General features: G+C 70.4%; 37 protein-coding genes and 6 pseudogenes (1 of these 43 only partly in view). 20 read left to right on the top strand and 23 right to left on the bottom strand.

The window, feature by feature from the left end:
* From GPZ80_RS25780 to GPZ80_RS25770, 3 genes are all read right to left on the bottom strand, one after another.
* Positions 1 to 99, bottom strand: the 5' portion of a protein-coding gene (locus tag GPZ80_RS25780; RefSeq protein WP_187223672.1) for a hypothetical protein. Its footprint begins 663 nt before the window's first position; only the first 99 of its 762 coding nucleotides appear in the window; its start codon is at positions 97 to 99; its stop codon lies off the left edge, out of view.
* Positions 100 to 286: 187 nt separating this feature from the next.
* Positions 287 to 1129 carry an SAM-dependent methyltransferase gene (locus GPZ80_RS25775; RefSeq protein ID WP_187223671.1) on the bottom strand — a complete coding sequence of 281 codons (843 nt, stop codon included), beginning with the start codon at positions 1127 to 1129 and terminating at the stop codon, positions 287 to 289.
* 338 nt (positions 1130 to 1467) lie between these two features.
* Positions 1468 to 2370: an XRE family transcriptional regulator gene (locus GPZ80_RS25770; RefSeq protein ID WP_187223670.1), complete on the bottom strand. Its 903-nt coding sequence runs from the start codon at positions 2368 to 2370 to the stop codon at positions 1468 to 1470.
* A 519-nt stretch (positions 2371 to 2889) separates the two neighbouring features.
* On the opposite strand from GPZ80_RS25770, the pseudogene GPZ80_RS33845 reads away from it, so the two are divergent.
* Together GPZ80_RS33845 and GPZ80_RS33840 are read left to right on the top strand one after the other, a co-directional pair.
* Positions 2890 to 3666 (top strand): annotated as a pseudogene (locus GPZ80_RS33845) (S1 family peptidase); the annotation flags it as partial.
* Positions 3667 to 3827: 161 nt separating this feature from the next.
* A pseudogene (locus GPZ80_RS33840) lies at positions 3828 to 4148 on the top strand (proprotein convertase P-domain-containing protein); the annotation flags it as partial.
* A gap of 242 nt (positions 4149 to 4390) precedes the next feature.
* On the opposite strand, the gene GPZ80_RS25760 reads toward GPZ80_RS33840, so the two are convergent.
* From GPZ80_RS25760 to GPZ80_RS25740, 5 genes are all read right to left on the bottom strand, one after another.
* Positions 4391 to 5404: an alpha/beta hydrolase gene (locus tag GPZ80_RS25760; protein ID WP_187223669.1), complete on the bottom strand. Its 1014-nt coding sequence runs from the start codon at positions 5402 to 5404 to the stop codon at positions 4391 to 4393.
* Between the two features lie 47 nt (positions 5405 to 5451).
* Complete coding sequence (locus GPZ80_RS25755; protein WP_187223668.1) at positions 5452 to 6987, bottom strand: acyl-CoA carboxylase subunit beta; 1536 nt, start codon at positions 6985 to 6987, stop codon at positions 5452 to 5454.
* Entirely contained in the window at positions 6980 to 13342 is a 6363-nt protein-coding gene (locus tag GPZ80_RS25750; protein ID WP_187223667.1) for a type I polyketide synthase, read from the bottom strand. The genes GPZ80_RS25755 and GPZ80_RS25750 overlap by 8 nt, the downstream gene beginning before the upstream one ends.
* On the bottom strand, positions 13339 to 15063 hold the full coding sequence (locus GPZ80_RS25745) for a fatty acyl-AMP ligase (protein ID WP_187223666.1): 1725 nt from the start codon (positions 15061 to 15063) through the stop codon (positions 13339 to 13341). The genes GPZ80_RS25750 and GPZ80_RS25745 overlap by 4 nt, the downstream gene beginning before the upstream one ends.
* Positions 15064 to 15172: 109 nt before the next feature.
* Positions 15173 to 16546, bottom strand: coding sequence for an MFS transporter (locus GPZ80_RS25740; RefSeq protein ID WP_187223665.1), 1374 nt, complete (start codon positions 16544 to 16546; stop codon positions 15173 to 15175).
* A gap of 248 nt (positions 16547 to 16794) precedes the next feature.
* Here GPZ80_RS25740 and GPZ80_RS25735 point away from each other — a divergent pair, with 248 nt between their 5' ends.
* Entirely contained in the window at positions 16795 to 17574 is a 780-nt protein-coding gene (locus tag GPZ80_RS25735) for a GntR family transcriptional regulator (protein ID WP_187223664.1), read from the top strand.
* Positions 17575 to 18200: 626 nt separating this feature from the next.
* On the opposite strand, the pseudogene GPZ80_RS34120 reads toward GPZ80_RS25735, so the two are convergent.
* From GPZ80_RS34120 to GPZ80_RS34260, 4 genes and pseudogenes are all read right to left on the bottom strand, one after another.
* Positions 18201 to 20285: pseudogene (locus tag GPZ80_RS34120) on the bottom strand (DNA gyrase subunit A); the annotation flags it as partial.
* Between the two features lie 390 nt (positions 20286 to 20675).
* Positions 20676 to 21557: pseudogene (locus GPZ80_RS34115) on the bottom strand (LAGLIDADG family homing endonuclease); the annotation flags it as partial.
* Between the two features lie 12 nt (positions 21558 to 21569).
* Positions 21570 to 22367, bottom strand: a pseudogene (locus tag GPZ80_RS34110) (Hint domain-containing protein); the annotation flags it as partial.
* Between the two features lie 34 nt (positions 22368 to 22401).
* A complete protein-coding gene (locus GPZ80_RS34260) occupies positions 22402 to 25908 on the bottom strand; it encodes an ATP-binding protein (RefSeq protein ID WP_187223662.1) in 3507 nt (1168 codons plus the stop codon).
* Between the two features lie 264 nt (positions 25909 to 26172).
* Here GPZ80_RS34260 and GPZ80_RS25720 point away from each other — a divergent pair, with 264 nt between their 5' ends.
* Entirely contained in the window at positions 26173 to 26925 is a 753-nt protein-coding gene (locus tag GPZ80_RS25720) for a lytic polysaccharide monooxygenase (RefSeq protein WP_187223661.1), read from the top strand.
* Positions 26926 to 26927: 2 nt separating this feature from the next.
* On the top strand, positions 26928 to 27494 hold the full coding sequence (locus GPZ80_RS25715) for a DUF305 domain-containing protein (RefSeq protein WP_187223660.1): 567 nt from the start codon (positions 26928 to 26930) through the stop codon (positions 27492 to 27494).
* Positions 27495 to 27521: 27 nt separating this feature from the next.
* Here GPZ80_RS25715 and GPZ80_RS25710 read toward each other — a convergent pair whose 3' ends face one another.
* A complete protein-coding gene (locus GPZ80_RS25710; RefSeq protein ID WP_187223659.1) occupies positions 27522 to 27863 on the bottom strand; it encodes an antibiotic biosynthesis monooxygenase family protein in 342 nt (113 codons plus the stop codon).
* A 103-nt stretch (positions 27864 to 27966) separates the two neighbouring features.
* Here GPZ80_RS25710 and GPZ80_RS25705 point away from each other — a divergent pair, with 103 nt between their 5' ends.
* The 7 genes from GPZ80_RS25705 (at position 27967) to GPZ80_RS25675 (ending at position 35138) form a co-directional block, all read left to right on the top strand.
* A complete protein-coding gene (locus GPZ80_RS25705) occupies positions 27967 to 28227 on the top strand; it encodes a hypothetical protein (RefSeq protein ID WP_091383600.1) in 261 nt (86 codons plus the stop codon).
* Positions 28224 to 28469: a hypothetical protein gene (locus tag GPZ80_RS25700; RefSeq protein ID WP_187223658.1), complete on the top strand. Its 246-nt coding sequence runs from the start codon at positions 28224 to 28226 to the stop codon at positions 28467 to 28469. The genes GPZ80_RS25705 and GPZ80_RS25700 overlap by 4 nt, the downstream gene beginning before the upstream one ends.
* On the top strand, positions 28470 to 31184 hold the full coding sequence (locus GPZ80_RS25695) for an FtsK/SpoIIIE domain-containing protein (RefSeq protein ID WP_187223657.1): 2715 nt from the start codon (positions 28470 to 28472) through the stop codon (positions 31182 to 31184).
* Positions 31181 to 31546, top strand: coding sequence for a hypothetical protein (locus tag GPZ80_RS25690; RefSeq protein WP_187223656.1), 366 nt, complete (start codon positions 31181 to 31183; stop codon positions 31544 to 31546). Before GPZ80_RS25695 ends, GPZ80_RS25690 begins: the two co-directional genes overlap by 4 nt.
* A gap of 240 nt (positions 31547 to 31786) precedes the next feature.
* Entirely contained in the window at positions 31787 to 32653 is an 867-nt protein-coding gene (locus GPZ80_RS25685; RefSeq protein WP_187223655.1) for an aldo/keto reductase, read from the top strand.
* 138 nt (positions 32654 to 32791) lie between these two features.
* A complete protein-coding gene (locus GPZ80_RS25680) occupies positions 32792 to 34189 on the top strand; it encodes a M14 family zinc carboxypeptidase (protein WP_187223654.1) in 1398 nt (465 codons plus the stop codon).
* 364 nt (positions 34190 to 34553) lie between these two features.
* The gene (locus GPZ80_RS25675) at positions 34554 to 35138 is read left to right on the top strand and encodes a DinB family protein (protein ID WP_187223653.1); all 585 of its coding nucleotides are present in this window, start codon (positions 34554 to 34556) and stop codon (positions 35136 to 35138) included.
* On the opposite strand, the gene GPZ80_RS25670 is transcribed toward GPZ80_RS25675, so the two are convergent.
* The 3 genes from GPZ80_RS25670 to GPZ80_RS25660 all read right to left on the bottom strand — a co-directional run bounded on the left by GPZ80_RS25670 (position 35132) and on the right by GPZ80_RS25660 (position 36803).
* On the bottom strand, positions 35132 to 35440 hold the full coding sequence (locus GPZ80_RS25670; protein ID WP_222719859.1) for a DUF7677 family protein: 309 nt from the start codon (positions 35438 to 35440) through the stop codon (positions 35132 to 35134). The genes GPZ80_RS25675 and GPZ80_RS25670 overlap by 7 nt on opposite strands.
* Positions 35441 to 35449: 9 nt before the next feature.
* Entirely contained in the window at positions 35450 to 35593 is a 144-nt protein-coding gene (locus tag GPZ80_RS25665) for a hypothetical protein (protein WP_187223687.1), read from the bottom strand.
* A gap of 502 nt (positions 35594 to 36095) precedes the next feature.
* Positions 36096 to 36803, bottom strand: coding sequence for a hypothetical protein (locus GPZ80_RS25660; protein WP_187223652.1), 708 nt, complete (start codon positions 36801 to 36803; stop codon positions 36096 to 36098).
* A 131-nt stretch (positions 36804 to 36934) separates the two neighbouring features.
* Here GPZ80_RS25660 and GPZ80_RS25655 point away from each other — a divergent pair, with 131 nt between their 5' ends.
* A complete protein-coding gene (locus GPZ80_RS25655) occupies positions 36935 to 38092 on the top strand; it encodes a sensor histidine kinase (RefSeq protein ID WP_222719858.1) in 1158 nt (385 codons plus the stop codon).
* Between the two features lie 59 nt (positions 38093 to 38151).
* A pseudogene (locus GPZ80_RS25650) lies at positions 38152 to 38753 on the top strand (response regulator).
* Between the two features lie 7 nt (positions 38754 to 38760).
* Here GPZ80_RS25650 and GPZ80_RS25645 read toward each other — a convergent pair.
* The 6 genes from GPZ80_RS25645 to GPZ80_RS25620 form a co-directional block, all read right to left on the bottom strand.
* Positions 38761 to 40302, bottom strand: a complete 1542-nt coding sequence (locus tag GPZ80_RS25645) for an acyl-CoA carboxylase subunit beta (RefSeq protein ID WP_187223685.1) — start codon at positions 40300 to 40302, stop codon at positions 38761 to 38763.
* A gap of 217 nt (positions 40303 to 40519) precedes the next feature.
* Positions 40520 to 41314, bottom strand: a complete 795-nt coding sequence (locus tag GPZ80_RS25640) for a TIGR03084 family metal-binding protein (RefSeq protein ID WP_187223650.1) — start codon at positions 41312 to 41314, stop codon at positions 40520 to 40522.
* 41 nt (positions 41315 to 41355) lie between these two features.
* Positions 41356 to 42408 carry an NAD-dependent epimerase/dehydratase family protein gene (locus GPZ80_RS25635; protein WP_187223649.1) on the bottom strand — a complete coding sequence of 351 codons (1053 nt, stop codon included), beginning with the start codon at positions 42406 to 42408 and terminating at the stop codon, positions 41356 to 41358.
* A gap of 18 nt (positions 42409 to 42426) precedes the next feature.
* Positions 42427 to 42900, bottom strand: coding sequence for a flavin reductase family protein (locus GPZ80_RS25630; RefSeq protein ID WP_187223684.1), 474 nt, complete (start codon positions 42898 to 42900; stop codon positions 42427 to 42429).
* A gap of 143 nt (positions 42901 to 43043) precedes the next feature.
* Positions 43044 to 43511, bottom strand: coding sequence for an acyl-CoA thioesterase (locus tag GPZ80_RS25625; protein WP_187223648.1), 468 nt, complete (start codon positions 43509 to 43511; stop codon positions 43044 to 43046).
* The gene (locus GPZ80_RS25620) at positions 43511 to 49333 is read right to left on the bottom strand and encodes a type I polyketide synthase (protein ID WP_187223647.1); all 5823 of its coding nucleotides are present in this window, start codon (positions 49331 to 49333) and stop codon (positions 43511 to 43513) included. The genes GPZ80_RS25625 and GPZ80_RS25620 overlap by 1 nt, the downstream gene beginning before the upstream one ends.
* A gap of 313 nt (positions 49334 to 49646) precedes the next feature.
* On the opposite strand from GPZ80_RS25620, the gene GPZ80_RS25615 reads away from it, so the two are divergent.
* The 6 genes from GPZ80_RS25615 to GPZ80_RS25590 all read left to right on the top strand — a co-directional run bounded on the left by GPZ80_RS25615 (position 49647) and on the right by GPZ80_RS25590 (position 57023).
* Positions 49647 to 50624, top strand: coding sequence for a hypothetical protein (locus GPZ80_RS25615; RefSeq protein WP_187223646.1), 978 nt, complete (start codon positions 49647 to 49649; stop codon positions 50622 to 50624).
* A gap of 145 nt (positions 50625 to 50769) precedes the next feature.
* Positions 50770 to 51792 carry a DUF1702 family protein gene (locus tag GPZ80_RS25610; protein WP_187223645.1) on the top strand — a complete coding sequence of 341 codons (1023 nt, stop codon included), beginning with the start codon at positions 50770 to 50772 and terminating at the stop codon, positions 51790 to 51792.
* Between the two features lie 13 nt (positions 51793 to 51805).
* The gene (locus tag GPZ80_RS25605) at positions 51806 to 52783 is read left to right on the top strand and encodes a DUF1702 family protein (protein ID WP_187223644.1); all 978 of its coding nucleotides are present in this window, start codon (positions 51806 to 51808) and stop codon (positions 52781 to 52783) included.
* Positions 52780 to 54708 (top strand): CRTAC1 family protein, encoded by a 1929-nt coding sequence (locus tag GPZ80_RS25600; RefSeq protein ID WP_187223643.1) that lies wholly within the window; start codon positions 52780 to 52782, stop codon positions 54706 to 54708. Before GPZ80_RS25605 ends, GPZ80_RS25600 begins: the two co-directional genes overlap by 4 nt.
* Before the next feature lie 6 nt (positions 54709 to 54714).
* Complete coding sequence (locus GPZ80_RS25595; RefSeq protein WP_222719857.1) at positions 54715 to 55677, top strand: enediyne biosynthesis protein; 963 nt, start codon at positions 54715 to 54717, stop codon at positions 55675 to 55677.
* A complete protein-coding gene (locus GPZ80_RS25590; RefSeq protein WP_376771718.1) occupies positions 55674 to 57023 on the top strand; it encodes a cytochrome P450 in 1350 nt (449 codons plus the stop codon). Before GPZ80_RS25595 ends, GPZ80_RS25590 begins: the two co-directional genes overlap by 4 nt.
* Before the next feature lie 53 nt (positions 57024 to 57076).
* On the opposite strand, the gene GPZ80_RS25585 is transcribed toward GPZ80_RS25590, so the two are convergent.
* A complete protein-coding gene (locus tag GPZ80_RS25585; RefSeq protein ID WP_312880573.1) occupies positions 57077 to 57670 on the bottom strand; it encodes an HD domain-containing protein in 594 nt (197 codons plus the stop codon).
* Between the last annotated feature and the right edge of the window lies 1 nt (position 57671).

The raw sequence follows: 57671 nt of genomic DNA, 5'->3' as shown, positions 1-57671 counted from the left end.
GCCCGCTTCCGGCTTCTCCAGCGGGGCCGAGGCGAGCATGGTCGCGCCGACCACGGCGCTTACTCCGAGTGCGACACCGAACGACCGAAGTAGCTTCATGGGGGCGCTGCTCACCTGCCAGACTCAAGAAAGTGAATTGCCCGCGGGCAATTCAGCGCGCGGCTACTCGGCGGTACGTTACCCACGTGTCATGGGGGCGACAACGGACCTGGCGAACGGCCGGGAAATGGGTCGGAACGTTGTCACGACCTCAAGAATTCCGGTGCTGTACTTGTGCGCGCGCCCACTATGGCTTGCGCGCGACCGCCCCGAGCATCGCGAAGTTCAACGCCGACAAAGGCAGCATGCGCGGGCCCGACGGCCACCAGTCGTGCGGGTGGGTCAGGCCCGGCGGCACGTACTCGAGGTCTCGGAAAAACCCCTGAATCTGCTCGCGGGTGCGGGGCGTGGTGCTGATCGGGGTGTCGGCGAACATCTTCTCCAGGGTGCGCACCAGGGTGCTGGCCTCGGACTGGTCGGCCGGGTCGTACTGGTGGCTCAGCATCAGATAGGACCCCGACGGGACGACGTCGAGCCACGCCTGGACGACCTCGGCGGCCCGCGTGTCGTCGTGGATGTGGTGCACGACCGAGCACATCATCAGCGCGACCGGGCGGCTGAGGTCGAGATGCGGCCGCAGCTCGGGGTGCTCCAGCGCTTTCTCCGGCTCGGTGAAGTCGCAGCCCGCCACGTGTGTGCGGTCGTTCTCCTCCAGGATGGCCCGGCCGTGCGCCTGCACCACCGGGTCGTTGTCGACGTAGATGACCTGGGCCTCGGGGTTGTACCGCTGGACGACCTGGTGGGTGTTGTCCACCGTGGGCATACCCGAGCCGAGGTCGACGAACTGGTCGATCTTGCGCTCGCCGACCAGCAGCCGCAGGACCCGGATGATCCAGTCGCGGTGGTCGCGGGCGAGTTGGCGGGCCCCCGGGGCGATCCGCAGGAGCTGGTCCATCACGGCCCGGTCGGACGCGTAATGGTCCCGGCCGCCGAGCAGGGCGTCGGTGAGCCTGGCCATGTTCGGCCGTTCGAAGTCGAGCGGTGTGAGCCGCGGGACCGTGTCCCACGACGACCGGTCGGCTGAGGGCATCTTGGCGGCTCCCCGATGTGGCCTGAACAACAGAACGTATACACAGTAGGACATGGCGTGATCGCTGGGTATCCGGATCAGCCGTTTGTCGTCGTCCGAAGGCTGCCCCCGGTCCCCCGGAAAACCGCCGCCGAGCCCCTCTTTGTCACCCAGCGTGGCCGGCGGTGCCGCGGACCTCGGCACTCGTGGACAGATCCGGCGCCTGCGGGGCGCACGTGAGCGCGGCGTATCCGCACGCGTCACTCCGAGATCCACCAGGGTGAGATCCACTGGCCGGTCCAACGAGCCCGCCCGCGGCAGGTGACGCCGCGGGCGCGGGCGTCACTCGAACGGGGTGATCAGCCCCAGGACCAGCGGACGCCGTAGCGGCCGGGTTCGAGGTCCATGGCCAGCGTGTGGGCGGTGTGCGCCGAGTCGAGGGTGAGCGCCTTGACTCGTTCCTTGCCGTCGACGTCGGAGAACCGCACGACGTGCAGGGGCGGCGTGGCCGGGTCGAACCGCACCTCGATGAGGTACTCGCGGACCGGCAGCCTACTCACTCGTTCGTGCTCGTAGGCCTGCGACAGCGGCTCGGGGCAGCGGATCTCGTGCTCGATGAGCACCGTCTCGCGCTTGGCGAGGGTGTGGCCGAAGAGGAGTTCGGTGGCGACCTGCCCGGTGCGGTCGTCGCGACTGACCCGGCCGATCGCGCAGTTGCGGACCGGGACGACTTCGGGCACCGGCTCGTCGGGGCTCTCCCCCCACGCCACGATCACCAGCCGGTCGACACCGTCCTGTTCGGCGCGCAGGACCTGGCGGGTGCGCTGCACATGCTTCGCGCGGTCGGCGCCCACGACGATCAGGTCGTGCACGCTGAGGCGGGTGAGCTGGTTGTCCTGGCTGATGTCGACGCCCACGACCATTCGGTCGAAGCCCTCGGGGTCTGACCACGGCGCGGCGCTGTCGATCGGCTCGGGCGTGCGGTGGACGGCGCGGCCACGCGGTTTGGGCGATTCCAGGAGCTTGCCGAGTTCACCCGACCGCAGGCCCAGCAGGTGCTCGACGTTGGCCAGCGCGGCCAGCGACTGCGGGCGTTCGGGCTGGCTGCGCCCGGACTGCCAGTAGCTCAAAGTCGCCAGGCTCACGGGTGTGCCGCGTTCGCGCAGCCGTTCGGCGAGCCGGTCGAGGGTCACCCCGCCCGCGTGGATCGCCGAGCGCAGCGCCTCGGCGAACGGTCTCGCGGGGACTAGCTCGTCCGTCACCCGACGAACGGTAGTTCGTGATGCCCGTCGAGGAAAGTGCGTGGAACAACGTGTCCCACGTGGCCTGAGCTGGGCGTACGGCGGCCGCGGCGGCCTGGTCCGCATTCGTCACCGATCCCGCGCGTATTCGAGGGGCCTTACTGGCGAATGGGAATACCACCATCGGAATAGGGGTGGCGAACTACACCTGAATTGCCGTAAGCGTCGCGTCGGACTGGGAAATAACCGGCAATAACAGCAGGTCGGGAGGATCTTGTGAGCCCGATGGCTACCGGACAGTATTGAACGGTCAGCGGTATCGGCGTAGGTGAGGGCATACGCGGGCACCGCTGTCGCATTCCCTCCGGCGCCGAGATTCACCGCCCAGGATACCGGCTACATCGACAGCTGGAGACTCACCTTCCAGCCGACCCTGATCAACCGCGGCGGGCTTGCTGAGGGCGTCTCGAGCCCGCCGCGGTTCCCATTCCACGTCCCTGCACGCGTTATCGGTGGAAATCGAAAGGAAACCCCGTGAGGATGCTTCGAAAAGTTCTCCTGACAGCGGTCGCGGTGGCCGCGGTCTCCGGCACGGCAGCCGGGCAGGCCCTCGCCGCCCAGCCGCCGTCGGATGACGTCTCACCGCAGGTCGTCGGCGGCAGCCCGGCGGCGCAAGGCGAATTCCCCTGGATGGTCCGGCTCTCCATGGGCTGCGGCGGCGCGATGTACTCGGACCTGCTCGTCCTGACGGCCGCGCACTGCGTGAGCGGCACGGGCAACAACACGGGGATCACCGCCACCTACGGGGTGGTCGACCTGCAGAGCACGAGCGCGGTCAAGCGCACGTCCTCCTACGTCTACAAGAACCCGGGCTACGGCACCTCCGCGGGCGGTGACTGGGCGCTGATCAAGCTCTCAAGCCCGATCACCGGCGCGGCAAAGCTCCCGATCGCCACGACCACCGCCTACGACAACGGCACGTTCACCGTCATGGGCTGGGGCGCGGCGTCCGAGGGCGGCAGCCAGCAGCGGTACATGCTCAAGGCCGACGTGCCATTCGTCAGCGACACGTCGTGCAAGTCCTCGTACCCGTCGCTCAAGCCCGCCGTCGAGATCTGCGCGGGCTTCACCCAGGGCGGGGTCGACACCTGCCAGGGTGACTCCGGTGGCCCGATGGTTCGCCGCGACAACAACAACGCGTGGATCCAGGTCGGCATCGTCTCCTGGGGCGAGGGCTGCGCCCGGCCCAACAAGCCCGGCGTCTACGCCGAGGTGAGCGCGCTGTCGTCGGCGATCGCCACGAAGGCCAAGGAACTCGACCCGAACTCGGGCGGCGGCGACACTCCCCCGCCGACCGGCAAGGTCTTCGAGAACGCCAACAACGTCAACATCCCGGACAACGGCGCCGCGGTCACCAGTGACGTCGTCGTCAGTGGCGTCACCGGCAACGCGCCGTCGACCCTGCAGGTCGGCGTCGNGTCAACATCCCGGACAACGGCGCCGCGGTCACCAGTGACGTCGTCGTCAGTGGCGTCACCGGCAACGCGCCGTCGACCCTGCAGGTCGGCGTCGACATCAAGCACACGTGGCGCGGCGACCTCGTCATCGACCTCGTGGCCCCCGACGGCACGGCCTACCGGATGAAGAACTCCTCGAGCAACGACTCCACCGACAACGTCATCACCACCTACACGGTCAACGCGTCGAGCGAGGTGGCGAACGGCACCTGGAAGCTCAAGGTCCAGGACGTCTACAGCTACGACACCGGCTATATCGACGCCTGGAAGCTCACCTTCTAGTCCGCCTCCCCGAGATTTGGCAAGGATCAGACAGAGCCGGGCCGGTTTGCCGCAGGTGTGGCATACCGGCCCGGCTTTGTTCGTGCTGTCGAGGCAACCTTCCAGGGCCCCGGTCGGTCTAGGCAGTGAAGGGCGCGGACCGACCGGACAGCGAGGCACCTGATGGTGTGGATGGACGCATTCTCTGAAATCGTCGCGGACGAGCAGGACTCCGAGACGGTGGACCAGCCGGAAACCGAGCGCTAGGCGGGCAGGCCGAGGCCGGCGGCAAGGACCGGCCAGGAGGCTTTGAACTCGCGCTGCCAGTAGGGCCAGATGTGGCTGCCGCCGCCGTAGTAGTTGGTCGTCACCGGGATGCCCGCCTGCTTCAGGCGGTCGGTGAACGAGCTCGACGACAGCTTCGCGAGCGGCTCGATCATCACGTCGGGGCTGTTGCCTGGCGGGTCCAGTGGGCCGGTGCCGCCGTCGCCCGAGGACACGTAGAGCCTGGTGCCGCGCAGCTTCTCGACGTTGTCGTAGGGGTTGCGCGCCGTCCAGATGGAGCGCTGCATCCACTCGTTGCCCCACAGGCTGTAGAAGTTCAGGCCCTCCCGCATGAGGATCATCTGGATGAAGTTCGGGACGCCGTAGATGGTCGTGTTCAGCACCCCGCTGTAGCTGGCGGCGGCCTTGAACATGCCGGGGTGGCGGAACGCGTAGGCCATCGCCCCGTATCCGCCGATGGACAGCCCGGCGACCGCGCGCACGGTGCCCGCGCCGTAGCCGCGTTCGATCAGCTGGCGGATCTCGGTGACGTGGAAGGTCTCCCAGTCCGGCTTGTTCGAACCGCCGAAGTTCCACCACGGCGAGTACATGCCCGCCTTGCCGTCGCTGGGCAGCACCACAAGGACGTCCTTGTCGGCGGTGAACGCGGCGGCGTCGGTGAAGGCCGTCCACGACTTGTAGTCCTGCACCTCACCGGCGCCGTGCAGCAGGTAGAGCACCGGCCAGGTGCGGGTCTGGGTGTCCCAACCGCGCGGCAGCAGCAGCCGCACCCAGCCCGACGTGCCGAGGGCGGGCGAGGTGATCCGCAGGTCGAGGGTGCGCTCGTCGACCCGAATCTCCTCGGCGATCCGCGCGCCGTCGTCGGCGACGGCCGTGGTCCGCGCCCGCGACACCGGCTGGGCCTCGGCGGGCCCGTTCGGCAGCGCCACCACCACGGCCGCCGCGACCACGGCGGCGCACACCGCGGCTACCCACTTGGATCTGCGTAACATCGGCCGACCTCTTTCGTTGCTGCAGGATTTCGGTGCTGGTTTTGCTGCTACAGGGGGATGTTTCCGTGCTTGCGGGCGGGGACGGACGCGGTCTTGCCGCGCAGCGCGCGCAGCGCCGCGGTGACAGCCAGGCGGGTGCGGGCGGGTTCGATCACGCTGTCGACGTACCCGCGTTCGGCCGCCGGGTACGGGCTGTCCTGGTGCCGGGCGATCAGCTCGCGCTCCCGCGCGGCGCGTTCGGCGCCGGACAGGGCGGCCAGTTCGCGCCGGTGCAGGACCTGCACAGTGCCTTCCGGGCCGACGACGGCGATCCGGGCGGTGGGCCAGGCCAGGTTCACGTCGGCGCCGAGGTGCTTCGAGCCCATGACCGCGTAGCCGCCGCCGTAGGCCTTGCGCACGACCACGGTGACCTTCGGGACGGTCGCCTCGGCGTAGGCGTAGATCAGCTTCGCGCCGCGGCGGATGATCCCGCCGCGTTCCTGGTCGAGGCCGGGGAGGTAGCCGGGGACGTCGGCGAAGGTGAGCAGCGGGAGGTTGAACGCATCGCAGAAGCGGACGAACCTGGCCGCCTTCTCCGAGGCGTCGATGTCGATCGCGCCCGCGCCGAAGCGCGGCTGGTTGGCCACGACCCCGACCGACCGGCCGCCGACCCGGGCGAACGCGCAGATTATGTTGGGCGCGAAGGCGCCGTGCACCTGCAGCAGGTCGCCGTCGTCGACCACACGGGCGAGGACGTCGGTCATGTCGTAGCCCTGGTTCGCCCCGTCCGGCACGATCCGGTTGAGCTCGAGGTCCGACGCGGTCACCTCGGGCGCGGTGTCGTCGTCGTACTCCGGTGCGCTGTCACGGTTGTTGGCGGGCAGATAGCCCAGCAGGGTCTTGACCCAGTCGATGGCGTCGGCCTCGTCGGTGGCCAGATAGTGGGCGTTCCCGGAGACGGTGGCGTTGACCCGGGCGCCGCCCAGGTCGTCCAGGGTGATCTCCTCGCCGGTCGCGGCGCGCAGGACGTCGGGGCCGGTGACGACCATCTGGGAGAGCTTGTCGACGACGACGGTGAAGTCGGTCAGGGCGGGCGCGTACACCGCGCCGCCCGCGCACGGGCCCAGGATCAGCGAGATCTGCGGGATGACGCCGGACGCGTTGGTGTGCCGCACGGCCAGCTCGGCGTACCGGGCGAGGGAGGTGACGCCCTCCTGGATGCGGGCGCCGCCGCCGTCGTTGATGCCGACGACCGGCACGCCGGTGCGGGTGGCGAGGTCCATGACCTTGTTCACCTTCGCCCCGGACGCCTCGCCGAGGCTGCCGCCGAAGACGCTGAAATCCTGGGCGTGCACGCAGATCGGGCGGCCGTCGACGGTGGCGTGCCCGGCGACGAGGCCGTCGCCGAGCGGGCCGGCGCCGTGCCGGGCGAACTCGTCGATCTCGACGAACGAACCGGGGTCGGTCAGCAGCGCTATCCGCTCCCGCGCGGTCAGCTTTCCCTTCGGGTGCTGGCGTTCGGCGGCGCGTTTCTCGGCCAGGCGGACGGCTTCCTCGCGGCGCAGCAGCAGGTCGTCGATGAGTTCGGTGGTCCGGTCAGCCATGGCGCGCCTCCGTCTCGGCCAGGGCGGCGGCGAGCGTGGTCACGCCCGGCGGGTCGATCATGCTGAGGTGGTCGCCGGGCACCCTGACCACCCGCAGGTCCGCGCACAGCTCGTCCCAGCCGAGGGCTTCGTCCTCGCGCAGGTAGCGCGGGTCGAGGGTGGTGGTGAGCGGGTGCGGTTCGGTGGCGCGCAGCAGGAGCACCGGCCCGGCGTAGGGGCGCGGGCGGTACCGCTCGGCCACCCGGGCGTCCACATAGGACGTGTACTGGTGGTGCAGGACGGCCTCCCCGATGCCGGGGACCGCGGCGAGCCTGCGCATGACGACGCCGATCTGGGCGTCCTCGTCGAGGCTGTCGAGGTCGTCGGGCAGGTCGAGGGCGACACCGTAGGTGGACTCGACGTGCTCGGCGAACCGGGCGAAGCGGTCGAGCAGGACGCGGTCCTGTTCGCCGCCGAGCTTGGGCAGGATCGTGTCGATGAGGACGACCTGCTCGACGGTCTCGCCGACCTCGGTCAGCAGGTGGGCGATCTCGTAGGCCAGGCACCCGCCGAACGACCAGCCGCCGAGGCGGTAGGGGCCGCGCGGCTGGTTCTGCTTGAGGAGCTCGACGTAGCGGACCGCCTTGCCCTCCACTGTGGACTCGTCGTCGATGCGTTCGTAACCGTAGACGGGAAAACCTGGGCGGAGTTCGGCGACGAGGGGTCGGTAGACGCTGGTCGGGCCGCCCGCCGGGTGGAACAGGTGCAGCGGTCGGCCGTCACCGTCGGCGCGCAGGACGTTGACCACGCCGTCGGTGGCGCCTTCGAGGTCGGCGCGCAGCAGGTCGGCCATCGCGGCGATGGTCGGCCGCTTGAACACGATCTCGGGCGGCGGCGGATCGGCGATCCGGTTGCTGATCGCCTCGTAGACGCGGCGCTGGGCGTCCTCGTCGGTGAGTTCGCGGTGCACACTGCCCGGGTCGCTTTTGAGGGCGTCGGCCCAGGCCAGGGCGAGCCAGCGTTCGCTCGGGTCGCGGGGACCGATGGTCGCGGGCACGGCGACCGCGTCGGACGCCGGGAGTTCCAACTCGTCGCCGAGATGGTCGGTGATCGCGACGAGGCTCGCGCCGCGCAGCAGCAGGGAGACCGGCGGGGTGGTGCCGAGATCACGCTGCATCGCGGCCCGCAGGCGCATCGCCATGAGGGAGTCGAGGCCCAGGCCGGTGAGCGGGGCCGAACGGTCCACGGTGTCCGAGGTGGCCCCGATCAGGGCGGCCAGCACGGCGGCGAGGTGGTCCTGGAGGACGGCACGGGGGTCCGGCTGCTCGCGCAGCGCGGCGATCCCGGCCCAGCCATTGGGTTCCACGACGGTGGGAACCGCGCCGATGAGCCCGGACAGGAAGGGGCGGCGCGCGAGATCGGGGAACAGGGCAAGCGTCCGCGCGGTGTCCAACCGGGCCACGCCGATCCCGGACCGATCATGCGCCAACAACCCGGCCAGCGCCGCCAACCCTTGCGACGCCTCAAGTTCGGCCAGCGACGCCGCCGCCCGTACCCCACCCCGACTCGAATCGACCCCCGCCGACACCCCCGCCCTCCCCTGGGGGGCGTCCCTGGTCCAGTCTATCGGCGCCGGGGCGTCGGGGGCAGGGGTGGCGTTGGGCTGTGGATCGTTCGGGGTGGATGTGGACAACTCCGGGGTGGTCCAGGCGCCCCAGTTGATGGTGATCGCGGGGAGGCCCTCGGCTCGGCGTTGGGCCATCAAAGCGTCGAGCCAGGCGTTGGCGGTGGCGTAGGCGGCCTGGCCGGGTGAGCCGACCAGGGCCGCCACAGACGAGAAGGCGACCCACCAGTCCAGGGGCAGGTGCCGGGTCGCCTCGTGCAGGCGCAGGCCACCATGAACCTTGGGGCGCCAAACGCGAGCGATGCTCTCGGCGGTCAGGTTGACCGCGGGTCCGTCGTCGAGGACACCTGCCGCGTGGACGACTCCGCGCAGGGGTAGGCCGCCTCGGGTGGCGTGGGCGACGGCTTGTTCGGCGAACCCGGGGTCGGCGATGTCGCCGAGGAACACCTCGACGTCCACACCCCGCAGTGCCTCCATGGCCTCCGGGCGCGCGGTGCGGCCGCACAGCACGATCCTGGTCGCTCCCCCGTCACCCAGCAGCCGGGCGACCTGGACACCCAGTTCGCCGAGGCCACCGGTCACCAGGTACGCGCCATCGCGCACGGGGAGCTTCTCGGCGGTCTCGACCTGGGCCCTGGCGAGCCTCGCCCGCAGCCGCTTGCCGTCGTGCCAGCGGACTTCGTCGTCGTCGCGGTCGGCGTCGAGTTCCGCGGCGACGGCCTCGGCTCCATCGACGCTGAGCAGGGTCGCCCGCAGTTCCGGGTGCTCAAAGGCCAGGACCCGGACCAGCCCACGCAGGCAGGCGACACCGGGATCGTCGCCGCTGATGACGATCCACAGCCGGGACTCTCCGGCGTTGGCCGCCGTTCGCGCTGCGGTCAGCAGCAGCCGCTCGGCCGCCGCCGGGTCCGCGGCCGCTCCGGCGATCAGCACGACACCCGCGCGCCCGTCGAGCAATGACGGGATCAGCGCCGGGTCGGACGTGACCACCCGGTCGACCAAACCCGCGGCAAGCGCCGGGGACTCCTCGTCGGAGACGACCACCCACGACCGGGGCTCGGCCACAGCCGTGGGCAGCGGCGCCGGATCCCACCGGCGTTCCAGGGCGAGGTCCGGCCAGCTTCCGGGCGCGCTGCCGAGCGCGGCGGCGCGGACGCCCGACAGCTCGACGACCACACCACCCGCCCCATCGAGCAGTTGCACAGTCCCGAGCAACGTCCCGCCGTCCGGGCGCAGGGTCGCGACGCAGCGGACACCGGTCGCCGGTTCCCCGACCACCCGCACCCCGCCGATCGCGGTCGGCACATACCGCCCGTGCACCCCGGGCAGCCCGAGCGCCGCGGCCACGAGCGTCTGCAGGCAGGCGTCGGCGAGCGCCGGATGCACCGCGAACCCGCGGTGCCCACCCGCCTCCGCGGGCAGCCGGACCCGCGCCACCGCGTGCCCCGGCGAGGCGACGACCTCGGTCAGACCGAGGAAAGCGGGCCCGTACTCCTGTCCGCCCGCGGCGAGGGCGGCGTAGACATCGGTCGGCTCACCCGCGGGCGGCGACGGCAATGGCGTCAGTGGCGACGAGTCGCGGCGGGCGGTGGCGGTGGCGTGGGTGACCCAGCCGCCGTCGGAGCGCGCCGACATCGTGATCCGCCCGTCCGGCTCGACCACCGTCGTGAGCTTGGTGTCCGGCCCCGGTACCAGGAACTCGGCGAGCGCCAGGTCGGTGACGGCCACCAGGTCGGTCCCGAGCGCCTGGCGCGCGGCGCACAGCGCCACCTCGACGAACGCCGTCCCGGGCAGCACCACGACGCCGTACGCGCGGTGGTCGGCGAGCCAGGGCAGCGGGGCCGCGCCGAGGTCGGCCTGCCACACGTGTCTGCCGTCGTCGGGCAGTTCGACGTGGTCGCCGAGCAGCGGGTGTCGGTCATCGGGGGCGCGGCGGGCGCTCACCCAGTGCGGCTCGTGCCGCCAGACCGGCCCCGGCAAGTCGACCACGGGCGGACGCGGGTAGCGCGCGGCCAGCACCTTGCGGTGTCCGTTGACGTGCAGGGTCGCCGCCGCGTCGAGCCAGCAGGCGACCCCGGTGTCCCGGCGCAGGCTGGGCACCGCGAGCACGGGCACACCCGCGGCGGCCGCGGTCTGCTCGACGGCGACGGTGGCGATGGGGTGCGGCGCGATCTCCAGGAAGGCGCGGTGCCCGGCGGTGATCGCGGCCGCGACGGCCTGGGTGAACCGCACCGGCTTACGCAGGTTCGCCGCCCAGTACTCGACGTCGAACGCGGGCGGCTCGTCGGCCACGCTGGAGAAACAGGGCACCCGCGGTTCGACAGGGCGCAGATCGGCGAGCCCGGCACGGAAGTCGTCGAGGTACGGGTCGACCGCGGCGGAATGGCCGGCGCCGCCGACCTTCAGCGCCTTGGCCAGCCTGCCCAGACCGTCCACATAGGAGACGAGAGCGGCGACCGAGGCCGGGTCGCCGGTGACGGTCAGCTGTTCGGGCGAGGCGTGGACGGCGATCCCGACGCCGGGGAACCGGTCGGCGACGGCGGTGAACTCGGTCTCGGACAGCTCCACCGCGGCCATCGCGCCCGCACCGGAGTCGTTGATCCCGGCCAGCAGCGCCGTGCGCGCGACCACGATCCTCAGCCCCTGGGCCAGGTCCAGCGCGCCCGCGACCACCGCGGCCGCGACCTCGCCCACCGAGTGGCCCAGCACGGCGGCGGGCACGACACCGTTGGCCCGCCAGAGTTCCGCCAGCGCCACCTGCATACCGAACAGCGCGGGCGCGGCCACAGCGAACTCGCCGATGGTGTCGGCGGACAGCGCCTCCCGCAGGGAGAAGCCCGCCTCGGCCCGAAACAGCAGGTCCGCCTGGTCGACCGCGGCGGCGAACGCGGGTTCGGCGAGCAGCGCCGCACCCATGCCCGGCCACGACGACCCGAACCCGGAGAACACGAACACCGGCGCGTCCGAGGAAGAAGCCGTGACGGGCGGACCCAACGCCCGCAAGCCGGCCACGAGTTCCGCGCGGTCATCAGCGACGACTGCGGCGCGCACGCCAAGATGATCACGCCGGACCGCCAGGGTCCCGGCGACCTCGGCCAGCGCGACCCGCTGCCCGGCGGGCGACTCCAGCCAGTCGGCCAGGCGTTCCGCCCGGGCGCGCACTCCGTCGGCGGTGGCCGCCGACAAGGCGACCACTTCGGGCCGCGTGCTGTCCGTGACTGCCCCGGCGGACGCCGCGGGCCATTCCTCAAGCACGACGTGGGCGTTGCTGCCGCCGAACCCGAAGGCAGACACCCCCGCGGTGGCCAGTCCGCTGTAGCGCGGCCACTCCCCCGGGCTCGCGGCCACCCGCAGCCCGAGCGCCTCGAAGTCGATGTGCGGGTTGGGCGAGCGGTAGTGCAGCGTCGGCGGAATGCGGCCGTGCGCCAACGACAGCACGACCTTGATCAGGCCGACGATCCCAGCCGCGCCCTCCAGGTGGCCCAGGTTGGTCTTCACCGAGCCGACCAGCAGCGGCCGGTCCTCGCCGCGGCCCGCGCCGAGGACCGCGCCCAGCGCCCCGGCCTCGATCGGGTCGCCGAGCAGGGTGCCCGTTCCGTGCGCCTCCACGTAGTCCACAGTGGACGGATCGACGTCGGCGGCCGGGTACGCCTGGGCGAGCAGCGCGTGCTGCGCGGCAGGGCTCGGCGCCATCAGGCCGTTGGAGCGGCCGTCGGAGTTCGTGGCGCTGCCGCGGATCACCGCGAGCACCCGGTCCCCCGCCTTGCGCGCGTCGGTGAGCCTGCGCAGCACGACCACACCACAGCCCTCGCCGCGGACGATGCCGTCGGCCGCGGCGTCGAACGCCTTGCACCGGCCGTCGGGCGCGAGCACCCCGGCCCGCTGGAAGGTCGCGGTGATCCCCGGGGTGAGCAGCACGTTGACCCCGCCGACCACGGCGAGGTCGGCGTCGCCGTGGCGCAGCCCCTGCACCGCCTGGTGCACCGCGACCAGCGACGACGAGCACGCCGTGTCGGTCACCAGGCTCGGGCCGCGCAGGTCGAGCAGGTACGACAGCCGGTTGGCCACGATCGACGCGGCGGCCCCGGTGCCCGACCAGGCGTCGACGGCGGTGTGGTCGGCCATGGTCATGGTGCCGTACTCGGCCGCCGACACTCCCATGTAGACGCCCGTGCGGCTGCCGCGCAACGTGCCGGGCGCGATCCCGGCGTGCTCCAGCGCCGCCCAGGCCACTTCCAGCACGATCCGCTGCTGCGGATCCATGACGGCGGCCTCACGCGGGCTGATCCCGAAGAACGCCGCGTCGAATCCCGCCACGTCGTCGAGGTAGCCGCCCGCGGCGGGAACGTCGTCGGCGCCGCCGGGCCAGCGCCCGGGGGGACGCGTGCCGACGACGTCGCGTCCGGTTTCCAGCAGGTCCCAGAACTCGGCGGGCGAGTCCACTCCCCCGGGCAGCCTGCACCCGAGGCCGACGACCGCGATCGGCTCACCCGGCGCGATGCTCGGCGCCGCGGGCACCGCCGCCACACCGTCGGTCGCGGCCGCCGCGAGGGCGGCGATGGTCGGGTGCTCATAGCCGAAGGTGGACGGCAGCACCCGCCCGACCCGCTCACCGAGTTCGGCGACCAGTCCCACGGTGTCGCGTGAGGACAGTCCGTACTCCTGCAGCGGGCGGTCCGGGTCGATGACCGGGATTCCCGTGGCGTCGGCGACCCGGCCGACCAGCCAGGCCACCAGCTCCCGGGTGCTCACACCGCCTCGGCCAGGATGTCGGCGAGGTAGCGGGTGCGGCACGCGCTGCGAGAGATCTTGCCGCTGGTGGTACGCGGCAACGCCTCCGGCTCCACCAGCCGGACTTCGCGCAGGGCAAGGCCGTGGGCACGCGCGACCGCGGCGCGGACCGCCGCGGCGACCTCGTCCGGGTCGACGCCGTTCACCGCCTTGGCCCGCTCGGCCAGCACGACCGCGCTCTCCCCGTCGGAGCCCGCCACCGAGAAAGCCACGACGTTGCGTGGGCGGATCGCGCCGTGCGCGGACTCCGCGGTGCGCTCAACGTCCTGCGGGTAGTGGTTGCGGCCGTCGACGACGATGAGGTCCTTGATGCGGCCGGTCACGAACAGCTCCCCGTCCCACCACACACCCAGATCACCGGTAGCCAGCCAGGTCCCCTCGACGCCCGGCACGGTGTTGCCGAAGGTGCGCCGCGACTCCTCGGGCCTGCCCCAGTAGCCCTGGCCCACGTTCGGCCCGGCCACCCAGATCTCACCCACGGCGCCGGAGGGACGCGGGATGCCGGTGTCCGGGTCGACCACGAACACCCGCTGGCCGATCGACTGTCCACACGAGACCAGGCGGATGGCGTCCGGGTGGTTCGCCCGCACCTCCACCGCGTGTCCGGCGGCGAGTTCGGCCCGGTCCAGCCCGCGGATCAGCCCGCCGCGCCCCGCGGAGACGAAGACGGTCGCCTCGGCGAGCCCGAAGGACGGGCTGTACGCGTCCGGCTTGAGCCCGCACTCGGCGAAAGCCGCGTAGAACCGCTCGATGACGCCCGCCTGCACGGGTTCGCTCCCGTCGATCAGCGCCAGCACGGTGTCGAGCCGCAGCCGCGCCTTCTCCCAGTCCGACACGCGCGCGGCGCAGTAGCCGTAGGCGAAGCTGGGGGCGGCGGTGATCGCACCCGGGTTCGCCGAGAGCGCCTGCAGCCACCGCTCCGGCTTCTCCAGGAACGCCATCGGGTCCATCAGGACCGCGCGCATCCCGCTGGTCAGCGGCGCGGCGATCGACAGCACGAGACCCATGTCGTGGAACAGCGGCAGCCAGCTCACCGACACCGAGTCCTGCCGCACCCCGTAGGCCGCGCACGCCTGGCGCGCGTTCGCGACCACGTTGGCGTGGGTGATCATCACGCCGCGCGGGTCGCCGGTCGAGCCCGAGGTGTACTGCAGGTAGGCGATCGAGTCCGGGGCGGGCGGGATCGGCGCGAAGCCCGCGCCGAACGTCGCGGGCAGCTTGTCGACCGACACGATCTGGGCGACCGGCAAGCCGTGGGTGCGCAGGAAATCCTCGACCTCGACCGCCGTGTCCTGAGTGGTCAGGACCGTCTTCGCGCCGCAGTCGCGCAACACCGACGCGAGCCGCTCACCGTGGCCGGGCAGGCCGGGCGGGAACAGCGGCACGGCGACCATTCCCGCGCGCAGGGCGCCGAGGAAGGCGGCGTGGTAGTCCGGGGTCTGTCCGATCAGGACCGCCACCGTGCCGCCGGGCCGAACCCGGCCGCCCAGCCACGACGCCACGGCGTCGACCCGCTCGTCGAGTTCGCGCCAGGACCACTTCGTCAGGACGCCACGCGGGTTCACCCGGTAGTCGAGGTGGCTCACCGCGGGGTCGTCGGGGCACCGCCGCGCCCAGGCCGCGAGCAGCCCGGGAAGGTCCGCGGCGGTGGTCTCGCCGTCGCCGAAAGAAGTGGAATTCATCTGCACCGTCCTCACCCGTGGGGCGACTGTGACACCAGGCGATATGAGGCGAATTTCAATCCCCGCCGGGAGAAATGCTCGCTGCGCCAAGTTAAGCCTGCGTCTCATTTCAGGTCAACTGGACGATTGTTCGGTCACCGTTTTTGTCAATGGCCCGAGAACTCCGCCGGTTTACCGTGTGAATTCGACAAAGTCGGAGCGCGAGCGCCGCCGCCGCCAGCTGCAGCGCCGCGGCGGCGATGAGGGCGTCGGTGTACCCGGCCGCGAAGGCGTCCACCCGCCCGCCCATGAGGACCGCCACCGCGGCCACCCCGAGCGCGCCCGCGAACTCCCGGGTGGAGCTGAGCAGCCCGGACGCGGCCCCGGTCTGGTCGTCGCCCGCCACGTCCAGCGCCAGCGTGGTGAGCGGGACGGTGAACGCCGAGCCGATGCCGACCAGGACCAGCCCGGGCAGGCGCGGCCACACGAGCGGCACGTGGTTGACCGCCGCGACCATGATCAGCCCGACCCCGACCAGGACCAGTCCACTCGCGATGGTGGCGCCGGGACCCACCGCGGCGAGCACCCTCGGCACCCACGGCGCCGTCACGATCAGCGCGACCGCCACCGCGACCAGCGGCAGCGCCGCGTCCGCCGGTCCCAGGCCAAGGATCCGCTGGTGCGCCAGCGGCGTCACCACACACACCCCGGTGACACCGAGCCCCCACAGCAGCTGCACGACGAGCGCGGTCCGGAAAACCGGCAGCCCGAGCAGGGCGGGCGGCAGCAATGGGGCCGCACTGGCCCGCTCCCGGAACGTGAACAGGGCCGCGACCAGCACCGCGGCGATGGTGAGGGCCGACGCGGCCGCGCCGCCCTCGGCGAAGTCGAGCAGGGCGGCGGTGAGCAGCAGCATCGCCAGCGCGGCGAGCCCGGTGCCGAGCGCGTCGGTGCGCCGAGTCCGGGTCGGGCCGGCGGGCGGCAACACAGCCAGGCAACAGGCCACGACGGGCAGGGCGCCCCAGAACACCCAGCTCCAATGCGCGTACTGGGCCACCACCCCACCCACCGCGGGCCCGGCGAGCAGGGCCACGGCGAGCGCGACCGTCCACAGCGCCGCCGCCCGCGGCCGGTCCGCGGGCACGAGCCGGGTGCGCAGCAGGCTGAGGGTGGCGGGCACGAGCAGCGCCGCCGCGAGACCCTGCGTGACCCGCCCCGCCAACAGCGGCTCCACGCCGCGCGCCGCGCCGGCGACAACCGTGCCCGCGGCGAAGACGAGCAGACCCGCGCGCAGGACCACGCGCTCCCCGAGCCGGTCGACGACAGCGCCCGCGGCGAGCAGCAGCGCGGCGAACGGGAGCAGGTAGGCGACCGTGATCCCCTGCGTCGCGGTCACCCCGAGCCCCAGATCGGCCGCGATCGACGGCGCCGCGGCGGCCACCACCGTGTTGTCCGCGGCAGCGAGAAACGCGATCAGCGCGACCGTGGCGTGCACCCTGCTCATCCGGGACTCCGCGCGAAAGCCGGGAGGCGGCACAGGGGTGACATGGCGCGGACGTTAACTTCCTTAACCCCGCGATGTCGACGCCCGAATCAATTCCTTGCGGACCCGCGCGAACTTTCCCTGAATTCGTTGTCAAGATGGTGCTAAATGTTCGGCCCGGGTCAAGGATGGCCACACCATGGGACGGCACTGACCGCGACGCCTGCTTTTGCTACGTTCGGCGCAGTCGTCGGTGAGGATGAGGTCGCGTGAACAAGCTCGTCGGGGCCGGTCTGGACCGGAAAAGCCACACCCCGCTGTGGTCCCAGCTGCACGCGGACCTACTGCGCCGGGTCGGCCTGGGAGAGTTCGACGACGCCTTTCCCGGTGAGCTCGCCCTGGCCGCCGAGTACGAGGTCAGCCGCAACACCGTCCGAGAGGCCCTGCGCAGGCTGCGCGCCGACGGCGTCGTCGTCGCGGGCCGCGGGCAGCAGCCCCGGGTCGGCAAGGCCACCGGGATCAGCCAGCCCCTCGGGGCCCTCTACAGCCTTTTCGCGTCGGTCCGCGCCTGCGGCATGGACCAGCACAGCACCGTGCGCATCCTCGACGTCCGCGCGGACGCGCTGGTCGCGGTGCGCCTGGGGTTGGAGGAGTCGACACCGCTGCTCTACCTGGAACGGCTGCGCCACGCTGGCGGCAATCCCCTTGCGGTGGACCGGGTCTGGCTCCCCTACTCGGTGGCCGCCGCGCTGCGCACGGTCGACTTCACCCACACATCCCTCTACCACGAACTCGACACCAGGTGCGGGGTTCGGCTGACCGGCGGACAGGAACACATCAGGGCGGTCGTGCCGACACCGGCTGAGCAGCGGCTGCTGGACATCCCGGCGGGGGTGGCGGCCCTGGCCATCGACCGCATCGGCACCGCCGACGGAAACCCCGTGGAATGGCGGCACACCCTGGTGCGCGGCGACCGGTTCAGCGTGGTGGCCGACTTCTCGGCCCGCTCCGGCTACCAGTTGCTCGACGTACGAGCCGGGAAAGCCTGACCTACCAGTTGGCGGGCACCGCTTCCACGCACAGGCCGTAGGACGAGTCGATCACCGGCGGGAAGTACGGCGCGGCCACGTTCGCAACCGCGCACGGCGTGCCCGGGGACTGGTGGTAGAGCAGCCATAGCGGCGGCGCGGGAACGACGGGTGTGAGACCTCCCCTGAACCCCCCGACCGCGCAAAGCGGTTCCGGTTCAGGCGAAGCCCCGGGCCAGCACCCCGGTGATCCCATCTGAAACACCCTTCCCGCACGGGCAAGATCGGCCTGCGAGGCGACCGGGCGGGGGCATCGCCCGTCGCGTCGTCCGCGGGCCGAACTCGTCCGCGCACACCACTCGCGAATCGGTCGACTGTGCAGAAAGGGACAGACACGGACCCCGCCAACCTCGGGCGTAAGGCGGGCAATGCAGCGGGGTCCGTGGCTGCTACGGGCCGGATTCCCACCGGGCCCGAGTTCTTAGGCACGCTATTGCGTTGTGCTTTGGTGGTCGCCCGGGAGCGGTTGGTTTGCGCGCCCAGTCGCCCCGGGCGACCGAGGACAACGTTAATCACGGCCCAGGACCCGAGCATCGGGGAAAACCCTAGGGTGCCCTAACAGCAGGTGAACAAGCCTCTGACCTGGCTCAATCCCGCTCGACCAAGTGCCCCACGACATCCGGCCCGGGGTGGCTGTGACCCGACCCGTCGCGTCGCGCGTCGGCCTCGGGAAGCTCGACCGCGACCCCGGTCTGACTCGACCCCGCGGGCCGCGGACCGACCCAGGCGAGGACCAGCTCGGTCTCGCCCTTGAGGAAGCGGTGTGAGCGCACGCCGCCGGTTGCCCGGCCCTTCGGCGGGTAGACGTCGAACGGTGTCACCTTGACGCTCTGGCCGGTCGAGGTGACCAGCTGCGGGGCGCCGTGTTCGGGGTCGTCGGTGCGCACGGCGCCGAAGAAGACGGTGAAGGCCCCGACCGCGAGGTTGATGCCTGCCATGCCGCCGCCCTTGAGGCCCTGCGGCCGCACCAGCGAGGCGGCGTAGCGCAGCAGCGACGAGTCGGAGGAGACGAAGACCAGGCTCTCGGAGCCGTCGGTGAGCCAGGTCGCGCCGATGATCTCGTCGCCGTCCTTGAGGCTGATCACCTCGAACTCGTCGGACCGCACGGGCCATTCCGGCGAGCAGACCTTGACCACGCCCTGGCGGGTGCCGATCGCCAGCCCCGGCGACCCGCCTGCCTCGCCCTCGGTGAGCGGGGCGATGCCGACGACCCGCTCGCCCTTCTCCAGCGACACCAACTCGCTCGCGGCCATGCCGCCGCTGAGCGAGACCGTGCCGCTCTGTTCGGGGAGCACCGGCAGCGGCAGCACGTCGGTCTTGACCGCGCGACCCCGGTTCGTCACGAGCAGGACCTGCCCGCGGGCGGTCGAGTGGACCACCGCGGCGACGGCGTCGTGTTTGACCCGGCCCTTGCGCCTGCGCGCCTCCGACGCCTCCTCGGACTCGGCGGCGGTGCGGGCCACCAGGCCGGTGGCCGAGAGGATCACCTGACACGGGTCGTCGGTGACCTCCAGGGGCCCGGCGGGCTTCGACGCGGCCAGGACCTCCTTCAGGTCGCCGTCGATCAGCGCGGTGCGGCGTTCCTCGCCCAGTTCCTTGGCGACGGCGGCCAGTTCGGTGGACACGACCTTGCGCAGCACGGCTTCGTCGTCGAGGATCTTCGACAGCTCGGCGATCTCGGCCCGCAGCTTGTCCTGTTCGGACTCGAGCTCGATCTTGTCGTAACGGGTCAGGCGGCGCAGTGGGGTGTCGAGGATGTAGGTCGCCTGGATGTCGGAGAGCTTGAACTTGGTCATGAGGCCGGTCTTCGCGGCCGAGGCGTCGTCGCTGCCACGGATGATCTTGATCACCGCATCGATGTTGAGCAACGCGATCAGCAGGCCGTCGACCAGGTGCAGGCGCTCCTCCCGCTTGCGGCGGCGGTAGCGGGTGCGGCGGGTGACGACCTCGTAGCGGTGGCGCAGGAACACCTCCAGCAGCGCCTTGAGCCCGAGGGTCCGCGGCTGGCCGTCGACGAGAACCAGGTTGTTGATGCCGAAGGACTGTTCCATCGGGGTGAGCCGGTAGAGGTCGGCCAGCAGCGCCTGCGGGTTGACCCCGACCTTGCACTCGACCACCAGCCGCGTCCCGTTCTCGCGGTCGGTGAGGTCCTTGACGTCGGCGATCCCGGTGAGGCGCTTGGACTTGGTGACCTCGTCGGTGATCTTCTCGATGATCTTCTCCGAGCCCACCTGGTAGGGCAGCTCGGTGATGGTGATGGCCTGACGGCCGCGACTGCCTTCCAGCGGCCCGATCTCGACCTTCGCGCGCATCCGCACCACGCCGCGGCCGGTCTCGTAGGCCTTGCGCACCTCGTCGAGCCCGAAGAGCATGCCGCCGGTGGGCAGGTCGGGACCGGGGATGAACTCCATCAGCTTGTCGAGGGAGGCGTCCGGATGGTTGACCAGCCAGCGCGCGGCGGCGACGACCTCGCCGAGGTTGTGCGGGATCATGTTGGTGGCCATGCCGACCGCGATACCGGAAGTGCCGTTCACCAACAGGTTCGGGAACGCGGCGGGCAGCACCGAGGGCTCCTCGAGGGAACCGTCGTAGTTCGGCCGGAAGTCCACAGTGTCCTCGCCGAGCTCCCCCACGAGAAGCATTGCGGCTTGGGACATGCGGGCTTCGGTGTTGTGGTTGACGAACCCACCCGCCAGGAACGAGTGGTCCTCCGAGTCCACCCGGACCGAGTAGACCTCGGCGGGCTCACAGGACTCGACCTCGGTGACAGTCTCGAAGCGATATCCCGCGTCCATCACCGGCAAAATCGTCGCGAGGATCTCGGGGTCCTTGATCCTGTCGATGATGCGCAGCCGCTCGGTGTCCCACCGTTCGACGCGATCGAAGTTGTGCTTGGTCAACCATGAGCGGCCGCTTCCCCTGCGGTCAAAGTCAAGAGCGTCTCGAACATAGTCGGCCACGAACGGCACGGAGTCCTGGCTGAGCCGGTGCGGTCGCAGCGGGGAATGCCGCAGCAACTCGCGAATCTTCGCCCGCTTCGTCTTGAGGAAGCCGACTCGTTCCGCGAACGCCCGAACATTCCGCAGACCGGACACGAGCAGGCGGAACTCGACGGAACCACTCGCCCGCACGTAGGAGTGCAGCTTGGCGATCACACCGAACTCGGCGAGCAGTTCCTGCACCTCGCGAACGAGCCGTTCGCTGTAGCTGGTGTAGTGGATGGTGAACCCTGACTCGGCGACCCGTGGTCCGCCGTCGCCTTCGAACAGAGCCATCAAGAACGCCCGCTTGACACCCCATCCGCCCGTCCACACGCACTCCGGAACAAACTTGTCCTTGGCCGAGTGCCCGATCAGTTCGCCGAGCGGACTGGCGCGGAATGCGTCCATCCCGCCGCGGTATTCCTGGACGTCAAGTTCATAAATGCGCTTGCGATCCCGACGAGTCTCTCGATCGGACACATACCGCATGCCCCCGACGACCGCATCGTAGGCGTGGAGCACCTCGTCGAAGAAGTGCGCGTCAGCGTTGTTGAAACCCGCCCTGTTCTCGCTGGCGAAGCCCTCCGACACCCAGGCGCCCGCCAGCACACCGAGCATGTACTCGCGAGCGGTGGGCACCACATTCATCCAGGCGTTGCGGGCCACGCAGACGACCGAGCCCGGCTGGAGCTCATCGAGCCTGCGCCACTGGAACAACGGCACGCCCATCGGGGCTTCCAAACACAGGACAAGGTGGTTTTCGCTGCCGCGGAGCGAGAAGCCGGCGTCGGTGGTCATCCGCAGGGTCGGATGGACTCCCGAGTTGAACACCTTGTTGACTCGTACGGCTTTGCCGTCCTTGTCCAGGACCTCGAAGTCGGCATCGGCTTCGCTATCAGCTGGGAGGTTCACCAGGTCGGCGATCCGGCGACTCGATCCGTCGGCCAACCGAATACGGGTATCGCCGACAATGCAGTACCGGCTCGCAGCCGGTCCATCGTCTGGGCTGCCAAAGTTCCCATGCCCGTCGACCAAGGGCGTGTTGAGCGAGAAATCCTGCGCCATCCGGACCATGGCGTCGTAGATCGCCATGTCACCGTGTGGATGGTATTTGCCCATGCAGTTGTGGACGATGAAGCCCTCGACCACGAAGGCGTGCTCATCGGAATCGACCTGGATGTCGAACGTCGTGTCCGGATCGGCCCGATCGACCGAGGTGACCTCGACGGCGGGCTCTCCCGCACGAAGGGTGCGCCTGCCTGCCAGGTCACTCGCCTCGGTCCACTCGATTTCCCCGTCGCCCGACCAGGTCCGAAACCGCTGGCCAGGGGTGACGAGCATGCTGAACCCGGTCGACCAGGTCACCCGGACCAAGTCGGACATCGGGTTCTCGTAGACCTCGACGACCTGAACCGGCACGCCGTCACCGTCGAGGACCTTGTCGCCGAGTTCGATGTCCTCGATCGGGCGCAACCCCTCGGGCGTCGAAACCAGCGCGCCGCGGACGAAGCAGTCACCGACGACGCGGGAGGACTTCACGTAGGCGTGGCTCGGGCGGTAGCCCTGCTCGCTCATCGAGAACAGGATGCGGCGGTGGACCGGCTTGAGTCCGTCGCGCGCGTCGGGCAGGGCACGGGAGTGGATGACCGAGTACGCGTACTCCAGGTAGGAGTCCTCGATCTCGACCTTCACCGGGTTGTCGAAGACCTTGGCGCCCGCCTTGTCGAACGCGGCGGGGTCGATCTTGGTCGAGGTGGCCTTGCGGCGTGCCATTGCTCAGTGCTCTCTCTCGTGCGGACTGCTCACGTCACATGTCGATGGCGGACTGGTCGACCCGCGCGGCCGACTCGACGAGCCAGTTGCGCCGGGGTTCGACCTTCTCGCCCATCAGCAGTTCGAGGGCGGCCTCGGCGGCTTCGGCGTCGTCGAGGGTGATGCGGCGGACCGAGCGGGTGGCCGGGTTCATCGTGGTGTCCCACAGTTCGTCGGCGTCCATCTCGCCGAGGCCCTTGAAGCGGGGCACCGGGGTGACGATCGACTTGCCCGCCTTCTGCAGCCGGGCGAGCGTGGTCTCCATCTCGCGCTGGCTGAACGTGAAGTGCGTCTCCGGGTTGCGACCCTTGGTGGTGATCTTGTGCAGCGGCGGCATGGCGGCGTAGAGCCTGCCGTCCTCGATGACCGGGCGCATGTACTTGGCGAACAGGGTGATCAGCAGGGTCCGGATGTGCGACCCGTCGACGTCCGCGTCGGCCATCAGGATGACCCGGCCATAGCGCATGGTGGACAGGTCGAAGGTGCGCCCGGTGCCCGCGCCGAGGACCTGCACGATGGACGCGATCTCCACGTTGCGCAGGGTGTCGGCCAGGCTGGCCTTCTGCACGTTGAGAATCTTGCCCCGCAACGGAAGCAGCGCCTGGTACTCCGACACCCGGGCCATCCGTGCGCTGTTGTGGACGAAGACGCCCGCTTCGAGCGCGAAGTTGTGGTAGCCCTCGACCGTGAGGTCATAAACATCGGCGGTCTCGGTCAACGGCTCGACCGACACGACCTTGTGGTTGACGAGCGAAGCGGCTTCGCGCAATCGCTGGAAATCGCCTTCGTAGCACTGGAGCAGACGGTCGAAGCGCAGACCGGTGCGGGCGGTGCTGAGTCGAGTGGTCTCGTACGCCTCAGCCAGTTCCACGTCGGACAGCGACTCCATCAGCGGTGCGAGCCGACGAAGGGCTGCCAACCTGCGCCCGTCGTTCTGCTTGGCGACGCGCTCCGCTCGGGAAACCGACTCCACATACCGCGCGTGGCCCGCCTGAGCGGCGGCCAGGTGACCGTTCGACAGGTCGCTCATCCGCGTTCGCATGCGAACCGCGTGACGCTCACCGAACTCGGGATTCTGCTGATGCCACGTGATCACCGCGGCCCGCTGACGGTCTCGCTCCGCGGGGTCGGCGAACCGCTGGATCGTGAGCTTGGACCGCCACGCGAGCAATTCCTCGTCCTGCCACTGTGCCTTCGACCGGGCGCTCCACTGCGCTCGGCGGGCGGGATCAGCGAAGAACGCGCGGACGCGCGCAGCGGCCGCCGCGCGGTGTTCTGGGTGTGCCCGATACTCGGCCTGCCGTTCCCGCATCCGTTCGGCGTAGGCGGCCCGTTCGGCGTCGTCGAGAGACGTGTACCAGTCCTGGAAACCCTGCTCGACGCGCTCCCGGAAATCGGGATCGGAGTTCAGCGCGGCAAGACGGTTGAGGCAGGCCTCACGGAAACCGGGGTCCTTCCACTGCGCCGACAGCATCGCGGACTTGAACTCGAGGCCACCGGTGTCGAGCCAGGCTCGATACCCGGCGTGAACGTGCTCGCCCATCATCGAGGCGTGGAGCGCCGAGTGGTCCTCCCACGTCATCCGCCGAAGGTTGCGCGGGTCGTTGTTGCGCTTGTCCACGTCGACGTGGTGACGGACGTTTCCGTTGTCCACGCTGTCCGCGCCGTGCCTCAGGTTGTAGGCATCCGCCAGATAGTGGGTGTAGACCCACTCCTCGCGGTCGTTCATCCAGACCTTCTCGTAGCCCTCCAGCTTGTCGCCGGAGGACTTCGTCGACAGAGACCGATAGAGCGGCATCAGCGAGTCGTCTGGCCGCAATGCGTCCGCGCGCCGGTAGGAGCCGTCGCGGAGGCGGAAGCGATGATCCGGCGTGCATCGAACGGATTCGCCATTGTCCAAGGTCACTCGAACCAGAGGTGCGTCCCGTTTGGTAAGGCGAGGTTCGACGAGCGGGGCGACCACAACACGGCCCGCCTTGTTCGTGGTGTAGCCGAAATGCGTGACGCCGTTCGCCCAGTCGGCGGCCAAGTCCGCGAAGGACATGCTCCGCCCGGAAGCCAGCGCGACCATCGTGTCGCCGGTAAAGCAACCCAACGCGCTGTCGCCCTCGACGAGGAACAGTTCACTGCGGGCCACGCCCGTGGCACGGCAGTCGACCAGTTTCGGCGGCATCGCGGCGCCCTCAAGGGCGGTTTTGCGGCGGGCGGCGTCCTTCTGCTGCTTCTGCGCGACGCGAACCCGGCCCGCGTCGACGATCTTCTGCAGGACGACCTTGGCCTCGGACTTGGTCTTCTTGTCGTCGATCCAGGCCTTGAGGTGGCGCTCGACGACTCCGCCGATGACCTTGGTGATCCCCGCGGTGGACAGCTCGTCCTTGGTCTGCGAGGTGAACTGCGGCTCCGGGATGCGCACGTGCACGACGGCGGTCATGCCTTCGAGCACGTCGTCGAGGGTCGGCAGGTCTTCCTTCGGCTTGAGCAGGCCGCGGGTGCGGGAGATGGCGTCCTGCAGCGCTTTCACCGCCGCGCGCTCGAAGCCCTTGCGGTGGGTGCCGCCGTGCATGTTGCGGATGGTGTTGGTGAAGCACTCGACCGTGCGCTCGTAGCCGGTTCCCCAGCGCAGCGCGACCTCGACCTCGGCCTTGCGCTCCACTTTGGACCGCATGACGCCGTTCTCGTCGGCCGCGTTCTCCAGGTAGGTCCCGTCACCAAGGATGAGCAGGGTGCCGGAGACGGCGCGTTCGCTCGACGGCGCGAGGAAGTCGACCATGTCGGTCAGGCCGTTGGGGTAGTGGAACGTCTCCTCGGAGATCGCGTCCTCGATGGCCGTGCGCAGCACGTACTTCACGCCGGGGACGAGGAACGCGGTGTTGCGCAGCTTGGCCCGCACCGCCTCGACGTCGAGGGCGGCGGCGTTCTCGAAGTAGCGGGCGTCGTACCAGTAGCGGATGGACGTTCCGGAGGCCTCGCCACGCTTCATCTTGCCGACGATGTTGAGCCCGGACTGGCGGGTGAACTTCGCCTTCGGCCCCGGCCCGTCGAACACCCCGGGCACGCCGTGGGCGAAGGACATCTGGTGGACCTTGCCCTCGCGCTTCACCGTGATGTCGAAACGGTGCGACAGCGCGTTGACCGCGGAGGCGCCGACGCCGTGCAGGCCGCCGGAGGTCTTGTAGCCGGAGCCGCCGAACTTGCCGCCCGCGTGCAGCCTGGTGAGCACGAGTTCGACACCGGAGAGGCCGGACTTGGCGTGCACACCGGTCGGGATGCCGCGGCCGTCGTCGTCGACCTGGACGCTGCCGTCGGCGTGCAGGGTCACGATCACACGAGAGGCGTGACCGGCGACACCCTCGTCGGTGGAGTTGTCGACGATCTCGCTGAACAGGTGGTTGATGCCCCGGCTGTCGGTGGAGCCGATGTACATGCCGGGCCGCTTGCGGACCGCCTCCAGACCCTCCAGATGGGTCAGGTCGTCGGCCCCATAGAGGGTCTCGGCAGTCACTGGCTCGCTCTCCCGGCTTCGTCTATCGCTCGAACAGGTGTCCAAGGTACCGGAGGGCGTCCCCGTCCTTTGGCAACCCGGCCGTACCGATCCCATCCGAGTACACCCGGTAACTCTGTGAAATTACCGCCCCACTCGCGGATCTTGACGCCACCAGGACCCGGATTTATGGTCTAGACCATCCGAGCACCCCTAAGGCAGCAGGCGTCCCACTGCTCCCGCACCGTGCCAGGCGGCACGGAAACGCCGCTGTTGGAGGACCCTGTGAAACGTCGATTCGCCCTGGCCGCCGGAGCCTGTCTCGCCCCGCTGCTGCTGGTCGTCATCCCGGCCACCCCGGCATTCGCCCACGGTTATGTCTCGTCCCCGGCCAGCAGGCAGGCCATGTGCGCGCAGGGGAAGGTCTCCGACTGCGGCCCGATCGTCTGGGAGCCGCAGAGTGTCGAAGGGCCCAAAGGCCAGCGCAACTGCCACGCCGGGCTGAGCCAATTCGCCCAGCTCAACGACGACACGCGCGATTGGCCCACCACGTCGGTCAGTGGCCGGGTCACCTTCAACTGGGTGATCACCGCCCGGCACTCCACCCGCGACTGGGAGTACTACATCGGCAACACTCGGGTCGCGTACTTCAACAGCGGCGGCGCCCAGCCCGGCTCGACGGTGACCCACCAGGTGGACCTCAGCGGGTTCTCCGGCAGGCAGAAGCTCCTGGCGATCTGGAACATCGCCGACACCCCGATGGCCTTCTACTCGTGCGTCGACCTGCAGATCGGCGGCGGCACCACGCCCCCGACCACCACCACTCCCCCGACGACGACTCCCCCCACCACCACGCCGCCGACCACCACACCGCCGACCACGACGCCGCCGTCAAGCGGGACGTGGGCGCCGGGCACGGCGTACGCGACCGGGGCGGTGGTGACCTACAACGGCGCCTCCTACACGTGCAGGCAGGCCCACACGGCACTGTCCGGCTGGGAGCCCGACGTGACCCCCGCGCTCTGGCTGCGGAGCTGACCGTGGCGCGCCGCGTCCTGGCCGCCCTCACGGCCCTCGCCTTCCTGGCCGGGTGCGGCGCGCCCGCCTCAGCCCCGACCCTGCCGCCCGTCGCGGCCTCGAGCTTCAACGACGCCGACGTGATGTACCTGCAGATGTCGATCACCCACCACCGCCAGGGCATCGACCTGGTCCGACTCGCCGCGGGCCGCCCGGTGCGGGCGCGGGTCGCCGACCTGGCCCGGGCGATCGAGCTGACCCAGGCCGAGGAGATCGAGTCGATGGCAGGCTGGCTGACCGAGTGGGGCAAGCCCACCGACGCCGACCCGAACCCGGGCGCGCACGAAGCGCACGGCGGACTGCCGGTGACCGCGCCGGACACCATCGAGAGCCTCAGGACCACCCCGGACGGCGACTTCGAACGCCGCTTCGTCACCGTGCTGACGGGGCATCAGCACGGTGCGGTGGAAATGGCCCGCGCGGAGCTGGCGGGCGGTGTCAGCCACTGCGCGCGGGCGCTCGCCGACCGCGTGGCGCGGTCCCGCAAGGGGCAGATCGAGCAGTTGCTCAGCCTGACCGGCCAGCCCTAGTCCACAGTGGATTTTCATGCGACCGCGCTAATCGGCACGACGGAAGCCGTACGCGCGTTCTACTTTCGAGATCCGCAGTTCGAAGCCGTCGTACCACTCGGCGCGGCCGCGCGCGCGTGCGGCGGCGTGCTCGGCGTTGTCGCGCCAGGTCTTGATGGCCGCCTCGTCGGTGAAGTAGGCGACCGTGATGCCCAGGCGGTCCTCGCCGCGCGCGCTCTCGTGTCCGAGGTAGCCGGGGCTCTCGGCGACCAGCTTCGACATCAGCGCGGCCGTCTCGTAGTAGCCGTCGTGGTCCGGCCGTAAGACCGAGGTGAAGACCACGGCATAGTAGGGCGGTTCGGGTGTGCTCGCGATGTCCCCAGTGTCCATGTCCGACATTCAACCAGCGGTTCACCCGGTGCGGTCCCACGATCGGTCAGAGGTGTGCACCCGGTGTGCCGCTTGGAGATCATCAGCACTAATCTTCGACGGCATGGCGGGCGTGGAAGAGATCCGGACAGGGATCGCGGTGGCCACCGAAAAGGCCCAGGCAGGTATCGCGGCGATTTCACAGGCGTCGCTCCAACTAGACGAGGCGCGCAGCGCTCTGGCGACGGCGACCCAAGGCAGTGGTCAGGCCGACGTGGCGCAGGCCCATGGCCTGCTGGCCGAGGCGCTGCAGGTCCTGGCGGGCGCTCAGGCGACGGTCCAAGCGAGCATCACCACCGCCGAGGGCTACGCGGCACGACTTTGACGATCTCGGAGCTGGCCGAGCAACTGCGCGGGGTGTCCGACGCGCTGGACCGGACCGCCGCCTACACGGCGGCGGCCGTGCCCTCCCTCGAGGAGGCCAAGGCGGTCCTCCTCGGGGTCAAACGGGTGGAGGACGGCTGGTACCCGGCCGAGCTCGAACTCGCGATCGCCGAGGTGAACCGGGCGAGTGAGCTGATCGCGCGCGGACGCCAAGCCGTGATCGACTATCTGATGAGGCTGTAGATGCTGGGCAAGGGCGAGCGTCGCAATCGGGCCGAGCAGGCGCTGGCGGAGCTGCGGAGCGTGCTGGGCCTGGCGCTGGGCGCCGCCCAGAACCGGCGGTGGCGGGCCGAGACCCGCAAGCGGCAGCTGGAGTTCGAGCGGGCCGTCTACGGGATGGGACTGGCGAAGGCCGCCAGGGACTCCGACCTGATGGCGAGCCTGGCCGACGACCCGGCGCGGCGCGCGGTGTGGCAGCGGGTGACGGCCGAGCGGGACCGCAACTACGCCGAGTGGCACGAGACCGGCCTCGGCGCGGTCCGCGAGGTGGTCGCCGCTGAAGCGGTGGGCCCTGCGGGGCTGCCGTGGGAGGACTGGCTGGGGCAGGTGGGGCGCGACCCCGGCGCCTCGGCGCCGCGCCTGTGGCGGATCGGGTCGGCGCGGGTGGAGCACGCCCCGCCGGAGCACGGGTTCCCGCTGGCGGTGCCGCTGCTCGACGTCGGACACCTGCGGCTGAACTCCGTCGCCGACAGTCGCGCGGCGGTGGACTCGATCGTGGAGTCGCTGCTGGTGCGGATGCTGAGCACATTCGTCCCGGGCGCGATCCGGGTGCACCTGTGGGACATCGGCCATCTGACCGGCCCACTGCCCAGGCTGCACCCGCTGACGGCGGCCGGGCTGATGGTGGTGCACGACCCGACGCGGCTCGACGACCTGCTCGCGGGTCTGGCCGGGCACATCCGCAAGGTGCACGCGGCGACGCTGCGCCATGGCGCTGGCTCGTTGCGGGAGACCTGCGCGACGGCGGGCAAGCGGGTGGAGCCGTGGCAGGTCGCGGTGCTGTTCGGCAACGGCGAGCGGCCGGCGGACGAGCTGTACCGCGAGCTCAACCGGGTCGCGCGCACCGGGCCGGACGCCGGGGTGCACCTGATCCTGGTCGACGTGCCGGTGGCGGCGAACAGTCCGATGGAGACAGTCACCTTCGTCGACGGCGAGCACGCGACGAGCAGCATGACCGGGCCGGGCGTGGTGGTCCGGGCCGACGCGCCCGCGCCCGCCGCGGCGGTGAGCCGGGCGGCGAGCGCGATCGGCGAGGTCGTGCTGTCCCGGCGCGGCAGGCCGCGCACGTTCGCCGACCTGCTGCCGGAGACGCTGTGCCAGGAGTCCGCGCGCGACGAGCTGCGCACCCCGGTCGGGTTCCACGACGGCGCGCCGGTCGAGGTGGTGATCGGCGACGCGACGCCGCACGCCCTGGTGGCGGGGCCGAGCGGGTCGGGCAAGACGAATTTCCTCTACGCGATGCTCGGCGGTCTCGCCGCCCGGTACCCACCGTCGGAGCTGGAGCTGTACCTGCTCGATTTCAAGGAGGGTGTCTCCTTCGCGGGGCTGACCCCGGGTCGCAAGGACCCGAGCTGGCTGCCGCAGGCGCGCCTGGTCGGTGTGAACGTGAACACCGACCGCGAGTTCGGCTTGGCGCTGCTGCGGTTCCTGGCCGAGGAGCTGGCCCGGCGGGCCGAGGCGGCCAAGCGGCAGGAGGTGACCAAGCTCGCGGAGCTGCGGGAGGCCGACCCGGACGGGCACTGGCCGCGCATCGTCGCGGTCATCGACGAGTTCCAGGCGCTGTTCGGCGGGCGCGACCAGATCACCCAGCAGGCGGCGTCGCTGCTGGAGGACGTGGCGCGGCGTGGGCGTTCCCAAGGTATCCACCTGGTGCTGGCCAGCCAGGACATCGCGGGCATCGAGGCGTTCTGGGGCAAGCCCGCGGTCTATGACCAGTGCACCCTGCGGATCGCGATGCCGAAGGCGAAGCGGGTGCTCGCCGAGCACAACAACGCCTCGGTCACGCTGCCGCGGTGGCACGCGGTGCTCAACCACGAATCCGGTGTGGCGCATGGGAATGAGATCGCGCACATCCCGGACGCCTCTTCGCGGGGGACGTTCGACGCGCTGCAGCGCAGGCTGTGGGAGGAGCAGACGTCCCCGGTGCCGCGGCTGTTCGACGGCGCCCACCAGCCGGAGCTGCTGACGGCGGCGGCGTACGCCAATCCCCCCGGTCCCGTGCTCGGCCAGGTCATCGACGTGGCCGACCAGTCGGCGAGCCCGCGGCTGGACCCGGTGCCCGGCCGCAACCTGGCCGTCCTGGGGACGGCGACGGCGGACGCGCTGTCCATTATGGAGAGTGCGGCCCTGTCGCTGGCCCGGCTGCACGCGCCGGGCACCTGCGACTTCAGCCTGTGGTGCCCGGTGGCGTCGTTGCACGAGCGGGTCAAGCGGCTCGCCGACGTGCTCATCGGCGCGGGCCACGAGGTCGATCTGCGGACCGGCGAGGACATCGCGACCCTCACGGCCGAATCCGGCGAACGGCCGCGGTTCGTGTTCTTCTACGCGGTCGACGCGGCCCACCCGTGGCTCGAGGTGAAGGAGCCGCCGCTGATGCGCAGCGGCCTGGACCGGCTGCGGTCGCTGCTCAAGAACGGCCCCGCCGCCCACGTGCACACCATCGGGTGGTGGCGCGGCGTCGGCAGGCTCAAGGACACCCTCGGGTTCGGCGGCACCGACGACGTCGGCGCGTGGGTGGCGCTCGACGTGCAGGGCCAGGAGCTCAACAGCATCGCGGCCGGTCAGCTCATCGACTGGTCGCCGCGTCCGCACCGCGCGGTGTTCTTCGACCGCACCACGCACGCCCGCCCGCAGGTCCTGATCCCGTTCGACACCTCGACAGCGATGGATGCCCCGTGACCGACGACCCCAGCGCGCGCTACAAGGAACTCCTCGACACCGCGCACCGAGCGGCCCGCACGCACTCCGAGCACGAGCGGGCCCGCTCGCTAGCCCTGATCGGCGAGATCGCCTCCGAGGACAAGGAGATCGCGGCGGCGAAGGACGCCGAGGCGAAGGTGACCGAGGAGGTCACCGGTTGGTGGCGGCGACAGGTCGCGGCGCCGCTGGCCGACGTCGGCTGGCTGACCCTGGGGTCGCCGCCCACCGCGGATCCGAGCGCGGACCCGGAGAACCTCAAGGACTACCTCGCCCGCATCGAACCCGCCACCGACGCGCTGAACAGCGCGGTCCGCCGCGCGAGCTGGCCGCGCCGCCGCTGAGCAACTCGACACCGCCGCCCACCCACACCAGCCGGCCGCGCCGCCGCTGAGCAACTCGACACCGCCGCCCACCCACACCAGCCGGCCGCGCCGCCGCTGAGCAACTCGACACCGCCGCCCACCCACACCAGCCGGCCGCGCCGCCGCTGAGCAACTCGACACCGCCGCCCACCCACACCAGCCGGCCGCGCCGCCGCTGACGGCTGGCGGCCGCACGCGGGCGCGGGCAGGATCGGGGGCATGGATATCCGACAGATCGGCGAAGTCGAGGTCAGCGCCATCGGACTGGGCGGGATGCCGCTGTCGGTCGACGGCAGGCCGGACCGCGAGCGCGCGTTCGCGACCATCCAGGCCGCGGTCGACGCCGGGGTCACGCTGATCGACACAGCCGACGCGTACTCGCTCGACGAGACCGACTTCGGCCACAACGAGGAGCTGATCGCCGAGGCGCTCAAGGGGCTCGGCACGGACGTCCTGGTGGCGACCAAAGGCGGCCACACGCGGGGGCCCGGCCGGGCGTGGGGGCTCGACGGGCGGCCCGAGTACCTGCGCAAGGCGTGCGACGAGTCGCTGCGGCGGCTGGGGGTCGAGGCGATCGGGCTCTACCAGTTCCACCGGCCGGACCCGACCGTGCCGGTGGCGGACTCCGTCGGCGCGCTGGCGGAGTTGCTCGACGCGGGCAAGATTCGGATGGCGGGCGTGTCGAATTTCGATCCCGAGCAGATCCGGGAGGCGAACGAGATCCTCGGCGGCAGGCTGGCGGCCGTGCAGAACCAGTTCTCTCCCGAGTTCCGAAGCAGTGAGCCGGAATTGGAGTTGTGCGCGGAACTGGGAATCGCGTTCCTGCCGTGGAGCCCGCTTGGCGGCATCGGCGGCGCGGCCGCCCTGGGCAGCCGGTTCCGGCCGTTCGCCGAAATCGCGCGGGAGCGCGGCGTGAGCCCCCAGCGGGTGTGCCTGGCCTGGATGCTGGCCAAGGCGCCGGTCGTGATCCCCATTCCGGGGTCGTCGCGGCCGGAGAGCATCCGCGATTCCGCCGCCGCGGCGGACCTGCGGCTCGACGAAACCGAGATGGCTCGGCTCAATGGCGGCAATTCCGCGTCCCATTGACCCGGTGCAAGGGATTCCCCTTACGCCATCCCATATTCCCAGTTGGTCCATACGTCGAAGCTATGTCTTAATGGGATTGGTGCGACCGTTACGCCTCGGGCAATCTGGCGGAAATCCTCTCGTCCCAGGAGGTTGTCCTTGTCCCACTCTCGCCGAACCGCGGCCACGCTGGGCCTCACGGCGGCCGCCACCGCCGCTGTGCTGTTCAGCGCTCTGCCCGGCTCCGCCGCTCCCCCCGCAGTCGCGGAGGCGAGCGGCCCCACCTACGTGTACCGGATCACCGACGGCGTCGCGAAGTCCGACGCCCTGCTGACCGAGGGCTTCGACGTGCTCGAAGACCGTGACGGCGACGACCTGTTCGTCATGGGCCGCAACGACGCCGGGAGCAGGCTGCGCGGCCGCGGCTTCCGGGTGTCGATCGAGCAGGTGCTCGCCCCGCCGAAGTGGACTCCCCCGTCCCGCAGTGGCCAGGCCGCCGTGCTCGACGCCGCGGTCGCGGAAGAGACGTACTACGGCGGCTACCGCACGGTCAACGCCCAGTACGCGCACCTCGACCAGGTCGCGCGCGACCACGCCGCCCTCGCGACCGTCGTCGACTACGGCGACTCGTGGCGCAAGACCCGCGGCGCGGGCGGCTACGACCTCAAAGCCATCTGCATCACCAAGAAAGCCATTGGCGACTGCGCCATGAGCACCTCGGCGCCCAAGCCGCGGCTGTTCGTGATGGCCCAGCTGCACGCCCGGGAGCTGACCACCGGCGACGTGGCCTACCGCTGGATCGACCACCTGACCGACGGCTACGGCGTCGACAGCCAGGTGACGTCGCTGCTGAACTCGACCGAGGTCTGGGTCGTGCCGATCGCCAACCCCGATGGCGTCGACATCGTCCAGCGCGGTGGCACATCGCCGTACACGCATCGCAAGAACGCCAACACCACCAACGGCCCGAACTGCGGCACGACCGGCGGCAGCAGCCAAATCGGCATCGACCTCAACCGCAACACCAGCTCCGGCTACGGCACCGGCAGCAGCACCAACCCCTGCTCGGAGACCTACCGCGGGCCGAGCGCGAACTCCGAGGTCGAGACCAAGGCCCTGCAGTCCCTGTGGCGCAGCCTGTACAAGGACCGCCGCGCCACCGGCACGTCAGCCGCCGCGCCCGCCGACACGACCGGCGTCGTGATCAGCATGCACAGCTACTCGAACATGGTGCTGTTCCCGTGGGGCTTCAGCTCGACCTACCACACCGGTAACGACGCGAGCCTTCGCGCGATGGCCAAGGAGATGGCGCGGATCGCGGGGGGCTGGCGCTACGGGCAGCCCGGCGAGGTTCTGTACAACGCGGGCGGCTCCACCGACGACTGGGTCTACGACGACCTGGGCGCGGCGAGCTTCGTGTGGGAGATCGGCAACGCGAGCGGCGGCTGTGCCGGGTTCCTGCCCGCGTACTCCTGCCAGAGCGGGACATACTGGCCGAAGGTGAAGCCGATGTTGATGTACGCCGCGAGCAAGGCGGCCCGACCGTACGGGCCGTGACCAGGTAAGACCACCGGGGTGGCCAGGCCGTCAGGGGCGACCGTCACCCCACCCGCGACCGGTGATGCGAGCACCACCGCGGGTCCGCAGGAAAGGCGAGAGCCGGACGTACCTCACACGCCCGGCCCTCGCCTTTCCGTATTTTTGATAGCGAATCGCCCAACTCCGCGTGACCGGGTCGCGGTACCCGTGAGTAGTGCCCTACAGTGGGTCACGTCTCGCCGGTTAGGGCGCCTCACCGGAGCGGGATGCGTTCGCGGGTCTATGCCCTCGCTGTGACCCGAGCGCCGGGTCTGGCCGTGTCATGCAGGGGCTCGGCCAGACCCTGAGGTCCTTGTCGGTGTCGGATGCGATGCTGTGCCGCATGACCGCATCGGATCCCAAAGCGGATCTTCACCGCTACCTGAACTTTGCCCGCGACGCGCTGCTGTGGAAGCTCGAAGGACTCTCCGAATACGACATCCGCCGCCCGCTGACGCCGACGGGGACAAACCTGTTGGGGCTGGTCAAGCATGTCGCGGCCTGCGAGATCGCGTACTTCGGCGACACGTTCGGGCGGCCGTTCGAGCAGACGTTCCCGTGGATGGCCGAGGACGCCGAGCCCAACGCGGACATGTGGGCGACGGCGGACGAGTCCCGGGCCGAGATCCTCGGGCTCTACGAGCGGGTGCGCGCACACTCGGATGCGACGATCTCGGCGCTGACGCTGGAGTCTCCGGGCCGCGTGCCGCATTGGGCGGCGGGCCGCGACGAGGTGACGCTGCACCGGATCCTGATCCACCTGATCGCCGAGACCCAACGGCACGCCGGGCACGCGGACATCGTCCGGGAGCTCATCGACGGCGCCACAGGCCTGCGCGTCGACGCCCACAACCTGCCCAGCGGCGACCCGGCTTGGTGGTCGGAGTACCGGGAGCGGCTGGAGAAGACCGCCCGCGAGGCTCAGTAGAGCCTGCACTCCCACGGCTCGATCTCGGGTTCCCCCGGCGGCTGTTCTCCCGTGCAGTAGCGGTAGAGCCAGACCGCGGCGCGACGCTCGGCGTACTTCTCGTTGGTGGGTTGGCCGTGGTCGTCGAACTCGATGACGTTGGCGAAGATGGCGAAACAGATCTCCAGCTGCGACGGCGAATCCCGAAGCTCGTCCCAGTAGGCGATCCCGTCGAGCATGGGATGGCCGAGCGAGCCGCGAGCGACCCACCCGGCGAAGCGTCGGATCGCGCCGGAAGCGCCTTCGCTGAGCTGTGTGGGCATGCCGGAAACCTAGTCGACGGCCCAGCGTCCCTTCTTGGCGCACAGGAACCAGTCGGCGGCGTGGCGGGCAAGGTCAGCGGACGTCGACGTGGCCGTGGGGCGGTGCAAGCCGTCGCCGCCGACCATGTCGATCAGCGCTTCCTCGGCCCGCATCCCGTCGTCCCAATTAAGACAGGAAGGACTCCAGCCGCCACGGATGCCCCGCCCATCGGAGTCCAACCGAAACGTGGCGCGAACCGCCGCCTTGATCGAACTGTCCGGGCGACCACCCACCTGACCGGTGTGATCAGCGCGGCTTCGACGGCCGGATGGTGTGCAGCCAGGGGGTCCAGGTTGAGCGCGAAGTCGATGCCCGCGCGGGTGGCACGGTCGGCCGCGGGACGGCTCGGTCAAGACCGACATCGGGACACCCCGAGGCGGCGGGCGGGGTCGATCAAAGTCGCCTTGGTCGTCCGGTGCCTCTGGGTGCCCGCGAGCCCGCACCGTCCGAACCTGACGTCCAGTGTGGACTGGAGGAACAGCGGGTCGACCCTTGTCACCGACGCGGTCGCCTGGCCGGACCCGGGCGGGCTGTGGCGGGCGTGAGCACCTACGGGCTGTCCGGGACCGTCGTAACCTGGTGATCGGGAATCGCCCGCGAATGCGGCCGTGGGAATCACGCCGTCCGCATCGACATGACTGGTGTGACCATTTTGGACAGTCGGTGGACTTTCCGCCCGAGCACAAGATGGAAGGCGATGAGCGCGAAGACACCGAGCGCGGCCGCGGGCGACGTGGGGTCGATGAGCACCACTGTCCCGGCAACCAGCCCCACAACGCCGAGCAAGATGCTGAGCCACGCGATGCCTCGGCCGTAGGCCGGGTCGGCGTGCAAGGCCCGGCCGATCAGGACGATGCCTGCCGCCATGACGAGCAGGCCGGTGAGCACCAGCCCGTCGTAGATGCCTTGGGTGCCCTGCCAGATCAGGGCGAGGGTGGCCTGGTCGGCGGCGGTCGCCCCAGGGGCGTGGTAGAGGTCGGCGAGCCTGGAGGTGGCGGCGTGCGGGATGGCGCCGACGGCGAGCACGCCCAGACCGAGCAGGCCTAGGGCGCCGCCGATCAGGGCGGGTGCGGTCCGGGCAAGGCCGCGGCACAGGGCGAGGTAGAGCGGAATCCACAACAGGAGGACGGCGAGGTAGAAGCCGTTCTCGACGATCCGCACAGTCTTGATCTCGGGGAATTTGTTGATCGGTCCGGCGGGCCCCGCGGGGTCCGCCCCGGCGAAGGCGATCACCCAGGCGAAGACGACCAGCAGCAGCAGGCCCCCGCCGATGCTGGTCAGGCCTGCCCACCGCGGGACACTCTTGTCGGTTTCGTTCGTCATGTGGAGCAGCGTGGCGGTGGGAGTGGGTGCGTCGCCTTGGCCGAAAGTCGGGAGAGCCGATCCGAAAGACTGTTTTCGGGTTCTACTTTGGTCTGATGCGGCGCGGCACCGCACCGCCGTATCGTCCGACCATGAGGATTCCGGCCGTCGAGTCGCGCTCACCGCGCGACTGGGCCGTCGACGTGGTGGCCTTCCTGTTGGCCGTGGGTTTCACGGCGCTGGCCTACGTCGACGGCGTCGAACGGCGGCTCGACCCGGCGGTGCTCGCCGTGGATGCCATCCTCGGTGGGCTGGGCTGCCTGGGTGTCTGGCTGCGCCGACGCCTGCCGGTCGGCTTCGCGGCGCCGGTCATCGCGTTCAGCGTCTTCTCGTCGGCCGCGTCCGGGGTGGCCCTGCTCGCGTTGTTCACCGTCGCGGTGCACCGGCGTTTCGCGGTGGTCGGCCTGGTCACGGCCGGGTTCGCGGCCGCGTCGGTCGGCTCCGTGGTGGTCCGCCCGGACGTGCCGCTGCCCACTTGGCCGCTGGCCGCGCTCGGCGTCGTCTGCGTGGCGGCGGTCCTGGCCACCGGGATGTTCGTGCGGGCCCGCCGCCAGCTCGCCGGGTCCCTGCGCGAACAGGCGCGGCGGGCGGATCTGGAGCGGGTGGCGCAGGCCCGGTCACAGGAGCGCAAGCGGATCGCCCGGGAGATGCACGACGTGCTCGCCCACCGGATGTCCCTGGTGAGTCTGCACGCCGGGGCGTTGGAGCTGCGCCCGGACGCGCCCGCCGCGGAGATCGCCCGGGCCGCCGGGGTGATCCGCGACAGCGCCCACCAGGCGCTGGAAGACCTGCGCGAGGTGATCGGCGTGCTGCGGGCCGAGGTCGACTGCGACGATGACGCCCCGGAACGGCCGCAGCCGACGCTGGCCGACCTGCCCGCGCTGGCCGAGGAGTCGCGGCGGGCCGGGACGCGGGTGCGGCTGGTGAGCCGGGTTGCCGATCCCGCGTCGGTTCCGCCCGCGATCGGCCGCGGCGCGTACCGGATCGTGCAGGAGGGACTGACCAATGCCCGCAAATACGCCCCCGGCGCTGAGGTGTCGGTGAGCGTGCACGGCGGCCGGGGCGACGGCGTGACCGTCGAGATCCGCAACCCGTGGCCGTCGGACACCGAGGAAACGGCCATCCCGGGCGCGGGCAGCGGCATCATCGGGCTCGCCGAACGGGCCGAGTTGGCAGGCGGGCGGCTCGAACACGGCCACACCTCCGCGGGCGACTTCCGGCTTTGGGCCTGGTTGCCGTGGCAGCCGTGAACACCCCGGTCCGCGTCCTCGTCGTGGACGACGACCCACTCGTGCGGGCGGGTCTGGTGATGATCCTGTCAGCCGCCCCCGATCTTGTCCTGGTGGGTGAGGCGGCGGACGGCACCGAGGTGGTCGCGGCGGTCGACGCCTGCGCGCCCGACGTGGTCCTGATGGACATCCGCATGCCCAGGCTCGACGGCCTCGCCGCCACCGAACTGCTGCGCGCCCGGTCGGACCCGCCGGAGGTCATCGTGCTGACCACCTTCCACGCCGACGAGTACGTGCTGCGCGCACTGCGGGCAGGCGCGAGCGGCTTCCTGCTCAAGGACACCCGGCCCACCGAGATCCTGCACGCGATCACCCGCGTCGCGGCGGGCGACCCGATCCTGTCGCCCGCGGTCACCCGCAGGCTCATCGCCCACGTCGGCGCCAGGGCGCGGACGCACGGCGGAGCCACGCCACTACGGTCCTGGCCAGGCTCAGCGAACGGGAACGCGAGGTCGCGGTGGCGGTGGCCACGGGAAAGTCGAACGCGCAGATCAGCGACGAGCTGTTCATGAGCGTGGCCACCGTCAAGGCCCATGTGTCGTCGATGCTCACCAAGCTCGACCTCAACAACCGCACCCAGATCGCGCTGCTCGCCCACGACGCCGGTCTGACCACGGGCTGACGACCGGTCAGAGGGGGATGTTGCCGTGCTTGCGGCGCGGGGCCTGCTTGCGTTTGGTGCGGAGCATGGCCAGGCCGCGGGCGATGGCGGCGCGGGTCTTCGCCGGGTCGATGACGTCGTCGATGAGGCCGCGTTCGGCGGCGTAGTACGGGTGGGTGAGTTGGTCGGCGTATTCGGCGCGGAGGTTGTCGCGGAGAGTGTCGGGGTCCGGGGAGGCGGCCAGTTCCTTGCGGAAGAGGATGTCGACCGCTCCGGCCGCGCCCATGACCGCTATCTCGTTGGTGGGCCAGGCCAGCGCCAGGTCCGCGCCGATGGAGCGGGAGTCCATGACGATGTAGGCGCCGCCGTAGGCCTTGCGGACGATCACCTGCACGCGGGGAACCGTTGCCTCGCAGTATGCGTAGAGCAGTTTCGCGCCGTGGCGGATGACTCCCGCGTACTCCTGTTCGGTGCCGGGCAGGAAGCCTGGGACGTCGACGAGGGTCACCAGCGGGATGGCGAAGGCGTCGCAGAAGCGGACGAAGCGGGCGGCCTTCTGCGCCGCGGCGGCGTCGAGGACCCCTGCCAGGACCAGCGGCTGGTTGCCGACTATGCCGACCACCTCGCCGTCGACCCGGCCGAAGGCGCACAGGACGTTGGCGGCCCAGTGTTCGTGGACCTCCAGGTAGTCGCCGTCGTCGACGATCTCCTCGACCACCGAGCGCATGTCGTATGGCTTGTTCGGTTCAGCGGGCACGAGTTCGGCCAACGCGGGCCGGACGTCGTCGACCGCGCCCTGGGGCGGGCCAGCGGGCGGGGTCTCCAGGTTGTTCGCGGGAAGCAGGGACAGCAGGTACCGCACGTCCTCGAAGCAGCTCTCCTCGTCGTCGTGGACGAAGGTCGCCACGCCGGACCGGGTGGCGTGCACGTCCGCGCCGCCGAGTTCGGCGTGGGTGACCCGCTCCCCCGTCACGGCCGCCACCACATCGGGGCCGGTCAGGTACATGTTGGAGGTCTCACGGACCATGAAGGTGAAGTCCGCCAACGCCGGTGAGTAGGCCGCGCCACCCGCACACGGGCCGAGCACCACGCTGATCTGCGGGATCACCCCGGACGCCTCGACCTGGCGGCGGAAGATCCCGCCATATCCGTCGAGGGACAGCACGCCCTCCTGGATGCGCGCTCCCCCGCTGTCGTTGAGCGCCACGATCGGCGCCCCGGCGGCGAGGGCGAGGTCCATCACCTTGTGGATCTTCGCCGCGTGCGCCGCGCCCAGCGACCCGCCGCAGATGGTGAAGTCCTGCGCGTAGACGAAAACTCGGCGCCCGTCGATCGTGCCCGACCCCACCACGACGCCGTCGGAGTGCGGCCGGGACTCGTCGACCTTGAGCCCGCGCGCCTGGTGCCTGCGGAACATCTCCAACTCGGTGAACGACCCGCCGTCGAGCAGCAGCTCCAGCCGCTCCCGTGCGGTGCGCTTTCCCTGGGCCCGCATCCGGGCGTTGGCCTCGGGCTTGCCCTCCAGGACCGCCTCTTCCAACGCGTCCCGTTCGGCGCGCAGCAGGCGCATGGACCGGACCGGCGGTGGTGGCACCGCCTCGACTTTGCGCAGGTGTCTGGCAGGCAGGCGTTCCCCGACCGGCGGCGGTGGGGAGTCGGGTAACTCGAACCCCGGCGCGCTCATCGCACGGTCCACAAGAGACAGACAGCCACTCGACTCACCCTCGTCCCATCAGCGGGCGCGGCACCGCACCCGCACCGCCACTGCCGTCCAGCCAAAGCCGTTGCTACGCCGCGAACTGGCGAGGCGCGCGGCCGTCGCCCGCGGGTCCGCGATAGGCCTGGGCGATCTCCAGCCAGGCGGTGGCCTCCGGCCCCGAGGCCGTGACCGCCAGGTCGGAGTGGTGCCTGCGCCGGGTGACCAGCAGGCAGAAGTCCACCGCGGGACCGGAGATCCGGTTCACCGCGTCCGCGGGCCCGAACTCCCACAGCGCCCCGGACGGGCCGGTGATCTCGAACCGGAACTCGACCTCGGGCGTGGGCAGCTCGCGGGCGAGGTATCCGAAGTCCCAGGTGCGGACCGCGAAGGCCACGAGGTAGCGCAGCCGGTCGGAGAAGGCGCGCCGGACGCCGAGCGCGTCGGCGATGTCCTGCCCGTGCCCGAACAGCTCCATCATCCCCGCGCACGCGAGGATGGCGGGCGGCAGCGGCCGCACGAGCCACGGCACGACGGAGTCGGCGGGCACCGCCGCGAGCGCCTTGATCGCGTTGTCCCGATCCGTGCGCCATCGCGACAGCAGCACCTCGGTCGGATCCCCGAGGTACTGCGACATGGCAGCGTTCACATTCGCGTCGAAGTCGGGGCTCAGCGTCTTCGCCAGCGCGCCGAAGGCGGCCGGGTCGGACGCGGCCAGGCCCGCCATCCGGAACGTCGCCGCGAGGTGGGCGACCTGGTGCCGGACCGTCCACCCGGGCGAAGGAGTCGGCGTCGCCCACTGCTCGGCGGTGAGGTCGGCGACCATGCCGTCGACCTCTTCGCCCGCCACGGTCAGAGCGATGATCACGTCCTGCAGATCGGACACGGGAGTAGTCCTTTCACGAGCGAATGATTTCCAGGATCCGCTTACGCCGCCGCGGCGGTCGTCTCCCGGTTTGCGGACGGGTGCGCCCGCCGTCCGGCCTGGCGGTCGGTGAGGTGCCCGGCGGCGTGCAGCCACCGGACGGTGTCGGCGATGGTGTCGGCCACCGGCCGCGCCGTGATGGGGTGGGTGCGGACCTGGTCGTCGACCCTGGTCGCGCACGCACAGGTGTGGATGGCGCCATACTGCACCGGCAGGTGCCACGGCCACACCCGTTGCAGCAGGTCGCAGGCGTGTCCGACGGGGCCCAGGGCTCGGGCGGGCAGCCGCACCGCGGGCAGCGCCCGGCCGGTCACCGCCCGCAGGTGCCGTAGGTAATCCTTCGTGGACACATAGGTGCCAGGGCCGAAATGTCTGCCGCCGGAAAGGGAACCGGTCAGCATCTCAGCATGCAGTGCCGCCGTGTCGCGGACGTCGCCGAGCGGGAAGCCGCCGGTCGGCCAGATCGGGGTGAGCCCCCGCAGGACGTCCCGGACGCGGGTGCTCTGGTCGCCCAGCCGCGGGTCGTGCGGGCCCAGCAGGGCGGGCGGGTAGCTGATGGCCACCGGTGTGCCCGCGTCCTGGTGGGCCCGCGCGATCCGCTCGGCCGCCGCCTTGGTCGCCAGGTACGGCTCGCGAAGTGTGCCGACCGGCGAGTCCGGGCCGATGACCCGGACCCCCTTGCCGAACAGCGCGGCCACCGTGGAGACGTGGACCACCCGCCCGACATCGGACCGCCGCGCGGCCCCGAGCACGACCTGCGTGCCGCGCTCGGTGGTCTGCCGCATCCGATCCCGCTGTCTGCTGTCGAAGGAGTACACCGCGGCGGCGTGCAGCACGGCGTCCGCCCCGCGCACCGCCGCGATGACACTGGACTCGTCGAGCACGTCGCCGACCACCACGTCCACCCGGCCCGGATCGAGTCCCAGCGGACGCAACGCGCCATCCACTGTGGACTCGTCGCGGACGAGCAGCCGGACCTGGTGGCCGGTGCGCAGCAGCGCCGCGACCGAGTGGGAGCCGACGAAGCCCGTGCCCCCGGTGACGGTCACCAACATCGTCGACTCCCTTCGGTCTCAGGCGCTCTTCGCGGGCGGGGGTCCCGCCTGAAGGAAACCGCCGCTGAAGAACATCAGCGCGTCGCGACCGCCACCACGGTGGGCGTCGAGCACTCGACCGACGAAGATCGAGTGGTCACCGCCCTCGTAGTCGGCTTCGAGCTCGCACTCGATCCAGGCCAGCGCGCCCATCAGCAGCGGCGCGCCGGTCCGGCGCCCGGGGATCCAGTCGACGGCGTCGAACTGGGTGGGTCCCGCGGGCCTTGTCTTGTCGGCGAAGTAGCGGGCGAGCCCGGTCTGGTTCGCGCCCAGGATGGACACGCCGTACCCGCCCGCGGCCAGGATCGCCTGGTGCATCCGAGCCGTCCTGGCCACACAGCACAGCACCATGGGCGGTTCCAGCGACACCGAGGTGAACGAGTTCGCGGTCATCCCGTGGCCGAGTTCACCACCCGCGGTGATCACCGTGATGCCGGTGGCGAACTGCCCCATCACCTGGCGCAGTGTCGTCCCCGTCGTCCCTGTCGTCACCGCGGTCGGGTTCGTGCTGTCGGACTCCTGCCTGGCCGCGGGCACCGGCGCCGAGGCCAGGTGAGCGGGAGGCCTGCTGTTCACCACGTCGTCCTCCCGCCCGCCTACGCCGCGTCCGCGTACAGTGCCTTCGGCGATATCCCCGCCCCGGCGTAAGGCGCGAGCGCCTTGCGCAGTTCGAGCGGGACCCGGGACGGCACGGTGTTGGTGTTGGGGCCGCGCATGCACGCGATCCGCTGCACACCGCGGGCCACGAGCGTCTCCTCGCCGCCCTCGGCCAGCTTCACGTAGTCGAACGTGAACTGGACCTGGGTCTGGGTCAGCTCGTCGAGCCGCATGCGTATCGACAGCTCGTCGAAGGCGGTGATCTCGGCGAAGAACTCGCACTCGGCCTTGAGGGTGAACAGCTTCAGGTCCTCCTGGACCTCCTTGAGGACCGCGGGCGCCTCGTTCTTGAGGAACATCTCCCGGCACCGCCCCTGCCACCGCAGGTAGTTGACGTAGTAGACGTTGCCGACGAGATTGGTCTCCTCGAAGCCCACCGTGTGCCGAATCTCGTAGTAGTTCGCCATCAGAGTTCCTCTCCGGACAGGACCGCGAAGACGACCGGGTCGGTCTGGCCGTTGATCGTGGTGACCCACGTCGCGACCTTGACGTCGCCCGCGGAGAGCACCACCCACCCGTCGGAGTGGACTCGGTCGAGGGTGAGCGCCTGACTGGTGATCCCGGCCTTGCGCAACGACTCCAGCGCGCCCCAGATCCGGGTTCCCGCGACCGCCGCGGTGTCGGCGGCCTCGGCGGCGAGCAGGTCCCGCAGGGCGAGTTGGTCGGCGCCGAGCAGGCCCGTCCAGTCCTCCTCCGTGCGTTCCAAGGCGGATTCGACGTCGCAGCCGAGGCGGCCGGAGCCGACGACGGCGAAGGTCAGGCCCGCGCCGTGCGACGCGGTGACCGTGGCGCCGTCGATCTCGGGCTTGCCGTCGGGGCGGTGGCGCACCCCGGCGGTCCGGCCGAGCGCGCGACTGACGGCCAGCTCGGTCTGCTCGCGTCGCTCGGCGCCCTCGGCGTCGGGCTCGATGACGACCGACCGGCTGCCGCCGAGCACCCGCTCCAGCGAGCGCTCCACATAGGACCCGAGTAGCGGCGGCACCCACGGGCCTGCGCCGTTGCGGCTGCGGACCGCGCGAAGCACCAGACCTTCCCACCGTTCGACGACCTGACCCTCGGGGGTGCGGACGTCGACGTCGTAGGTGTAGCTGTCGCCGTCCTGGTAGCGCTCACGCGCGTCCATGACCACGTACTCGGTGTCCTGTTCGGACCGCTGCGCCAGGTAGAGCTTCTCGACGCCCTGCGGGAGCAGGATGCCGTCCGGGACACAGCACTGGATGGCGTGCATGACCGCGTCGCGGGTGCCGGGGTCGGCCAGCAGCCGTTGCTGCGGCAGGTACGCGGCGAACCACGGCGCGGGCGAGCTGGTGCCGAGTTCGGCCACCGCGTGCCGCGCGCTGGCCTTGCGGTAGGCCTGCACCCGTTGGAACCGCTTGCCCTGGAACATGACGCTGCCGTACAGCTCGGTCGTCGGGTCCAAGGCGACCACGGGCACCCGCAGGTCCGGGTTGTCCGACTGGGGAAGCTCGGGGCGGACCTTCAGGGTGGCGCGGAAGTGGTCGGCGCTGAACCCGGTCTCCTCGCTGCGCAGTGCGACGTCGACGGTCTCGGCGTCGCGCACCAGCGCGGCCAGCCGGATCGTGGTGGACCCGCCGGGGCGGACCGCGATCGGCCGAAGGAATTCGACGTTCTCCAGCAGCGGCGAGCTTTCCGAGCCGGTGAGCGCTGAGGCGACCTGGGTCATGGCCTCCATGCCGATCACGGCGGGGAAGAGCAGGTCGCCGTCGAGCAGGTGGTCCTCCAGGTACGGGTCGCTGCCCGCGGAGAGCTCGGCCTCGGTGATCAGCTCGATGCCCGGGTAGTGCACGACCACCTGGTCGACGAACCGGGTCATCGGCAGCTCGGCTTCCTCCATCTCGACCGTGGGCAGCCCGGCCGCGCGGCCGCTGACGACCAGCACCGGACCGGCGCTCGGGTCGGCCAGCACCTCACGCAGGACGGCTATGCCGTTCTCGGTGGAGATGGGGGTGATGCCGTCGCGCATGAGCATCTCGACGACGCCGAGCTTCTCACCCATGCCCGCGCCCGACCAGACCGACCATTCCAGCGCCAGCACCCTGGCGTTCGGGTGCTCCTCGCCGAACTTGACGGTCAGCTCGGACATCCAGTCGTTGGCGGTGGAGTAGTGCGCCTCACCGCGCAGACCGGCCCGGCCGATGATGCTGCCGAAGGTGACCAGGAGCTTGATCTTGTCCTGGTCGACCGCGTCGAGGACCGCGCGCAGACCGGCGATCTTCGGCGCCAGGGTCCGCTCGAAGTCCTCTTCGGACAGACTGGCCAGCGCGCCGGGCTCGTTGCGGCCCGCGCCGTGCAGGAACGCGGTGACCGGTCCCAGCTCGGCTTCGAACCGCGCGACCGCACCTGCGATCTCCTCGGGCGAGGTGACGTCGGCGCGCTCATAGCGGAAGGTGACGCCCGCGGCCTCCATGCGGGCCAGGTTCTCGGCCAGCTCAGTGTCCTTGGCCGGGTCGGCCCGGCCGAGCAGCGCGAGCTTGGCCGAGGAGTCCTGGGCCATGGCCAGTGCGCACTCGGCGGTGATGCCCTTGCCGCCACCGGTGACCAACAGGACGTCGGTCGAGTCCAGCGGCGAGGGTCCGACCGGCCCGGCGGGCGCGGTCAGGGCCTTGAGCACCGGGGTGGTGCGGGTGCCGTCGGCGCTGTAGCGAACCTCGGAGAACCCGTTGGTGGCGGCGGCCTCGCCGACGACCCGGGAGACGACCTCCGCTATCGAGTCCGGAGTGGACGGTTCGGTGTCGGCGAGGCCGACGACCGTGGTGCGCACCGTCAGGGCCTCCAGGTGCAGCGTCCGGGCCAGGCCCGAGGCGCCGAGGTGGTGCTGCACGACGACGAACCGGGCTTCCTCGGCCGCGGCGGCGATGGCCGCCTTGCCCGCGGCCAGGAACAGGTCGACGTGCGGTTCGCCGTCGTTGGGCAGGCACAGCAGGACACCGTCGCCGATGCCCGCCTTCGCCAGCCCGGCGCGCAGCGGCTCGGCCAGCGGATGGCCCTGGGGCGCGAACACCTGCCACTGCCCGGCAGCCCCGACACCGACGTCGACCGACGGGCGGCGTTCCTGGACGTACTCGACCGAGAACGGCCGGACCCAGGCACCGATGCCCGCGACGTCCTTGCCCGCGTCGGAACCGCCCTGGGCGGTGTCGGCGAGATCGTCGATCAGCTCCGCGAGCTGGCCCAGCGTCACGGTGGCGAAGTTCGTCGTCGCCGCGAGCGCCGGTCGGCCCAGTTCCCGGGTGACCTCGTTGATGATCTGTCCGACGGAGATCGAGCTCAGGTGCAGGTCGTCGAGCGGGTGGGTGTCGGCGGTGACGGTCTCCAGCGGCAACTCGACCCGCTCGGCCGCGAGCTTGCAGAGCAGCTCCAGGGTCGATATGCCGGAGTCCGCCGGGGTCGCGTCCGCTGAGGACAAGGGGGTGGAGTCCCCGGCGGACGCGACCCCGCCGCCATCGCCGTCCTGGTGAAGGGGGGTCACCAGGCCCGCGTCGATGGCGGGCGCGGCCTCGCACGGGCTCGACAGGAAGGTCATCTCCCCGTCGAGTGCGAGGGGCCGGACCAGGCGGTCGGTGAACAGCGCGGAGGCGTCTACCGGCGCGCCGAGGGCGAACGCCGCGCCGACCGCGGTGAGCAGCGGGCTGAGCGAGGCGCTGTCGGTGTCGAGCGCGAGGACGGGCTTGTCCGGCGCGATCTGGCCGACCAGGCTGGTGAGGACTCGGCCGGGACCGACCTCGATGAGCAGGTCCACGTCGCGGGCGGCGCGGGCGGCGGCCTCGGTGAAGCGCACCGGGAGCAGCACCTGGTCCACCAGGAGCGTGCGGAGATCGGTGTCCGGGTCGAGCACGTCGCCGGTGACCGTGGAGGCGACCTGGCGGGCCAGGCGCTCGAAGGGCCGCTCGGCCAGCCGGTCGGTCATCGCCTCGGCCGCGGGCTGAACCAGCGGCGAGTGGAAGGCGTGCGAGACGTTGATCCTGGTCGCGGTGACACCCTCGGCCGCGGCCTTCTTGCACACCGCGTCGACGGCCTCGGCCGCGCCGGAGATGACGGTCTGGCCGGGGCTGTTGTACCCGGCGATGACCACCCGGTACCCGTCCATCAGGCGCTCGGCGCCGTCGGGGTCGATGGCCAGCCCGGCCATCGCGCCGCCGCCGTGGCTGGCCTGCGCCATGACCTGGCCGCGGATCTTGGCCAGCTCCTGCAGTTCGGGCCCACCCATGGCGCCCGCCCAGGCCAGCGCGGTCAGCTCGCCGAGGCTGTGGCCCACGGCGATGTCCGCCTCGATGCCCAGGGCGTGCAGCACGCGCAGCCCGGCCAGTGAACCGGTGACGATGCGCGGCTGCGCGACCTCGGTGGCGACCTGGTCGCCGGTGATGGTCACCGCGCCGAACACGTGGTCGGCGACCGGGAACCGGCGACGGATGGCGCCGACGGCGCCGCGCCCGGAACCCTGGCCGGGGAACAGGAACGCCAGCTTCGGCGCGACCGTCCGGTTGTCCAGGAAGACACCCTCGACCGGGGAGAACAGCGAGGTCTCCCCCGCGTCGAGCGCGGCGATGATCCGGTTGAGCTTGCGCTCGGCGTCCTCCGGGGCGTTCGTCACGACCGCCGCGCGCAGCGGCCGTCCCGCGAGTTCACCAGAGAGGGTGCCCGCGAGGTCGCCGAGTTCGGCGAACGCGAGCTTGTGCGCCAGCGCGGCGACCCGGGTGAGCTGGTCGCGCAGCTGCTCGACGTTGTCGGCGTCGAGGAGCAGCAGCTCGGTGTCCTGGCGGCTCGACACCAGGGTGGTGGTGCGCTTGGCCAGCTCGGTGCGCCGGGTGACGCCCGCGGCCTGCTCCAGCGCGATGTGGGTGTTGATGCCGCCGAAGCCCATGGCCGACACACCCGCGCGCAGCGGGACGTCGGTCGGGAACAGCTCGGCCTCCTGCGGCACGTACATCGCCGCGGAATCACCTTCCAGCAACGGGTGCGGGGCCTTCTGGCCCGTGCCCGGCGGGATGACCTGGTGGTGCAGGGCGAGCGTGGCCTTGATCAGGCCCGCGATGCCCGCAGCTGCCTTGGCGTGGCCGATGTTGCCCTTGATCGTGCCCAGGGCGGCGGGCCGCGCGGTCGGGTCGGCGTTGTGCCGGGCGGTGGACAGCGCCTCGATCTCGGTGGCGTCGCCGACCGCGGTGCCGGTGCCGTGTCCCTCGAAGTAGGACACGGTCTCCACGCCGTAGCCCGCGCGGCCGTAGGCGCGGGTCAGGGCAAGGCGGTGACCGGCCTCGGCGGGTCGGGTGATGCCGCCCTTGCCGTCCGACGAGATGCCCCAGCCGGAGATGCAGGCGTAGATCTTGCCGCCGCGGGCGATGGCGTCGGACTCGCGCATCAGCACGACAACGCCGGAGCCCTCGCCCGGCCAGAAACCGTTGGAGTCCTTGTCGTAGACCTTCATCTCGCCGGTGGCCAGCGCGCCGGTCTTGGCGAAGCCGATGACCTCGAACGGGTCGATCGACAGGTCGACGCCGCCCGCTATGGCGACGTCCATGTCCCCGTCGACCAGCGCCTTGGCGGCGGTGGCGATGGACAGCAGCGACGACGAGCAGGCGCCGTCGACGGTGTAGCCGCCGCCGCCCAGATCGAAGTGGTTGCAGACGCGCCCGGCGATGGTGTTGGCCAGGCCTCCCGCGAGGGTGTCCTCGTCGAACAGCGGGAACGGCGCCTTGTACTGGGTTTCCAGTTCAGCCAGGAAGTTGGTGGTCTCGTCTTCCGACCAGCCTTTGTCCGCCAGCGTGGCCGCGACCGTGCGGCGCACGTAGGGCCAGCGCACCCGCATGATGTTCGCGCGGGAGAACTCGCCGGTGAGGCTGTTGCCGAACACGACACCGGTGGACTGCTTGGGCAGCCCCTCCCCTTCCGGGAAGCCGGCGTCGGCCAGCGCCTGGGTCGCCACGGCGAGGGCGAGCCAGTGGGTCATGTCCGTCGACCGGAACGTGCTCCCGGCGATCTTGAACTTGACCCGGTCGAATTCGAAGTCCTTGAGCACGGCCGCTTTACTCGCGTAGAAGCGGTCCGGCGCCTTCGGGTCGGGCGACCAATAATCCGCGTGGTTCATCCGCTCGTCCGGAAGCCGCCGGAACGCGCGGCGGCCGGACAGTACGTTCTCCCAGAGCTCCGCCGGGGAACTCGCATCGGGATAACGAAGGCCGATGCCGACGATCGCGATCCGTTCACTGCTCATACCTTCACCGCCTCTGGACTGAAATGGACCATTTCCCCGGCACTGTTGAATAGGCCCCGCAGGCCGAATGGTCACCATTTATGACTTCGCGAGTCCAAGTTTGCGACGGAATGCAATCATTGTCGTCTCCGACCGTGCGCGCACCGACCTTCAATCCTGCGCCCGAGCGGGTGACCCCTATTTCCGGAGAACCTCTCCGAGAATGCGGTGTTTGCCCGGCCGACGCATTCCCGCCAACGCTCTCAGTACGATCGGAGGACTTGGGGTCCGCATTCGCCAGGCGCATCCGCCACTTATCCGAAAAGGACAGCGCATGAGCAGCAGCGATATCCGACAGGCGCGGGAGCCGGTCGCCGATCAGGCGTCGACCTCCACGTTCGTCAGTGGCGTGTTCCCCCGCCGCCGGGGGCTGATCGTCGGCCTGAGCGCGCTGGTGGGCTTCCTCCTGACTGTCGTGTGGTCGGCGAAGTTCGTCGACAGCACCATCGGCGACAGCATCGCCGACACCATGTTGGGGCACACGGCCAAAGGCGCGGAGATCGGCGGGATCGCGGGTGGGATCGCCTTTGCCTTCGTCACCGGCCTGGCGGGCACCTTCACCGCCTGCAACATCGCCGTTTTCGGCGCGATGACCCCGATCCTGGGCACCACGACGACCCGCTGGAGCCGGGTCCGGGCCACCCTGCGACCACTGCTCTGGCTCTCCGTCGGCATGACGGCGGTGTCGGCGACCTATGGCGCGCTCGTCGGACTGGTCGGCACGTCGATGCCGCAGTTCTCCACCGCCAAGAACGTCGCGGGCACGCTGTCGGGCCGCAGCGTCCAGTCCATGGTCGTCTTCGGGCTGATCGGCCTGACCATGGTCTACCTCGGTCTGGCCGCGCTGGGCATCGTGCGCGACCCGTTCGCCAAGCTGTCCCAGCGCTTTCCCAACGCGCCCATGGTGTTCATGGGCGCGTTGGTCGGCGGGTTCCTGATCGGCAGGCCGTTCGGGCTGTTCCGGCAGCTGTTCCGCGACGCCGCCGAAAGCGGGAACCCGCTCTACGGCGCCGCCGCGTTCACCCTGCAGTCGCTGGGCAACATCCTGATCATGGCCGTGCTGCTCCTGCTGACCAGCGCGGTCCTGGGCGGGCAGCTGCGGCACTGGTTCGCCGCCGACCCGCGCCGGATGGCGATCGTCACCGCGTCCGCGCTCATCGCCGCGGGCGTGTTCACGTTCCTCTACTGGGACGTCCGACTGCTCGCCGGGCGCGGCATCCTGCCGTGGTATCCGCTCGCCCCCTGGACCTGATCGCGCACTATTCGAGAAGAACGCCCCGCCTGCTCCCGGCGGGGCGTTCTTCTATTTCGACCAGGGTTATTCCCCCGGGCAATCCAGGAGATGCACCGCAGATATCGGACACCAGACCATGGTCAAGGAAAGCGGGGTGACATCCATGCCGACAATTCTCGGCACGCTACGCAGAGTTCTCCTGACACCGAGACTGGCCGAGGTGACTTTCCGGGTCCGCGGCTTCCCGGGTGCGGACTCGGCCGCGGCCGAGACGCTCGAGGCGATTCCGCAGTCGGTCATCTGCGGGTTCGAATGGGGTATCGAGGCGAAGACGCTCTGGGAGGTCGAGCGGCGCCTGGCGCTGGTCGAACCGCAGCAGCGCGGCTTCGCCTACGAGGGCGCGGCGATGGCCGCCACCGTGCGCGACGCCATGGCGGGCGGACGCGGGACGTGGTCGAGGAAACTGCTCGGCGGGCCGGGCCACCCGCACATCTTCCTGACCTACATCGGCATCGGATTCGCCATGGCGCGGCTGCCGCGGGTCCTGTGGAAGAAGGTCATCCCGGACCTGGCCGAGTCGCCGTACCACCCCACGATGACCTGGCTGGCCGTCGACGGGTACGGCTTCGACCGCGCCTACTTCCAGACGAAGCGCTGGGTGCACGAGCAGCGGGTGCCCAAGCCGTACCCGTGGGAAGGGTCCGGCGAGTACTTCCTGCGGGCCTTCGACCAGGGTGTCGGACGCGCGCTGTGGTTCATCAACGGCGCCCGCCCCGAGGCCGTCACCGAAGCGGTGAACAAGTTCGCCCCGCACCGGCACGCCGATCTGTGGAGCGGGGTCGGCCTGGCCGCGACGTTCGCGGGCGGCTGCGACGAACCCGGCCTCACCCGCCTGCGCGCGGCGTCCGGGGCCCACTGGGCGGAACTGGCGCTCGGGGTGGTGTTCGCGGTGAAAGCCCGGACCTACGCCGGATTCACTCCCCCGCACACCGAACTCGCCGCGAAGGCCCTGGCCGGACTCGCGGTGTCGGAGGCGGTTGACATCGCCGACGGCACCGAGGCCGACCCGTGGGGCACCGGCCTCGATCCCGCGTACGAGCGCTGGCGCGAGCGCATCCGCACCCGGCTCGTCACCGCCACCGTCAGCCAGGCGGCGGCTCAACCATCCGCAGATCGAGTCCCGTGAGGGGGAAAGTCAGTTGGGCACTGCATGGCGGGCGCTACGGCGCCGCATCCTGACACCGAACGCGTCGGCCACTTTGCTGGACGTGCGTGGCTTCCACAAGAAGAGTCCGGCCGCCCAGGAGAACCTGGAGACCGTCGGCCGCAGGTTCCTCGAAGGCTATGCCTACGCCGCGGAAGCGGCCACCATCGACGACGCCGTCGCCAAGCTGGACCAGATCGAGCCTTACTACCGGGGCTTCGCCTATGAGGGCGCCGGGATGGGCTACGGGATCCGCGACGGCCTACCGCTGGGCGGCAAGCACCACCTCGACGACTTCCTCGCCGGCGAGGGCGACAAGCACGTCTACATGGTCTACGTCGGCCTCGGCTGGGCGATGTGCAGGCTGCCGAAGTTCGCCTGGCGCAAGGCGGAGACCCTCGACCCGCTGCTCGTGGGCCTGGTGCTCGACGGCTACGGCTTCCACCAGGCTTACTTCAAGACGAAGCGCTATGTCGAGGAGCAGTACGTCGAGAAGTTCGACTGGCTCACCAGTTGGGGCGAAGGTCAGGCCAACCACGGGATCGACCAGGGAATCGGCCGGGCCCTGTGGTTCATCGGCGGCAGCGACGGCCCGCTCGTCGCGTCGATGATCGCCAAGTTCCCCGAGCACCGGCGCGCGGACCTCTGGGCGGGCACCGGGTTGGCCGCCACCTATGCCGGTGGCGCCGACGAGACCGAACTGCTCGCCTACCGCGACCTGGCGGGCGACTACGCGCCGATGCTCGCCCAGGCCTCGTCGTTCGCCTCCGAGGCCAGGGTGCGCGCCGGCCTTGTCATCCCGCACACCCGGGTCGCCTCGAAGGTTTTCTGCGGTATGTCCCCGGAGGACGCCGCACAGCTCACCCACGACGCCCGTCGCGACCTTCCGGCCGACGGTGATGTACCCGCTTACGAGGTCTGGCGCCAGCGTGTCGCAGGCCGATTCGCCGCAATGGGAGGTGTAAGTCGATGACCACCAAACCTGGATGGCTGCACAGGCAGCTTCCTGGGATCATCGCTCTGGTCTTGGTGGTGACCACGTTCATGGTGGCCCGCCTGCCTGAGTCGAGCGCCGAGACGAAGGCCGCACTGGCCAAGGACTTCAAGTTCACCGCGAAGTCCATCGCCATGCCGAGCGGGTTCGCCCAGCAGGAAGTCCGCAAGGTCAACAAGGACTACAAGCACATCGACGCGTGGATCTCCTCGGTCGGCGCGGCCATCGCGATGAACGACGTCGACGGCGACGGCCTGCCCAACGACCTGTGCATCACCGACCCGCGGATCGACCAGGTCGTGGTGACCCCGGTGCCGGACAAGAACGGCCACCGCTACCCGGCCTTCGCGCTGAACCCCGCCCCGCTGCCGATGAACGGGCAGATCGCGCCGATGGGGTGCCTGCCCGGCGACTACAACGAGGACGGCCGCACGGACCTGCTGGTCTACTACTGGGGACGCACGCCGATCATTTTCCTCACCAAGCCCGAGGCGAAGAAACTCGACGCCGAGTGCTTCACCGCGGTGGAACTGGTGCCCGGCAAGACCAATGGCGTCTACGACGGTCCACAGTGGAACAGCAACGCCGTCACCTATGAGGACTTCGACGGTGACGGGCACTACGACATCCTGATCACGAACTACTTCCCGCACAGCCCGGTGCTCGACGACCGGGTCGCAGGCGGGGTGGAAATGAACGACTCGATGTCGGATGCCCGCAACGGCGGTGAGAACTACTTCTTCCTCGCCAATGGCGACGGCACTTTCCGCAAGGTCGACGACGCGCTGCCCGTCGAGATCTCCCGGGGCTGGGAGCTCGGGGCGGCCTCGGCCGACCTCGACGGCGACGGCCTGCCGGAGCTGCACCTGGCCAACGACTTCGGCCCGGACCACCTGCTGCACAACAAGTCCACGCCGGGCAAGCTCGCCTTCGAGGAGATCATCGGCGGCCGATCCCCGGTCGTGCCCAAGTCCAAGCTGATCGGCCAGGACTCGTTCAAGGGCATGGGCGAGGACTTCGCCGACCTCGACGGCGACGGCCTCTACGACCTGTTCGTCAGCAACATCACCACCTCGTGGGGCATCGAGGAGAGCAACTTCCACTTCCTCACCAAGGCCAAGGACCAGGCCGACCTGCGCACGAAGCTGCTCGCCGGTGAGGCCCCGTTCGACGACGTCAGCGGCTCGGCCAACACCGCGTGGTCCGGCTGGGGCTGGGACGTCAAGGCGGGTGACTTCACCAACAGCGGCACCAACCAGGTCGTGCAGGCCACCGGCTTCGTCCGCGGATACACCAACCGCTGGCCGCAGCTGCAGGAACTGGCCACCGCCAACGACGAACTGCTCACCAACCCGTCGTTCTGGCCGAACGTGACCCTCGGCGACGATGTCGGCGGCGACCACACCATGAAGTTCTTCGTCAAGGGCGCCGACGGCCACTACGACGACCTCGCCCCCGAGCTTGGTCTGGCCGTCCCGGTCCCGACCCGCGGTGTCGCCACCGGTGACGCCGACGGCGACGGCAGGCTCGACTTCGCCATGGCCCGGCAGTGGGACCAGCCGGTGTTCTACCAGAACAACGCGCCGAACGCGGGCCACAGCCTCACGCTGTGCCTGTTCCACGACGCCCCCACCGCGGACGGCGCGCCCGGGTCGCCGGTCGTCGGCGCCCAGGTGGTCGTGACGAAGGCCGACGGCACCAAGGTCATCGGTCGGGTCGACGGTGGCGGCGGGCACTCCGGCAAGCGCAGCAACGACGTCCACATCGGACTCGGCGACGACGCCGGACCGGTCAAGGTGCACCTGACCTGGCGGGACCGCTCGGGCCAGATGCGTGAACAAGACCTGCAGTTGACCTCGGGCATGCACGCGCTGCGGCTCGGCACCCAGGCGAAGGAGAAGTGACCCGTCATGGCTGAGACCAAGACAGCCGCGCCAGTGCGCCATGACCCCAAGGTCATCAAGGCGCTCCGCAACTTCGCGATATCCATCAGCGTGTTCAACATCGTCGGGTACGCCTTCCTCGGCTTCGAGCAGCCGTGGGTGTGGCCCTTCATCGCCCTGGCGACCGGCTACGCGGTCGAACTGGGCCTGGAGAAGATCGGCGCCCGCTCCGAGGGCCGCGACCCGCGCTACCTGGGCGGCGGCTTCAAGGGGCTCGTGCAGTTCCTGTTCCCCGCGCACATCACCAGCCTCGCGGTGAACATGCTGATCTACGTCAACGACCGGGTCTGGGTGCTCGTCTTCGGCGTCACCCTGGCGGTCGGCGCGAAGTGGATCCTGCGGGCGCCGGTGAAGGGCCGCATGCGGCACTTCATGAACCCGTCGAACTTCGGCATCGCGATGATCCTGGTCCTGTTCCCCTGGGCCTCGATCGCACCGCCGTACCACTTCACCGAGCACGTCTCGGGCTGGGTGGACTGGCTGATCCCGGGTCTGATCATCATCGGCGGCACGATGATCAACGGCAAGCTGACCGGCCGGATGTGGCTGATCGCGGGCTGGGTCGGTGTGTTCGCCGCCCAGTCGATCATCCGCGGATGGCTGTTCGACACGTCGATCCCGGCCGCGCTGGGCATGATGACCGGTGTCGCGTTCATCTTGTTCACCAACTACATGATCACCGACCCGGGCACGTCCCCGTCGAAGCCGTGGGCTCAGTTCGCCTTCGGCGGCGGCGTGGCGCTGGCCTACGGCGTGCTGATCGTGGCGCACGTGGCGTACAACATCTTCCTCGCCACCGCGCTGGTCTGCCTGATCCGCGGCTGCTACCACTGGACGGTCCACTTCGTGGAGAAGTCGAAGGCTTCCGCTCCCCCGGTCACCCTGGTCCCGGCCACCCCGGCCGCCACCGCGGAGCAGAAGGCGGCATGACGATGACCCCCTCGCACCGTGTCCCCCCCGGTCCCCCACGCAGTCAGACGCTCAGCCTGCTCAAGCAGCTCAAAGGCGACCGGCTCACGCTGATGTCCACGGCGGCGGCGACCTACGGGGACGCGGTGCGGGTGGGGATCGGACCAAAGACGCTCTACTACTTCAACCACCCCGACCACGCGAAGCACATCCTCGCCGACAACAGTGCCAATTACCACAAGGGAATCGGCTACGTTGAAGCACGCCGAGCCCTCGGGGACGGCCTGCTGACCAGCGACGGGGCGCTGTGGCGGGAGCAGCGGCGGACGATCCAGCCGGTGTTCCAGCACCGGCGGATCGCCGCCCAGGCCGACACCATCGTCGAGGAGGCGGCCAAGCTGGTGGCCCGCCTGCGGACCCGCCAGGGCCCGACGGACGTCCTGCACGAGCTCACCGGGTTCACCCTCGGTGTACTCGGCCGGACCCTCCTCGACGCCGACCTGGACGCGTTCGAGTCGATCGGGCACTCGTTCGAAGCCGTGCAGGACCAGGCGATGTTCGAGATGGAGACCATGGGCATGGTCCCCACGTGGCTCCCGCTGCGCAGGCAGCGGGAGTTCCGCAAGGCCAGCGACGACCTGTCGCGGATCGTCGAAGCCCTTGTCGCGGAACGCCTTGGCAATCCGCGCGACCCGGCGGACGACGTGATCTCCCGGCTGATCCAGTCCACCAGCAAGGAATCCGACCCCCGCGTCGCCCAGACGCGCATGCGCGACGAACTGATCACGTTGCTCCTGGCAGGCCACGAGACGACGGCGTCCACGGTCGGGTGGGCGCTGTACCTGATGGACCAGCACCCGGATGTCGCTTCCCGCCTGCGGGAGGAGGCCATCGCGGTGCTGGGCGACCGGACGCCCGTGCTGGAGGATCTGAAGAGCCTGACGTACACGAACATGGTGCTCGAAGAGGCCATGCGTCTCTACCCGCCGGTGTGGATCCTGACCCGGCGTTCGGTCGAGGAGGACGAGGTCGGCGGCTACCACGTGCCCGCGGGCTCGGATGTGATGGTGTGCCCGTACACCTTGCACCGCCACCCGGAGTTCTGGGACGCACCGGAGAAGTTCGACCCGGACCGGTTCGACCCGTCTCGGGCGAACACCCGGCCGCGGTACGCATACCTGCCTTTCGGGGCTGGACCGCGCTTCTGCGTCGGGAGCCACCTTGGGCTGATGGAGGCGACGTTCGTGATCTCCATGCTGGCGCGGGAGATGACGCTGAAGCTGGTGCCGGGGTATGAGGTGGTCCCGGAGCCGATGCTGTCGCTGCGGGTCAAGGGCGGGCTGCCGATGACGGTGCACCCGGCCTGAGCTGTGGTTCAAAGGAGGGTCCCGGCATTGCCGGGACCCTCCGTCCGTTTAGATCAGACGTGCTCCCGCCACGTCAGCGGCGAGGTTCGCAGCGCCGCGTCAGCGATCCGCCGAGCCGCTTCGGTCCGCAACCCCGCTCGGGACGAGTCGATCCAGGACTGGAGGTTCTGGTAGCCGGCGGTACGGTATTCGACGGCCTGGATGAGGCATTCGAGCTTGTCGGCGTCCTTGGCGCAGTGCGCCTCGGCGGTGTCCTGACTCTCGTACTCGTCGACAGCTTCCCGGACAGTCTTGGCGGCCATCTCGGGCATGCGCGCGGTCTGGTCCGCGGTGATCGCCCGATTGTCGATCCGGCTTGCGAGATAGGGCTTCGCGGTGTGCGGGATATCGCCCGTCCGAGTCTCCTGGCTGTCGTGCCACAACCCGAGAAACGCCGCCCGCGCCGGGTCCGCCCCTTCCTCGGCGGCGATCAGCGAGGCGAGCTGCGCGACACGAAGACTGTGCTCGGCGACCGACTCCGGGTCACGAACTCCCGCATGCCACCAGCCGGCCCGGCGCATGTTCTTGAGAACGCCGAGCTCGAAGGCGAAAGCAGCGGTCGCGCAGGCCTCTTCGTCCTCGGGTCGCCGGGTGTGGTCACCGGACACG

Origin of the sequence: Actinokineospora xionganensis, from assembly GCF_014323725.1 — a bacterium.
GTDB lineage: Bacteria > Actinomycetota > Actinomycetes > Mycobacteriales > Pseudonocardiaceae > Actinokineospora > Actinokineospora xionganensis.
This window is presented reverse-complemented; position numbering and strand designations above follow the sequence as displayed.

What these genes read in the sequence shown, in the direction of transcription:
- GPZ80_RS25615 (WP_187223646.1), top strand. Translation starts at nt 49,647, where the DNA reads ATGAGCAGCAGCGATATCCGACAGGCGCGGGAGCCGGTCGCCGATCAG.
- GPZ80_RS25710 (WP_187223659.1), bottom strand. Translation starts at nt 27,863, where the DNA reads ATGGACACTGGGGACATCGCGAGCACACCCGAACCGCCCTACTATGCC.
- GPZ80_RS25760 (WP_187223669.1), bottom strand. Translation starts at nt 5,404, where the DNA reads ATGTTACGCAGATCCAAGTGGGTAGCCGCGGTGTGCGCCGCCGTGGTC.
- GPZ80_RS25620 (WP_187223647.1), bottom strand. Translation starts at nt 49,333, where the DNA reads ATGAGCAGTGAACGGATCGCGATCGTCGGCATCGGCCTTCGTTATCCC.
- GPZ80_RS25705 (WP_091383600.1), top strand. Translation starts at nt 27,967, where the DNA reads ATGGCGGGCGTGGAAGAGATCCGGACAGGGATCGCGGTGGCCACCGAA.
- GPZ80_RS25655 (WP_222719858.1), top strand. Translation starts at nt 36,935, where the DNA reads ATGAGGATTCCGGCCGTCGAGTCGCGCTCACCGCGCGACTGGGCCGTC.
- GPZ80_RS25590 (WP_376771718.1), top strand. Translation starts at nt 55,674, where the DNA reads ATGACGATGACCCCCTCGCACCGTGTCCCCCCCGGTCCCCCACGCAGT.
- GPZ80_RS25685 (WP_187223655.1), top strand. Translation starts at nt 31,787, where the DNA reads ATGGATATCCGACAGATCGGCGAAGTCGAGGTCAGCGCCATCGGACTG.
- GPZ80_RS25670 (WP_222719859.1), bottom strand. Translation starts at nt 35,440, where the DNA reads ATGCCCACACAGCTCAGCGAAGGCGCTTCCGGCGCGATCCGACGCTTC.
- GPZ80_RS25745 (WP_187223666.1), bottom strand. Translation starts at nt 15,063, where the DNA reads ATGAATTCCACTTCTTTCGGCGACGGCGAGACCACCGCCGCGGACCTT.
- GPZ80_RS25595 (WP_222719857.1), top strand. Translation starts at nt 54,715, where the DNA reads ATGGCTGAGACCAAGACAGCCGCGCCAGTGCGCCATGACCCCAAGGTC.
- GPZ80_RS25775 (WP_187223671.1), bottom strand. Translation starts at nt 1,129, where the DNA reads ATGCCCTCAGCCGACCGGTCGTCGTGGGACACGGTCCCGCGGCTCACA.
- GPZ80_RS25630 (WP_187223684.1), bottom strand. Translation starts at nt 42,900, where the DNA reads ATGGGGCAGTTCGCCACCGGCATCACGGTGATCACCGCGGGTGGTGAA.
- GPZ80_RS25695 (WP_187223657.1), top strand. Translation starts at nt 28,470, where the DNA reads ATGCTGGGCAAGGGCGAGCGTCGCAATCGGGCCGAGCAGGCGCTGGCG.
- GPZ80_RS25755 (WP_187223668.1), bottom strand. Translation starts at nt 6,987, where the DNA reads ATGGCTGACCGGACCACCGAACTCATCGACGACCTGCTGCTGCGCCGC.
- GPZ80_RS25625 (WP_187223648.1), bottom strand. Translation starts at nt 43,511, where the DNA reads ATGGCGAACTACTACGAGATTCGGCACACGGTGGGCTTCGAGGAGACC.
- GPZ80_RS25675 (WP_187223653.1), top strand. Translation starts at nt 34,554, where the DNA reads ATGACCGCATCGGATCCCAAAGCGGATCTTCACCGCTACCTGAACTTT.
- GPZ80_RS25600 (WP_187223643.1), top strand. Translation starts at nt 52,780, where the DNA reads ATGACCACCAAACCTGGATGGCTGCACAGGCAGCTTCCTGGGATCATC.
- GPZ80_RS25660 (WP_187223652.1), bottom strand. Translation starts at nt 36,803, where the DNA reads ATGACGAACGAAACCGACAAGAGTGTCCCGCGGTGGGCAGGCCTGACC.
- GPZ80_RS25665 (WP_187223687.1), bottom strand. Translation starts at nt 35,593, where the DNA reads ATGCGGGCCGAGGAAGCGCTGATCGACATGGTCGGCGGCGACGGCTTG.
- GPZ80_RS25635 (WP_187223649.1), bottom strand. Translation starts at nt 42,408, where the DNA reads ATGTTGGTGACCGTCACCGGGGGCACGGGCTTCGTCGGCTCCCACTCG.
- GPZ80_RS25610 (WP_187223645.1), top strand. Translation starts at nt 50,770, where the DNA reads ATGCCGACAATTCTCGGCACGCTACGCAGAGTTCTCCTGACACCGAGA.
- GPZ80_RS25740 (WP_187223665.1), bottom strand. Translation starts at nt 16,546, where the DNA reads ATGAGCAGGGTGCACGCCACGGTCGCGCTGATCGCGTTTCTCGCTGCC.
- GPZ80_RS25645 (WP_187223685.1), bottom strand. Translation starts at nt 40,302, where the DNA reads ATGCGCCTGCTGCGCGCCGAACGGGACGCGTTGGAAGAGGCGGTCCTG.